Genomic DNA, 55,463 nt, shown 5'->3' on the forward strand with positions numbered 1-55,463 from the left:
CGCGCAGGTCGCCGAATGCGTCGAGATGACCGCCCTCGACACCCTCCAGCGCCACGGCGAGCACTACATCAACCTGCGCGGCGAAGTGCTGCCCTTCATCCGCCTCACCGACCTCTTCCAGAATGCCGGCGAACGCGCCGCGGGCCAGCGCGAAAGTCTGGTCGTCGTGCGCTTCGGCCATCACAAGATGGGGCTGGTGGTCGACACCCTGCTGGGCGAATTGCAGACCGTCATCAAGCCGCTCGGCAAGCTGTTCGAACGGTTGCGCGGGGTGGCCGGCGCGACCATTCTCGGCACCGGGGACATCGCGCTGATTCTCGACGTGGCGGAACTGGCGGCGATCGGACAGGGCGGGCGTCCATCGATTCATCAAAACTCCGATTATGCTGGACGCCCGGACGCAACCCATGTGGACACCTGACCCGCTCATCAAGCCGCGACCGACCCCGGCGGAGTCCGAGCCACTCGTCGAGGCGGTGCCGCTCTCCGAGGAGGACTTCGATCGCTTTCGTCGCTTCATCCATGATCGGGCCGGGATCAGTCTGACGCCGCATAAGCGTCAGATGGTCAGTTCACGGCTGCAGCGTCGGCTGCGGCACCTGGGTCTGCGGAGTTTCAACGCCTATCTCGAACACGTTTCCGATCCGGCTCAGGACCGCGAGCGTCAGCATCTGGTCGATCTGCTGACGACCAACGAGACCTATTTCTACCGCGAACCGGCGCACTTCGAGTTTCTGCTGAAAGACCTCCTGCCCGCCTATCGCGGCCGCCCGATGCGGGTCTGGAGCGCGGCCTGTTCCTCGGGCGAGGAGGTCTATACTCTGGCCATGGTGCTGGCGGAAGGCTTGGGGATGGGCGACTGGCGGATCCTGGGATCGGATATCAGCTCACGGATGGTGGAAGCGGCCCGTCAGGGTCTGTATCCGCTGGAGCGGGCCAAGCGCTTGCCGACGGACTGGCTCGGCAAATACTGTCTCAAGGGCGTGCGTTCGCAGGCGGGCAATCTGCTGATCGATCCGCGTCTGAAGGCGCGGGTCCAACTGGAACAGCGCAATCTCAAGCGTCCCCTTGCCGATGGGGAGCGCTTCGATGTGGTGTTTCTGCGTAACGTCCTTATCTATTTCGACATTCCCACCAAACAGCAGGTCATCGATGGACTGACCCGCGCGATCCAGCCCGGCGGCTATCTGTTCATCAGTCATGTGGAGTCGCTGCATTCGCTCAAGACGAAACTGGAAATGGTCCGGCCTTCGGTGTTTCGTAAGCCGTTTGACTGATCAGGACACCATGGAACACCAGGCTCCACCGACCCTATGCCGCCAAGCGCCGACAACCAGATCCAGAAGCATTTTCTCCATCCGGGAGACCACTATGTCACCCGTGAGCCGATGGTTCTGTCGACCCTCCTGGGTTCCTGCGTCTCGGTCTGTCTGTTCGATCCGGTGGCGCGGGTGATGGGCATGAATCATTTTCTGCTGCCAACGCGCAATCCGGCGGGTCGCGAGCCGGTCCTCGCGTCGGATGCCGGGCGCTATGGTCTCTGGGCCATGGAACTGCTGATCAACGGGCTATTCAATCTGGGCGCCCGGCGCGAGCGTCTGCGCGCCAAGGCCTTTGGCGGCGCGAACGTGCTGAATACGTCGGTCAGGAACCTCCCCGATCGCTTTGTCATCGGCACGTCCAATGTCCAATTCGTGCGGAATTTTTTGGAGAAAGACGGGATTCCGCTGATCGCTCAGGATCTTGGCGGCGACGGTGGACGACAGATCTACTTTCATGGCGCCGATTTTTCGGTCTATCTCCGCCGCATCCCCAGACGCAACGCGGAATCGATCGCGGCGGAGGAGCGCGCCTATTTGCAGCGCGCCCTGCAGGTCCAGCAGCGTCCTGTTCCGGCCGAATTTTTTGTAGAGAAAGGATAACGCGCGATGACGGAAGTCAAAGTCTTTATCGTCGACGACTCGGCGGTTGTCCGCCAGGTGCTTACCGAACAGTTGAATGCGATCACTGGCATTCAGGTCATCGGTTCCGCCCGCGACCCCATCTTTGCTCAGAAGATGATGGAAAAGCAGTGGCCCGATGTCATCGTGCTCGACATCGAGATGCCGCGCATGGATGGGATCACCTTTCTGCGCCAATTGATGAAGGAGCATCCGACGCCCGTCATCATCTGCTCGACGCTCACCGAACGCGGCGCGGAGGTCACCATGCAGGCGATGCACGCCGGCGCGGTCGACATCATCGCCAAGCCCAAGGTCGGGCTGCGCCAGTTTCTGGAAGAGTCCAGAACCCTGCTCGGCGATGCCATCAAGGGCGCGAGTCATGCCCGGATGGACAAGATGGGTTCCGCGCGACGCGCGGCTCCTGCGGCGGCACCGGCGCCCAAGCTGACCGCGGAGGCCGTGGTGGCGGAGCGCGGTTTCAAGCCGCTGGCCGAGACCACCGATCGCGTGGTCGCCATCGGCACCTCCACGGGCGGTACCCAGGCGCTCGAATACGTCCTCACCCGGTTGCCCCGCACCGCGCCGGGCATCGTCGTGGTCCAGCACATGCCGGGGCAGTTCACGGCGGCCTTTGCCGCGCGTCTGAATAGCTTGTGCGAGATCGAGGTGCGCGAGGCACGCAATGGCGATCGGGTGATCGCCGGGCTGGCGCTGATCGCGCCGGGGACCGATCACCTGTTGCTACGGCGCAGCGGCGCCCAGTATCGGGTCGAGGTCAAAAATGGCCCGCTGGTCAGCCGTCACCGTCCCTCGGTGGACGTACTGTTTCGCTCGACCGCGCAATCGGCGGGTCCGAACGCGGTCGGCATCATCATGACCGGCATGGGCGACGACGGCGCGCGCGGGATGCTGGAGATGCACGAGGCCGGTGCCTTTACGGTCGCCCAGGACGAGCTGACCTGCATCGTTTACGGGATGCCCAAGGAGGCAGTGAAGTTGGGCGGAGTCGATGCCGTTGTCGGCTTGCCGCGCATTCCGGAGATTATCGTGCAGGCACCTTCCCGGCAGGGCTACCTTCGGGTTAGCGGGCATTCATAAGTCGGGAAAAATCTCCCGCGAGACCGTCAACGGAAGCCTAAACCGCGCATCTCTGGAAAAAGATAATTCGGCTAAACGTCGAAATATTTTAGCCTTGCAGGCTGTACAACCGGCATGTCTCGACCAAGAGTCTCTCGCAAGGTTTGATGCCGGTTGCACAGCCTACAATGTCAAACCCTGAAATGCCCCACCAACTCCTGGAGTTCCGCCGCCAGTCGTGCCAGTTGTTCGGAGGCGTCGGTGGTCTGACGCGCGCCTTGGGCGTTCCCCTCGGCGGCATCGGAGATGCTGGTGACATTGCGGTTCATCTCCTCGGCGACCGCGCTCTGTTCCTCGGCGGCACTGGCTACCTGAGTATTGACGTCGTTGATGGTGGTGACCGCCGCCGTGATGGCGTCCAGCGAATGCTCCGCCTCGATGGCGCTCTTGCGACTGGACTCGGCGTATTGTTGACTCTCCTCCATCACGTTGACCGCGCGGCGGCTGGCGTTTTGGAGCCGTTCGATCATCGCCTGGATCTCCTGGGTGGAGGTCTGGGTGCGGTTGGCCAGCGAGCGTACCTCGTCGGCGACCACCGCGAAGCCGCGACCCGCCTCGCCGGCACGTGCGGCCTCGATGGCCGCGTTGAGCGCCAGGAGATTGGTCTGCTCGGCGATTCCCCGGATCACGTCCAGCACCTTGCCGATTTCCTGGCTGTCCTTGCCCAGCTCGCGAATCACGTCAGCCGCTTTCTGAACCTCCTGGGCGAGCTGCTCGATCCGTGCCATGGTGCCGGAAACCACATTTTTACCGGCCATGGCCGCCGTGTTCGCGACATTCGTGGCGTCCGCCCCCTGCTGAGCGCTGTGGGCGACCTCCTGGGCGGTGGCGCTCATCTCATGCATGGCCGAGGCGAGTTGATCGACTTCGTTGCGCTGGCGGGAGACGCCGGCGTTGGTCCGCTCGGTCACGTCCGCCAGATCTCCCGCCGCTTGCGCGAGTTGGGTGGTGGAATCCAGGATCCGTCGGATGAGATCGCGGAAGTTGTCCATCATGGAATTGAAAGCGGTGGAAGCGCGTCCGATCTCGTCGCGGCCCGCGATCGGCAGCCGGTGTGTCAGATCGCCGTCGCCGTGGGCGATGCCGTCCAGACCAAGCGTCATCTGCTGCATCGGGCGGGTGACGAAGCGCGAGGTGAAAAAATAGAGAAACAGCAGGACCGGGATGCTGAGAATCGCCGCCAGACCAAAAATTTTCAGGCCGAACAGACGGACATTGGTGTTCACGTCATCCAGGCTGATCTCCATGCTCACGGCCCCCAACACCCCATCGACCGGGGCGAGCGCATGGCAGGAGGTGCAGTCCTTGCCCAGATAATCCTTGCGGGCAAAGGCCGGAGCGACCGCGCGCAGGATGGTGCCATCCTTGGACAGACTCAGGTAGGCTTCGCCGGTCTCCAACACGGCACGCTCGATGTCGTCGCGCGGTTGTTCGTCGTCGGTGCCCGCGCCAAACTGTTTTTTGACGTTCTCGCCGCGCAGTACGCGGAGATCCTTGACGTTTTGCAGCTCAATGATCTGGCTGAGGAAATCGGCCCGCTTGTTGATGGTTCCGTGGAGCATCAGGGTGGTCAGACCGGCCAGGGTCATTTCGTGCAGCGTCCCGGTGAAGGCTTCGGCCTGTTCGATGGCGGTCTGTCGCTGCTCCTGCGCGGCCCAGAGGATCAGCCCGGTCCAGGCCGGCATCAGGATCAGCCACATGGCCCCGACCAAGCGCACCCAGATCGGCAGGTCATTGATACGTCGCATATCGGTTCTCGCGTGTCGTCGCCATTGCGGTCAAAAGGAGCCGATCCAGGCTCTCCAGGACACATCCTGGCGTACCCTGTTGATGGTTGCTTGATGCAGTATTTATTCCACCGGCGTCCGGCCCTGGAACCGCCGGGTTTTCCGCCCGGCTAGTTTGAACTTATTTTAGAGGTCAGCCAAGGCTGCAAGGCGTCTGATTTTACCCATCGATCATAGGTGGCGATTCAGGGCGCTCCCTCGAAGAGCAGGCGATTATCCGCCCCGGCCTCGCCGCGCATCCGGGCGTAGAGATCCTCCGCCTGCGACCAGTCAAGATCGGCGAAACGCCTCCGCGCCTCGGCGATCTTGTCGTGGAGGGCGGCTTCGGATTTTTCCGCGACCAGGGCGGCATGGCGTCCGATCCCTTCCTCGCGGATGAAGAGACAGCCGTCCATCAGGTCGGCGAGCTTCACGATGAACGCCAGCGCCGATCCCTGGAGCGCGGTTTTCAGCTCGGCGATCTCCGGGGCGATCTCCCGCTCGATGCGCGCGAGCGGATCGGCTTCGCCGGCGATCTCGGCGATGCGCCGTTTGAGCGGGGAGGGGAGGTCGCCCATGAGCAACTCGGGGGCATCATGGGTCAAGGCGTATTCGAGGACGCGCAGGCGCGTCTCGGCAGGCAGGCTGTCCCCCAGGATGCGTCGCATCAATTCGCGGGCGATCATGGTGACCAGATAATGATGTTCGGCCAGGGTCTGGTTGCGCGCGCAGCGCACCGAATGCCAGCGTGTGACATGCCCGGAACGGGCAATATCCTGCATGTTGAGGCGCAAATCGTGCATGGTATCGACTCTGAGCAAAGGTGCCGCGGCACGGGGCGAATGGCTTGATGAGCCTGGTCGCGGAGTGTAGCATCAGCCTCCCAACTCTTCCGAAATGCTTGAATCTAATACTGAAATTATGCCTTTGCCTCCTGATTGCCTAGCTCGCCTCAAGCTGCGTCAGCCGCCATTCGATGCGGTTCCCAGCGAGGAGTTTCTCTACAGCGATCCGCTGCTGGAGAGTCTGATCGAAACGGCGGCCAGGGCCTTGATCGCGCCGGGCGCCATCGTCATTCTGGCCGGGGCGAACGGGGCGGGACGCAGTATTCAACTCATGCGCCTGCTCGGCGCCTTGGGGGATAACTTTGAATTCATTGCCTTCCGCGGCCGCGCCGGCATCCCCTTCGCGGCGGTCGACGCCACCATTCGCGGTCATCTGCGCGCGATCGGTCTGGATCATCCCGCCCGGTCGGTGAAGGATTTACTGGCGGAACGTAGTCGCGCCGGGGTGGCGCTGGTGCTGGCCATTGACGATGCGCATCTGCTTGGCATGGAGATCGTCGAGCGGTTGTTGCGGATACGCTCCGAGATTCTCGAATTGAACGGACGGGGATTGCGCCTGATTCTGGTCGGCGATCCCTCCCTGAATCGCGGACGTCTGCCGCTGGGCGATCCGGCGGACGAGAATCAGGTCGTGCGTCTGAATCTGCGTCCGCTCAATCTCGAACAGGCCGGCGCCTATCTGCGTCATCGCTTGCGGGTGGCGGGCATCGAGGATCCGGAGACCTTTCTGACCTCCGGCGATATCGCGGTTCTGCAAACCAGCAGCAAAGGCATCCCCGCGCTCCTGAACGCCAATGCGAATGCCTGGCTGGCCCGCCGCTGCCGCAGCGTGAATGGCTTTAAACAGGCGATCGCCGGCAAGCTCGGTCATCTGGCCGGCCCGTCCGGCACCGCAGCGGCTCGCGTCGAGCCGGGCGGCGCGCGGGAGGCGAAGGACGCGGCCGCAGGCCAGTCCGAGCCAGCCTCGATGAATCCAGAGGGAATCCTGGATCTGTATGACGAAGACGAGCGCTTGACGCCAATGGATACGGAATTGTCCAGGTTTCTTGTCCATGAAGACGCGCGGGAGGAGACCGCCGACTTCGAGCAGGTGCTCCGGCAGATTCGCAGCCATACGCTACGTTCCGACTCCCAGCCGACAGAGGCGCGCCAGCCGACCCCGGAACGCGGGCCGGGTTCTTCGGGGGGGAAGGCCGCGGTGCCGTACTGGAGTCAACGCTGGTTTCTCCCCGCCATCCTCGGCAGCGTGGTCGTGTCGATTCTGGTGCCGGTGGTCTTGCAGCTCGAGGATTCCTCGCTCAGGCTCCCCGTCGAGACGCCGCGGCAAGCCGATTCCGTGGCGGCGGTCGAGCGGGCTTCCGGAGCGGCTGCCGGTTTCGCCATCGCGGCGGATCAGGTCCGGCCGCGGGTTTCCGAGACTGACGCCCCGACGGTGGCACCGGTGGCGGCCGCGGCCGAATCCGCCGCGGGAGAGATCATGACGCCGAATCCGGCGCCGCCGCCGGTCGACGCGCGTCCGGACCTCCCGCGACCGTCGGAGCGGACGCCCGCCTCCGAGCCTGAGCCGACCCCGCTGTTCCAACCGGCGCCGGCGCCGCGATCGGTCGATCCCGAAGCCGATCAGGACTGGCTCCTGCGCCAGGATCGCGGCCGTTTCACCATCCAACTGGTTGCGGCCCGCAGTCTGGCGGTCGCGCAGGGGTTTATCGCTCCGCATGATCTGGAGGGCATTCATTTCATCCAGACGCGCTCCTTCGCGATCGCACTGGCCGGCAGTTATCCGAATCGGGCGGAGGCGGAAAATGCCTTGCCCAAGTTGCCCGCCGGTGTGCGCGCGAATGGCCCCTGGATCCGGACCATCGGTTCCGTGCTGGATTCTCAACGTTGACGGCGTTGACTTTCAGGTGTTTTGTGCGCCATCGCGGACGCATTGGCAGTCTGAAAACGGTTGACAAGCTACACTTGGGTCAGAGCAACGCGAGGTTTGGCTCATGGAGATCCACTCGGCCATCAATTCGATGCCATTCGGCATGCCGCGTCCGGCTGTCTCGACGCCGCCAGCGGCGGCCGAACGCACCGCCGATCTCAAGGGCGATGACCTCGCGGCCGGCGAGGTGTCCACCGCGGAGGAAGATCCGCGTCAGCGCCCGGAAGCGATCGACTCCGCGCTGGAACTCACGACGGAGGAGCAGCAGGATCTGCAACTCCTGAAACAGCGGGATACGGAAGTCCGCGCCCATGAGCAGGCGCATATCGCCGCAGGCGGTCGCTATGTGACCAGTTCCGCTAGCTACGATTATCAGACCGGTCCCGATGGACAGCGTTATGCCATCGGCGGCGAAGTGGGAATCGACACCTCAAGCGTGTCGGGAGATCCCTCGGCCACCTTCGAGAAGGCGCGCGCGGTGCGCCGTGCCGCTCTCGCTCCCGCCGAGCCATCCTCGCAGGATCTGCGGGTGGCGGCTGCGGCGACGACCATGGAGACCAACGCGATTAGCGAACTGCGCGAACTGCGCGAACTGGCGCAGATGCAACGCGAGCAGCCGGTCGAGCGGCCGAAGACCGGCGAGGAGGGGGCATTGCAGAGCGAGGAGGCGAAGGCCGGCGCACCGTTTGACGGGCGTCAGGCCGGCCGAGAGCAAACCGAGCAACCGAACGGCTCGGGTGCCCGCGAACGTCTCGAACAGAGGGTTGCCGGTTTTTTTGCCGACCCGCCGACGGAGATTCTCAGTCAGTTCGCTTGAACAAGCTCGACAGCCGAATCCAGCTCGCCTGGCCTCAGGCCGTGATATTTATGTTGCGTCCGACGTTCTCGGGCAATCCCTGCCCAGGCGTCGCTGCCGGCTCGGTCGGCAACAGGGCGGCGACCGTTTCGGCCTGCATATCGAGCGATTTTTTGAGCACGGAGACGGCGCTGGCGCTGGCCGTTTGGTTGGCGAGCATCGCGTTGGCGGCGCTGGGGATACCCGAGGTTGAAGACACGTCCATCGTTTGGCCTCTTCGGTTGGTCGATGCGGGCGGCTGGATCGCCGTTCCGTCTGAGGGGGAAATCCGCGCCCCGTGCATCCGGTTGGGGGCAGAACAGGCGCGGAAATCGGACCTTGGTTCAAAGTTTAGACGAATTAGCTGTCGCTGAGCGACGAATGTCGCACAATCCTGAAGATCCATTCGCGGACGCTGCCGGACATGACGCGGGATTCAGGCAGGGGCGATGGATCCTGGCGCGCTTTAGTTTCCTGTTGCCGGGCCGTTACGGAAGTTGATCCCGAATGGAGGAACCACCGATGATGCTTAACAGTGGCGTTTCTTTCCCGTCATCCGGCGCGGTTGCGCAGGGCCCGAAATGGCGTCTTTCTCCGGAGTTGGTGGTGGGCTTTCTGCCGGCTTTCCGACATCGGTTGAGTGGTGAGGTGCGGTTGTGTCAATTAACCGACGGCCGCATTGCCCGTGTGCATCTTCTGGACTCCATGCCGGCCCATTGGGTTGCCGAGCGCGATTGGGATGGTCGTCCCTCGGCGTTGGTGGCGGCCGTGGAGCCTGGCTATCTGCGCGGCGATGCCTTCTGGCGCCTGGAGGATCTCGCGCATCCCGGTCTGGATGGTTGATCGGCATGGCCGGCGATCTGGCCATGATGTCTCCCGTGGACACGGGAATTCTCTGTTGGCAGAGGACGAACATGGACTCCGACAAACGTCGACATCGGCGTCTTCCCCTGGAAGTCGAGGTTGAGTTGCATCGCGCCGGCCAACCGATGCGGGTGGTCCAGACCGAGGATCTCAGCGTTGGCGGGGTCTTGTTGCTTCTGGATGACGCCGACCGTCCACCGCTGGGAACGCTGGTTCAGGTCCGGGTGGTCGGAACGCTGGGCGAAGGCGAAACCCCGCCCATGGTCGATGCAAGGGTCGTGCGTCATGCGCCCGCCGGGGTGGCGATTCAATTTTCCGACGACACGTTTTTGTCATCCGCGGACAGCCCTGTCCGTTGCGAGGTGTGATGATGTTGCTTCCATCCGTCGTCAGGTTGCCCCCATCCGCGGCGCCGCGGCCGGTTTCCAGCCCACCCCATGAAATCGCTCGGGCCACTGTTCGCCCGCCCGTCGCGTCCTCCGCGCCGCCCAGTGTGCCGGCGGGGGCCGGCGATCTGGCCGCCCAGATTAAAGCGAGTCTGGAGCAGGATCTTAACTACCAGATTCTGCGTAAATCCTTCCCCTTGGATGCGCAGGATTCGTCCCACCGAGCCTCGGACGGCGGACGTTCGGCGGTGCTGGAGGCGCGGATAGGCGACGGCTCCATCGCGACGGCAAACGCCGAGTTGCAGGTCTCCTGGAGTCAGGTATCGAGCGCCCGCTTTGAACTCAGCGCGAGCAGTCTCGATTCCAGCCTTGCGCTCCAATTCCAGAGTGCTCAGCGCCAGACGTTCCAGATGGACCTGCGCTCAGGAGAAACCGCCGCCGTGCAGATGGGCGATCCGCTGGTGCTGGATCTGTCCGGTCGGGGGATCGCCACCACTGGCGTCGAGGCCGGCGTCCAGTTCGATCTGACCGGCGACGGCCAGGTGGAGCAGGTGAGCTTCGTGACGGGCGATAGCTGGTTCCTGGCTCTGGATCGCAATGGCAACGGTCAAATCGACAACGGCCTGGAGTTGTTCGGCGATCAAGGCGGCGCGGCCCATGGCTTTGCCGAACTGGCCCGCTATGACGGCAATGCCGATGGCGTCATCGACGCTGGCGACGAGGTGTTCTCGCAACTGCGTCTGTTCCAGATCGGGAGCGATGGCGCCCAGACGCTCAAACCCCTGGAGGCGGCCGAGGTCACGGCGATCGAATTGGGCTATCAGAATACCCGCAAGGCGCTGAACGTCTACGACAGCGTGGCCCAGGTCGGTCAGTTCCAGCGTGCCGACGGGAGCACCGGCGAGGCGTCCGACGTGTTGCTGGGATACCGCGCGCTCGCCTGACAGAGTCTGCGTTTCCGCCTGGATACAAGTGACGACAAGGCATCGGTTTGCGCGCCGATGCTGCTAGACTAGGGATGACACCAGATTTGTCCATCCAGGAATCCAGCGATGCAGCAGACATCAGAGGTTCTGTCGCTACTGACGGAAATCGACCTGATTCGGGATCTTTCGGACACCGCCCGAGAGGCATTGTCCAAGCAGTGCAGTGTTGGCGAACTCGCCCCGAAAAAGCGGATTCGTCTGACCGATATCGAGGGCAACCGGCTGTTTCTGGTCGATGGCCATGCGGTGCGGCTGACGAATGGCGTCGGCGAGCGCCTGGAGAGTTATCAGGGTCTCAGCGACCCGATCGATCTCTTCAGCGATGCCAGCGGGGCAGGGGATTTCGTCATCACGGAGACGCCCTGCATCGTGCTCAGGATCCCGGTCTCGGCCATGGAGTCGGCGTTCAACTCCAGCCTCCAAGTCAGCGACATCGAACTCGATCCAGCCGAGGGCGAGTTTCTCGCGGAACTCTATGAACTCATTACGAGCAACCGGCTGGAGCTTCCGGCACGCCCCGAGGTGGCCCTGAAGATTCAGGAACTCACCAATGATCCGGATGCCGGGGCAGCGGAACTCACCGAGGTGATTCAACGCGATGGCACCATCGCCGGCGCGCTGCTCCATGCGACCAACAGTCCGCTGTTTCGCGGCGCGAAAGAGATCCAGTCGGTGCGCGATGCCGTGATGCGCCTGGGCTTTCGCAATACCCGGATGCTGACGACCAACCTGGCCTTGCGACAGGCCTTCAAAGCCCGGAACGAGGTCACCCGAGATGCCATGAAGGCGGTCTGGACCGATGGCGTGCTGTGTTCGGCCTACAGCTACCTTCTGTCCGACACGCTCAAGATTCTCAATCGAGAACGGGCGCTGCTGGCGGGACTGGTGGCGGGGATCGGCGCGGTACCGATCATCCAGTTCATCGAGATGCGGGATCGCCATCCGCAACTGGACCGCATCGAGTCGCTGATTGCCAAGCTGCGCAGTATTACCGGCGTGCTGGTGATCAACTACTGGGGGCTGGGCGAGGATCTGGTGACGGTCGCGGAGCAGTCCGGTACCTGGGAGTATCGAGCCGATGAGCCCGATTACGCGAGCGTGACCACGGTGGCGCGCTGGGCCTTTCTGCAAAGCGAAGGCCGACCGCACCCGGATGCCGCGGACGTTCCGGCGTTCGAGACCCTGGGTCTGCCGGCCCCGCCGCCTGGAGAGCCGATCGCCCAACTGGCGGGTACCGAGAAGACGCTGGCGTCCCTGAAATCGATGTTCGCCATGTGAGTCCGGTGACTCGCCACAACGCCTATCATTCTGGACGCGGTTTAGTCTCGACCCCGTCAGTTTTTCCGGAGCATTCACGCGTGTCATCAATGACCATCGAAGCCCTTGTCAAACGGACCGGCCGGCTGCTGGCCATCCCCAAGGTGGTCGGCGACGTTCTCAAGCTGCTGGACGATCCCAACAGTCGCCAGCCGGTGATCGCCAACGTGTTGGCTCAGGATCCGGCGTTGGTCGTGATCGTGCTGCGCCTGGCCAACAGCCCCGCCTTCGCGCCCGCTCGCACCGTGGACTCCGTGGAGCGCGCGGTCATGCTCCTGGGCCGCGATCATCTCCGTCGACTGGTGATCGCGGGCGCCGTGACGCAAGCGTCGGAACGGTTGCCAGCGCAGACGCTGCTGCCGCTGGAGATGTTTTGGCACCATTCGGCCTATTGTGCGGTCATCGCGCGACTGCTGGCCGAATTGGAGTCGCCCGCCCTGGCGGGAACCGTCTTTCTGGGTGGCTTGCTGCACGATCTGGGACAATTGATTCTCTTCTCCCAGGAGCCGGAGGCCGCTCACCTGGCCTTTTTGCGCAGTCTGGGCGAGCCGGACGCCGTCACGCCACAGGACGCCGAGCGCGCCGAACTGGGTTTCGATCACGCCCAGCTTGGGGGGGCGCTGGCCGAGCACTGGGGATTGCCCGACATCCTGTGCGCCTGCCTGCGGTTTCATCATGACCCGCTGAAGGCGCCCGACGCCTTCAGGCTCCCGGTGATTCTGGTGCATCTGGCCAATACCGCCGCGCATCTCGCCGAACTCGATTCCCGGGACTGGCGCGACGCCCCTCCGGTGGATCCCGGCGTCTGGCCGTTGGTCGGCATCCGCCCCGAGGCCGTCCTGGAACTGCTGGAGAAAGCGCAGTTTCAGGTGCTGGCCGTAGAAGCCCTGCGCAATCCTCGCTTGAACGATGAAGCCTGAACCGCGTCTCGGCTAGTGCTTCACTGCTCAAGTTCCGAGACCGGGGCATCCTCGTTGTCGTTGTCGTTGTCGTTGTCGTTGTCGTGATCGCGGTCTCGACATGGCGAATATTCGATCACGACAACGACCTGAGACGATCTCGGGACTTTCGCACCGTTGCGCTAGCTCGTTAACTCGACCCGTTCGGGGCGGAGGACGGATGGTCCGCTCCCTTCCCGTCCGCTGGCGCCCCTTCCAGCTTGATCGGTTCCAGCAAGCGGGCCTCGAAATCGGTTAGCACACTGAACTCGACCCGCCGTGACGCCCGCGGATCTTCCCGTCCGCTCGCATCCCGCACCGGGCGCGACGAGGAAAGTCCCACCGCCGCGATCCGCTCACGAAACCATTGCTCCTGTTGCAGGCTGTCCAGGCCATAGGCGAAACGCAGTACCGCCTGGGTCCGCTGCTGACTCAGGTCCATGTTGGCGAAATAGGCATCGAGCGGATTGGTGTTGGGGTTCCATTCGCTGGAGGTATGCCCTTCGACGCGGATCTCGCGGATGACCTCGCGGAAGGGGCGCAGTTGGGCGACATAGCGTGGCAGGAAGTCGCGCAGGATGGTGTCGAACTCGGGCTTGATGCGCGCCGAGTTACGATCGAACAGCACGTCCGGCTCGCGAAAGCGCAGGGTCAGCGTGGGCCGGTCGAATTCGGCGTTCCAACGCACCAGATCCTCCCGGAATTCTTCATCGAGCGCCCGGTAAATCGCCTGGCGGGACTCGACCGCGGTCATTCGCACCTCGGTTTCCACCGCATGGGTGCGTGTGACCTGGACCATGTACAGCAGGGCCAGAAACAGGAAGATCATCATCAGTGAGGACATGAGGTCGGACAGGGCGATCCAATGGAAATCGTCTTCCTGATGGGATGTTTTCGCGCTTGAGGTCGATATGCCGTTCATGAGCGCCCCACCACCGAGAGTTCGGGATGCGTCACGTCGTGATGCCGACCGGTGACTCCAACCTGGCCGAGACGCTGCTGCGCGTGCAAGGCCGAGAGAACCGCGTTTTCGATGCTTTCCAGCATGGCTTTCAGACGGGTATCGATGGCGGGGAAGGCGTCCCTGGCGCGGTCGCGCAGGTCGGCGATGCTGCCGAGCAGCGATTCCAGCTCAATGCTTTCGCGCCGCAGACCGGTCATGGTCGCGTCCTGATCCTCGATATAGCTTGAGATCTGCCGCGCCTGCTGAGTCAGTGCCTGGAGGCTCGCCTCGGACTGAGCCACACCTTCGCTGGCGCGATCGAGTTGCTGGCCCAGCGTCTCCATGTGGTCGCGGTATTGATCCTGCCAGCGCACCAGTTTTTCCACCGAGGCATCCAGACGACGGAAGTTTTCGCCGAACTGCTCGCCCAGATTGGCGTTGAAGTCGCGGATCACCGACTCCAGCGCGGCGATCAGTTGGCGCGAGCCCATTTCGCTGAGTTGCTGGGCGAATTCGCCAAATGCCGCGAGTTGTTGCGCGTGCTGCCGCTCCAGGGTCTCGACCAGACGACTGTCCAGTTGTGCGATCCGGTCGACCAGTTGTCGGGTCGCCGCTAGTTGCGCGTCGGCGACCTGAGTCTGGTGCTGGATGAATGTCGTGGGCGTGAGGTTGTCGGTGAGTGTCAGAGCCGTCTGCGACGGTTCCGACTCCCCCGCGGCATCGACGCTCAGAACCAGCACGAGACGCAGACAAACCGCCAGCAGAATACCGCTGATGCTGGTGATGAAGGCGAGCTTGAGTCCATCGAGCAGCATCGGAATGCTCGCTTCGATGTTCGCGACATCGAAATGCAGCAGGCCGGTGGAAATCCCGAGAAAAGTTCCCAGGATACCGAAGGTCGTCAGCAGGGTCGGGACGCTGCGGTAAAAGGCCGGTGCGCGGCGCAGCGCGATCAGGATCAGCGCGCTCGCGAACAAGCCCAACAAGAGAATGCTGAAGACGCCGATTACCAGCATGGCGTCATCCAGATGATTCAGCGTGGCAAGCAGACCGCCTGCAATCGATTCGATCATGACGACAACCTTCCGCTCGTTCGTCTGTCTTGGGATGCCCCAGCGGGTGACTGGAGGCGCTTACGTCAAACGAAAGCAGAATTCAAGCCAAAGTTCTTTTGGCATGACGATTATTTGATGGAACAATGGGTTGCAATCTTTGCCTGGGCTACTGAAGCACGCTTGCAACCAAGGCTGGCGCCGACTCGTCAAGATCCCGACTCTGGCAAGGCCGCTGCCGGAAACCAGGGCGACGGCGCCGATGGGGTCAGGCGAGGCGAAAGCGAGATGCAAGGCATGCGCGGTATGTCAGACGCGGCTTCAGGGGGATGTTGGCTCAACCAATTCCTTGATCGTGGTCGTCTCTTGATGGATTGCCTCATCGGTCTTTTGATTCATGACGATGATGCTGATGCGCCGATTGATGGGGCTATTGGGGGCGGCCTGGTCGAAGGGAACGGTGTCCGCGAATCCCACCACGCGGCCAACCTTTTCCGCCTGCATCCCGCCCGCGACGAGCGCGCGCCGGGCCGTATTCGCGCGTTCCGTGGAAAGCTCCCAATTGCTGAAGTCACCGCGCGCGAGCGGGCGCGCGTCGGTGTGACCGGTGATACTGATCCGATTGGGAACCTGATTGATCATGGTGCCCAGCTCCTTGAGGATGTCATCCGTATAGCTCTTGAGCTGCGCGCTCCCTGAATCGAACATGGAGCGATTTTCCTTGTCGACGATCTGAATGCGCAGACCTTCTGACACGATGTCGATCAGGAGCTGCTCCTTGTAAGGGATCAGCGTTTCGCTTTGCTCCAGGGCTTCCTCCAGCAGCTCCTTCAGCGATTCCAGACGTTCCTGGTCCTGAGCGGCGGCCATCTCCTCGATCCGTTGCTGATCCATGATCTCCGATGGCGACGATTCCGGGGCCATGTCGACGGCGCCTTCAAAGGCGATGATGGACGGCGTGGAGCCGGTTCCCTCGCCCTGCGCCTGGGATGGCGAGGTGCTGACACCCTCGAATGCGGAGGGATTGTTGAAATACTCCGAGATGGCCGCTTTCTGCTCCTTGGTGGTGGAACCCATGAGCCAGAGCAACATGAAGAACGCCATCATCGCGGTGGCGAAATCGGCAAAGGCGATCTTCCAGGCACCACCATGATGGCCGCCCGATTTGAACACCTTTTTGATGATGATGGGTTGTTTGTTGGTGTCAATGGCCATGCAGAGTCACTCTTGTTATTTGCCGCCGCGCAGATGTTTTTCCAGCTCGCTGAAACTGGGTCGAAGGTCGGAAGCCATGGTTTTGCGACCAAACTCCACCGCCACCTGCGGGCTGTAACCCTGAACGTTGGCCAGAATGCAGGCCTTGATGCAGGAGAGGAAGCGCGTCTCATCGGCCGCATATCGGGCCAGCATGGTGGCGATCGGGCCGACGAAACCGTAGGCGATCAAAATACCGCTGAGGGTGCCGACCAGTGCCGCGGCGACCAGGGCGCCAACCTCCGCCATCGGACCGCCCAAGGCACCCATGGTATGCACGATGCCGAGGACAGCCGCCACAATACCGAAGGCGGGCAGGCCGTCGGCGACCTGCTGCACGGCATGCGATGCCTCTTCGGCTTCGTGGTGATGGGTGTTCAGCTCGATGTCCATGAGGTTATCCAGCTCGAACGGGTTCATGTTGCCGCTGACGACGAGCCGCATGTAGTCGGAGATGAATTCCACGGCGTGATGGTCTTTCAGGGTTCGGGGATATTTCTGGAACAGGGCACTGCTGGCTGGCTCCTCGATGTCCGGCTCGATCCCCATGAGACCTTCCTTGCGGGCCTTGGTGAAGAGGTCGTACATGAACCCCAGTGCGTCCAGATAATCGGCCTTCTTGTACTTGGATCCGGTGAACAGGGAAGGGATGGATTTCAGCGACTTCATGACGACGCCCATGGAATTGGCGATGATGAAGCCGCCCAGGGATGCGCCCAGGATAATCACCAGTTCAAAAGGTTGCCAGATGGCCGCGATGTGACCGCCTCCCGCGGCGAATCCGCCAAGGACGGACGCAAAGACGATGATGGAACCAAGGATCAGATTCACGCGGTGGAGTCCTCAAGGGCGTTTTGCGGGGGCTGACTAACCCGCTTGCTTGTGACGAAGGTTATTGGCGGCCAATAATAGCGAAACGGGGCATCTTGTGCTTGACGCCAAGATCGATACCTGGGGATATCCGCTTCGCGACATTGAATTGAATTGAATTGAATTGGGAGGCGCTACTGTGAGTTTAGGCTGGTTGACGGCGGTGACGGCCGATGCTTCGCCGGAGCAACTCCCGGTGTTGGCGTGGACACGACGGGAATTGGCGAGTCTGTTGACGGATGAACTCGTACCGCTGCGAAAACTGTCCGCGGCGATCATGGCCGATCCGGCCATGGCCTTGCGCGTGATGCAACGGGCCAACGCGGTTCCGCACCGGCATTTCAGCGCCGAAGTCGTCATGCTGGAAGATGCGGCGCACATGCTGGGGACTCAGTCGCTTCTGCGTCTGGAATCCGAGGCCAGCGTCGCCGAGGAGGTGCTGGACGCGGAGCGGCTCGCATCCTATCGTCGGAGCGCGGGGCGGGCGGTTCTGGCCGGCTTGCTGGCTCAGGACTGGGCCGAGCTGGATCGCGACCGCTTTCCGTCCGAGGTGAGTCTGGCGGCCTTGCTGAACAATCTGGGCGAGCTGTTTCTGCTCGCGCACGGGGATGCCCGAATCAACCGCTATCTGGAACTGGTGGAGGTCAGTCATGTGCTTCCGCATGAGGCCGAATACGTCTCGCTGGGAGAGAGCCTGGAGGAATTGGGGCACGTCCTGGCCGTCCGATGGAAGCTGCCGGAGATGGTGCGGGAGGCCATGCGCGCCCGCAATGCGCGGTATCTAAGAACGCTGTGCGTGATGCTGGCGACCCAGATTGCCCGCGATGCCTTTTCCGCCTGGCGTCATCCGATGCGCCTGCGTGACCTGCGTCTGGCGGCCGAGTTGCTCAATCTCGACCTGCCGTCTTTGATTCAGCGTATCAACCGCGTGTTGGGCGCCTTCAATCCGACGGCCGCCCGCTATGGACTCGGTTCGCTGGCATTGCTGCCCCTGGAACGCGACGGCCGGCTGTCGGCGACGACGCATGCGCCTTGGACGCCTGCTTTTTGTCTGGCACCGAGAGAGGACGATTATCTAGCCTGTCTGGCGGCGCTGAGCGATCGCTCGCTGTCCGATCGCGAGTCGGTGTTCGCGACGTTGCTGCGTGGCCTGCATCGCGGTCTGGGGCTGAATCGCGCGGTGTTCGCGGTGTATTGTCCCCGTCGGCGGACCTTGATGGCGGAGTTTCTGGTCGGCACGGATTTTGAGCCGACCTTCAATCGTTTCAGTCTGTCGCTCGATTCCGGAGGGCTTTTTGGCGAGTTGCTAGACGCGCCGTCCGCCCTCTGGCTGAACGAGGAAACGCAAGCCGATCTTCTGCCGCGGATCCCGCTGGAAATCGTCGAACTGATCGGCGACACGCGCTTTTTCGTCATGTCGATGTGGGTCAGTGGGCAGCCGGTGGGAGTGGTTTACGCGGATCGCCGCAGCGCGAGCTGCCGTCTGGATGCGCGCAGTTACGCCTCGTTTCTGCGTCTGGTCAGTCAGGCGGGCCTGAGACTGGAGGGCTTGGAACGGGGGTGATCGACCACCGCCCGTGCATCATCCCAGATCCAGGTTACGGACCTTCTGACGCCGGCGCGTGGTCGCGAGCGCGAAGTTGACGGCATCCGACACCTCTTCCAGCAGGTTTCTTTGGTCGGCATCGCTGAGATGCGATGCCAGATCGACCGAATGACGCACATACCGCGGAGGCAGGTAATTCAATGCGACGCAGGCAAGGTCTTCGGCGTACTCGGCATCCAGGGGGTTGCCGTTCTCGTCCAGAGTGTCATGGAGCCGTTCCATGACGAGGCGTTCGAAATAATTGCCGATACTCGATAGCATGTTTCTGACCTTGTCGAGGCGAACTTGAAGGGAAGGTGACGTCAATGCAAGGATGTCGATGCGCGCATTTTAGCAAGTCGGAGCGGCCAGGGTACGAACGGCTTTCCCATCGATCCTGAAGCGGTTAGCATCACGGCAATTCCTAAAGTTAGACAGTATCAGGTGAATCATGGAGATCGATGACTGGCGGGACGTGTTGGGCGATGGCCTCGCGGTGACCCTGGAATTGCCAGTCGTGCCAAGCGACCGGATGCCATCGACCAGCGACGCGGCGGCGCATCTTCTGGAGGCGATCGCCGTGCTTGAGGCTGAAGCGCAGGGTCGCGCGAACGAGGAGCCGCTGCCGCCCGAATTGATCCGCCTGGAACTCAAGATCGATTTGCTCATGGATCTTGTGACCACGCTGCTGGCGGATAAAATACCGAAGCGTTCGAAGGTCAGGATCAGCAGCGATGGACTGGTGCTTCCCGCAGATTTACTGACGCCCGACTGCGACCGCATCGAATTGTACCCCTGCCATTGGCTGGCGCAGCCTCTGGTTCTGGAGTTGGGCAGGATCGAGTGTCGCGATCACGTCTGCGGCGCCACCTGGCGCTCCCCCGATCACGGACTTCGAGAGGTCTTGCGGCGCTGGGTCTTTCGCCTGCATCGCCGCGAGGTCGCGCGTCGACGGCACCAGTCCGGCGAGGCCCGGACAGCGGCCGCGTGGTCTTCCTCCAGCACGCCCATGTACGCCGACAAGACGGTTTGAACAGCGAGTCGAAGGACAGCGTCTACGGTCCCGGACAAGGGGAATCCGCACAGGTGATGAAAATTGGTCTGTCCGGTCAAGCGGAGGTGCGCGCCGAGACGCGCTGTATCCTGGAATTTCTGGGCTGCGAGGTCCGCGATTTCGTCAGCCTGGCGGCCGTGCATGACGACGATTTGAACGCGCTCTGGCTCTGCGAACCGTCCGCGCGTCTCGCCGCTCTGCTCGACGCTTTGCCATCGTCGCGCCGGATACCGGTCGTCTGTCAACCTACGGACGGTGTCATGAGCGCTGTCCCGCCGCGAACCTTGACCGTGTCGTCTCCTCTATCGCCGGGCAAGGTGATTCAGATCCTGCAATGGTTGCGGTGCGAAGCCGAATCCGATCCGGTGCCCGATGTCGATCTGGTCGGACGCCATCCGGCCATGCTGGCGGTCAAACGTCTGATTGGCCAGGTCGCGAAGAGCGATGCGACCGTGCTCATCCTCGGCGAGACCGGCTCCGGCAAGGAGGTGGTCGCGCGCGCCATCCACGATGCATCGAGTCGCCGCGGCAAACCCTTCGTGGCCGTCAACTGTGGCGCGATCCCGGCCGACTTGTTGGAAAGCGAACTCTTCGGTCATGAGAAAGGCGCTTTCACGGGCGCTTTCACGGCCCGCGCCGGGCGTTTCGAACTGGCCGAGGATGGCGTGCTCTTTCTCGACGAGATCGGCGATATGCCGTTGCCCATGCAGGTCAAGCTCTTGCGTGTGTTGCAGGAACGTACCTTCGAGCGGGTGGGCTCGAACAAGCCGCTCCAGACCAAGGCCCGCATCATTTCGGCGACACACCGCAATCTTGAAGAGGCCGTCGCGGTCGGAAACTTCCGGCAGGATCTGTTTTTTCGTCTCAATGTCTTTCCGATCGAGCTGCCCTCTCTGCGGGAACGCCAGAGCGATATTCCACTGCTGATCGCGACCCTCGAAGCGCGTCTGAGAGAGCATGGGGTGGAACCGGCCTATCTGACCCCGGCCGTTCTGACGCATCTGGAGCAACAGGACTGGCCTGGTAATATTCGGGAGTTGGCAAATCTACTCGAACAGCTCTCGATCATGTATCCCGGTCTGCTGGTGGATCTGCCACAATTGCCAACCCGGTTCCGACCGGCGCACCTGGAGTCGCTACCGGTCATGGATGCGCGCGACCGTCGGGTCGCTGAAGCCGATACCGACTTGTTGCATCCGTTGCCCCCGGAAGGTCGCGAATTACGCGAATACCTCAACGAGCTGGAGCGCGGCATGATTGTCGCGGCGCTTGAGCAGAACGATCAGGTCGTCGCGCGGGCCGCCAGGCGTTTGGGGATGCGGCGCACGACCCTGGTCGAGCGCATGCGCAAGTTCGGTCTCGAACGGGATGCGGCCGACACAACATAACGCCAATGCCCTGGTTGACCGATGGGGTATGCCGGCACAAAGCGGCGGCGTCCGAACCACTTATTAGTGGTTGGGGCAGTCACACCGGATCCCGGTCGCGCAGGAGCGTCAAGAAAATGTCGTTTTGCCAGCCGCGCAAGAATGCCGGTTGCCCGTCTATCTGATCCCGTTCCCATGACCGAAATCCCCTCCCGCCTGCACCCATCGGCGTTGCCGCCGACACCGCGCGCCGCCGGTCATTGCCCTGGCTCGACGGCCGTTTGCGATCTCGGGCATTAAAGTTGCAGGAGATCGGCAACCGTCGCCTGCCCGCTCTTGATCGTTCGCATCCATTGCCGGGTCGTCAGGCGCCATGATTTGGATCTCGTGCGGCAAAGCCGGAGTTGATTGGACATGAGCGAAATGCAGATCCAGAGCGTGTTGCAGCAGATGCGCGCGCTCTCCCAGTCGGGGCGGATCGAGGGCGCCAGGCCAGTCGAAACGGTGCAGGCCGCGCGCGGATCCGAGGGACAGGATTTTGCCGCCAAGCTGAAGGAGGCGGTTCGTTCCGTCAACGATGTGCAACAGGAATCCACCGCGATGCAAACCAAATTCGAACTGGGTGACGCCAATACCAGTCTGCCCCAGGTGATGCTGGCCATGAACCGCTCAAGCATTGCTTTCGAGGCGACCAATCAGGTCCGCAATCGCTTGCTGTCGGCCTATCAGGAAGTCATGAGCATGCAGGTCTGAGCCTGACGCACGAGCGGGTAACGGAGAAATTCAGCCATGGCGTCTTCACTGACCGCCGCGCTTTCGACGAGTCTGCAGTCGTTCAACGCGATGCCGGCCGGGCGACAGATCGCCCTGATCGGGATGATCGCCGGCGGTCTTGTCGCCGTGGTCGCCATTCTGTACTGGGCGCTGCGGCCCACCTATGCCCCACTGTTCGCGCAGATCGAGGCCGCCGAGGCTGCCGAGATGATGCAGGCGCTGACCTCGATGGGCGTGCCGTACAAGGTCGACAGCGCCACCGGGCGCATCGAAATTCCCCAGCAACGGATCGCCGAGACCCGCTTGCTGCTGGCCGGCCAGGGATTTCCGAAGTCGACCGATGTTGGCTTCGAGTTGCTGCAGGAAAATGCCGGTTTCGGAAGCAGTCGCTTGATCGAGGGCGCCCGCTTCCAGCGCGCGCTGGAAGGCGAGCTGGGCCGTTCCGTGGCCTCCCTGGAACCGGTCGAGCAGGCGCGGGTGCATATCGCCCAGGCCGAGCGCTCGGTCTTCGTGCGCGAGCGCACGCCGCCGAGCGCCTCGGTGGTCGTCCACCTGCGCGGGAATCGCTCCTTGACCGAGGCCCAGGTTGGGGCCATCGTGCATCTGGTGTCGGCGAGCGTTCCGGATCTGTTGCCGGAGCGCGTGACCGTGGTGGACCAGACCGGGCGACTGCTCACCGTTGACGATGACAAGAACTCGGCGAATCTGTCGCTCGATCATCTGGATTATACGAACCGTGTCGAGGCGGGTTTCGTGGAGCGCGTGCAGTCGCTGCTGATCCCGATTATCGGACGCGATCGGGTGCGGGTGCAGGTCGCGGCCGATCTGGATTTTTCACAGGTCGAGCGAACCGAGGAGTCTTTCGATCCGGACCGCACGGCGGTGCGTTCGGAGCAGAGCAATGAAGAGGAAAAAATCGGCGCCGACCCTGGCGTGGGCGGCATCCCGGGCGCCTTGACCAACCAACCGCCGGCGGGCGGGGCGGGCGGGGCGGTCGGCGGGCCGGCGGCTGGCGCGGCGGCGAATCCCCAACTGCCCAGCAGCCGCAGTCAACAGACGACGCGCAATTATGAAGTGGATCGAACCATCTCCCACGTCCAGGAAACGCCTGGCGGCATTCGCCGTTTGTCCGCGGCGGTGGTTGTCGATTATCAGGACCAAACCAACGATGCCGGCGAGGTCGTGCGTGTCCCGCGCTCGGATGCCGAGCTGGAGAGTATCCGCGCGCTGGTCCGCGGGGCGGTCGGTTTCGATGAGAAGCGCGGCGATTTGATTAACGTAAGTTCGGCCTCTTTCGTCCCGGATACCCGCGTGGAAGATGCGATCCCTTTCTGGTCCGAGATCTGGTTTCTTGAGCTGGTCAAGGTCGTCGGCGGCCTCATCCTGGCCCTGTTGGTTCTGCTGACCGTCGTCAAGCCGGGCCTGCGGCAGCTCATGCCCAAGCCGCCCGAGCCCGAGCCCGAGCCCGAGCTGCCAGCACTGGGCGCCGATGGTGAAGAACTTCGTGCCTTGACCGACGAATCGCAGTCCGACGATGAACTGGTCGCCTTGAGTCATCAAGGTTCGGCGCACCCCTCGCTGACGGGGCCCAAGGGAATCGACCAGCAGCAACTCGATCTGGAGGCCATCCGCGAGATGGTGCGAGAGGATCCCAAGCGGGTCGCGCAAGTCATGAAGTCATGGTTGGCGGAAGATGGCAACTGATCCTACGAGATTCTCCGGCGCCGAGCGTGCAGCCATCTTGATGATGAGCCTGGGCGAGGTCGCGGCGGCTGAAATCCTCCGGCACATGGGGCCCAAAGAGGTTCAGAAGATCGGCACCGCGATGGCCAACCTGGATCGGGTATCGCGGGGCGATATCGATTATGTGGTGCAGGAATTTTCGAGCGTCGTCCACGATCAGACTTCGCTTGGCATCGGCGCCGACGATTATGTCCGCAATGTGCTGCGCTCGGCCCTGGGCGAGGACAAGGCGGCGGGCCTGATCGATCGTATCCTGCTGGGGCGCAACTCCAAGGGGCTGGAGGCGCTGAAGTGGCTCGATCCCCGCGCGATCGCCGAAATGATCCGCAACGAGCATCCGCAGATCGTCGCGATCGTGCTCTCGCATCTGGATCCGGATCAATCGGCCGAGACGCTGTCCTATCTTCCGGAGCGGGTGCAGTCCGATCTGATTTTGCGCATCGCCACGCTCGACGGCGTACAGCCGGCGGCCCTGCAGGAGTTGGACGAGATTCTCGAACGTCAGCTTTCGGGCAAGAACACCGCCAAGTCATCCATGATCGGCGGTGTCAAGACGGCGGCCAGCATTTTGAATTTCATGGAGTCCTCCAAGGAGTCCGTGGTGATGGAGGGCGTCACGCAGGTCGACGAGGATCTGGCTACGCGGATTCAGGAATTGATGTTCGTCTTCGCGAGTCTGATCGATGTCGACGATCGCGGAATCCAGACCCTGCTGCGCGAGATCTCGACCGAGTCGCTGGTGCTGGCGTTAAAGGGGGCAGAGGACGATCTGAGGGACAAGATCTTCAAGAACATGTCCAAGCGTGCCGCCGAGATGCTGCGCGACGATCTCGAAACCAAAGGCCCCGTGCGCGTGAGCGATGTCGAGGGCGCGCAGAAGGAGATTCTCGCCGTGGCGCGCCGTCTCGCGGACAGTGGCGAAATCATCCTGGGCGGTAAAGGCGGGGAGGCCATGCTGTGAACCGGTTTCGGTCAGGGTTGGCGGAACAGACATTTCCGGACGCGCAGCGCTGGATGCCGCCGAATGTGGGTGCTGCACCCTTGCACGGGAGCGAACCCGAACCCGAACCCGAACCCCTCGTCCATCAGCCGACGGCAGTCGAACTCGCGGCCATCGAGGAGGCCGCGCGTGCGGCCGGCGCCGCGGCCGGTTTTCAGGCGGGCTATCAGGAGGGGCTCGAACAGGCGTTGGCACAAGCCGGAGCAGAGCGCGATGCGCGCCTGGCGCGCGAGACGGAACTGCGGGCAATCCAGGACGCGACCTTGCAGGAAACGATCGCGGCGCTGGAGGGGATCGCGGCTGATCTTGCCGATCCACTGGCCCGCTCCGCGGACGACCTGGAGCCAGAATTGCTGATGCTGGTGGAGACGCTGGCCAAACGGGTCATCATGGATGAATTGAGTCAACGTCCCGACCTCATTGCGCGGGTTCTCCGACAGGCGCTGGTGCAGTTGCCGTCGCGCAATCATCCGCTGCGGGTGCATGTGCATCCTGACGACCAGGCCATTCTGGATGCCTATGCCAACTCCATTGGCGAGTCGCTGACCTGGCTTGCGGATCCCGCCATCGAGCGTGGCGGTTGTCTTGTCGAAAGCGGTGCCAGTCGCATCGACGCCAGACTGGAGACGCGGCTGCGGCAGTCCATCGAGGCGATCTGGGGGGAACTGGCGCCGCCGGTGGAATCCGCCCCTACCGAACCGCCGGAAGTTCCGCCAGAAGCCCCGCCGGAAGCGCCGCTGGAGAACGATGTATGACCGATGTCATCCGAGATCTACGCGAGCAGGGTTCGCGTCAATTGGTTCATGGGTTGCGCGAACGCCTTGAGCAATCGCGTCAGCGGATCGAGAAGACGCCCGATCCGCAGCCGGAAGGTCGACTCTCGCGCATGGTGGGCATGACCCTGGAGGCCGAGGGCATTCGCCTGCCGGTGGGCGGACGGGCCGCGATCCATACCGTCAACGGAACCCAACTGGCCGCCGAGGTGGTGGGTTTCCAGGGCGAGCGGACCTTTCTGATGCCCGAGGGCAAGCTGGAAGGTCTGATTCCGGGCGCCCGGATCGAACCGCTGGAGCAGAGCCGCCGCATCCCGGTCGGTCCCGAACTGCTCGGGCGCGTGATCGACGCGCTTGGCCGGCCCCTGGACGGCGGCGGGCCGCTGCGCACTCAGGAGCTGGTGCCGCTCGAAGGTCGCCCGATCAACCCGCTGACCCGCGCGCCGGTCAGACAGCCGCTGGACGTGGGGATTCGCACGCTCAACGGACTGCTCTCGGTCGGTCGCGGTCAGCGGCTCGGACTCTTCGCCGGTAGCGGCGTCGGCAAGAGCGTCCTGCTGGGCATGATGACCAAGCACACCGAGGCGGACGTGATCGTCGTCGGTCTGATCGGCGAGCGCGGTCGCGAGGTCAACGAATTCATTCAGGATATTCTCGACGACGAATCGCGCCGGCGGACCGTGGTGGTGGCGGTGCCCGCCGACCAGTCGCCGCTGCTGCGTCAGCATGGCGCCTGGGTGTCGACCACCGTGGCCGAGTATTTTCGCGACCGCGGGCTCAACGTGCTGCTGTTGATGGACTCGCTGACCCGCTTTGCCCAGGGCGCGCGCGAGATCGCCATGGCGATCGGCGAACCGCCGGCCACCAAGGGCTATTCGGCCTCGGTGTTCGCCCGTCTGCCGCAACTCGTCGAGCGTGCCGGCAACGGGGATCATGGCGGCGGCTCGATCACGGCCTTTTACACCGTGTTGGCCGAGGGCGACGATCAGAACGATCCGATCGTCGATTCGGCGCGCGCCATCCTGGACGGCCATGTGGTGCTGTCGCGCGAGATTGCCGAAAGCGGCCGCTATCCCGCCATCGATGTCAGCGCCTCGGTGTCGCGTGTCATGAGTGCCGTGGTGACCCCCGAGCATCAACGCGCGGCCCATCGTTTTCGGAGTCTGATGTCGACCTATGCGCGTAACCGCGATCTGATCGCCGTCGGCGCCTATCGCAAGGGTTCCGATCCGCAGTTGGACGAGGCGGTCGCGATGAACCCGCGGCTGGAGTCGTATCTTGGACAAAACCGGACCGAGGCGGCCAGCTTTGAACAGTCGCGGCGCGAGTTGTTCGACCTGCTGGGCATGCCGAGCGGATAGAAGCAAAGAGAGAACCCATGAGCGTGAAACGCTTCGAGCGCCTGCGCAAGATCCGCGAGGCGCAGGAAAACGAGGTGGCGGTCGTCCTGGCCAGCCGTCTGGCGGAATTGAGCCGTGCCGAGCAGCAGCGTGACCAGTTGTCCGAGTATCAGAGCCAATATTTTCATTCCGGCTTGCCGAGCGATGCCCGGATGTTGAAGCAGATGGCCCAGATGCAGCAGCAGTTGCGCGAGGCATTGCAACAGCAGGCGTTGCGCGTCGCCGCCGCCGAGTCGCAGGTGGAGCAGGCCCGGTCGATCTGGATGGAAAAGCATCAGGCAACCTTGTCGCTGGCAAAACTCATCGAGCGTCGTCGCCGGACCGAGAGCGTTCTGGATGGCCGCAAGCAACAGCGCGAGCAGGATCTCTGGGCGACCCGACAGGCGTTCCAGAAACACGCGAACGCGGATGCTTGAAAGGGCGTTGTCATGATCATGCACGCGAGGGCTTGAGATGATTCAACTCAATCATTGCACCGACCTCCTGTCTCAAGTGTACGGAGGCGCGGGCGGCGAGACGGGTTCCCTGGAGATGTCGGAAGACGGCGGCTTCATGGGCGCCCTTGGCACCCAATTGCAAGACATCCTGGTCGACTGGGGGGAGGATCCGGCCGAGATCGCGGCGCTTGACGGTCAGGCGCTCCTGGCGCAATTCCTGACGCTCGCGCAAGATCGTCTGCCGCCCGCCGATGGACCGCGAATGGCGGGCGATCAAACCCCGGCGTCGCTCTCCGCGACGGCATCGAGCCCGCTGGAGACGCCTACGGATCTGCTGAATAAATTGCTGGAATCGTCGATTTCCGGTGCCTTGCCGGCGACCGCGCAAGGCACCGACGCGCTGTCGGAGATGCGATCCGAAAACGCCGGCCAGGCCGTGTCGCCGACCGCGATTCCCGCGGACCTGCTCCGGCGGCTGTTGCAGCCGACGTCGGCGGATGGTCTGGAAAGCGCCAATCCGCCGCCCGCCGCCCTCGCGACTCCAGTGGAGTCAGGAGACACCGCGCCGGCGACGGCGATTTCTGCGGACTTGCTCCGGCGGTTGTTGCAGCCGGCACCGGCGGGTGGCGTGGCTCTTCCCCCGACGCCCACCGCCCTCGCGACTCCAGTGGAGTCAGGAGACACCGCGCCGGCGACGGCGATTTCTGCGGACTTGCTCCGGCGGTTGTTGCAGCCGACGTCGGCGGGTGGTCTGGAAAGCGCCGATCCGCCGCCCGCCGCCCTCGCGCATTCCCTGGAGTCAGGAGATGCAGCGCCGCCGACGGCGATTCCCGCAGACCGGCTTCGGCGTTTATTGCAGTCGGTACCAGGGGATGGCGTGGAGAAGGCTAACCCAGCGACCGCCGTTGCGTTGACAAAACCTGGAGAGTTCGGGCCGCCGTCCCTGCCGCAGGCGCTTCCCGCGGAGGCATTAAAGCCGTGGTTGCCGTCGATTCCGGCGGATGACGTTGCGGCCATCCCAACGACCGCCGTCCTGGCGGATTCCGATGAGTCCGATCAGACACTGATCCTGAGAGCAACCGCTCCGAACTGGTTGAGCCAATTTCTGCCGGGACCGACCGATGCTGGAATCGGTGCGATGCAGCCCGGCGGCCCGCTGGCGGGCGAGGGGCAGGGCTTGCCGGCTGTCTTTTCGACCCGGGGCGCCCTGCTCGATCTGGCGCTGAAGGCGACGGACGAAACGCAGCGCCTTGCGGTCCGCGACGCTTCCGACGCAGCGGCCGAGTTGCCCGAGACGGGATTGCCCGCGACGGGCGCGCCCTCGGTCGGCACGCCAATCGGCTCCGGGCCGGCGCGGATATTCGACCTGTCCGATGTGTTCCGGCCCGGTGGCGAGACACGCCTGGCGGAGCAGGTGAAATGGGTCATGCGATCCGGCCTGGGGACGGCCGAGTTCACCCTGCATCCGCGGAGTCTGGGTGCCATGGAGGTGCGGGTGACCATGGAGGCCGATCAGGCGCATGTCCAGTTTCTGTCGCCTCATCCGATCGTGCGCGAGGTGCTAGAAGCGGCCTTGCCGCGGCTGCGGGATGCGCTGGCCCAGGATGGTTTGTCGTTGGGCAACGTGTCGATTTCCGAGCAGGCCCCCGAAAGACGCGGCGAAGCGGATCGGGAGCAGGCTGGAACCGCGCAAGCCCGCCAGAATTTTGACGGCCGTCTCGGGGAGGACGTCGAGTCTCCGGATCTCGCCGGCAGCACCCTGTCCGTCTTGTCCGGGAGACTAGATTATTTTATTTGATTTCAAATGGTTACTTTTGCGATGATCGTCAGCCACCAGAGGCCGGGCGCGCGGTCCGGACGGATCGATGCGTTTTCGGTATCTGGTATGCTGGTCTGCCTACATTCGAGGATGATCCGTTAGGGTGAAACATGGCCGAGAAAGTGACTGAATCGAAACCGAGCAAGGGCTCCAGCAGCAAGCTCAAGCTGATGATCCTGATCCTTATTGTCTTGTTGATTCTCGCCGCGGGAGGTGGTGCCGCCTATTATTTCCTGTTCCGGGATGCCGCCGAGCCGGCCGAGGGCGCGGAAGAGCCGCATGGATCCGCGTCCGAACCTGCTTCAGAACCGGTTACCGAACATGCGCCGGCCAAGCCATCGGAAGAGGCGCCGTTGATCTACCATGCGCTCGAACCGGTGACGGTCAATATCACGGCGCCCGGTCCGGTGCGTTTTCTTCGTCTCAATCTCACCATCGTCACGCGCGATCCGAATGTCGTTGCCGCCGTGGATAAACACCTGCCATTGATCCGCAACGATCTGCTCGCGCATCTCTCGGGACAGAACTATGGCACGGTCAATACACCGGAAGGCAAGGACGCCTTGCGCGGAGACTTGAAGAACATGCTGATCAAGATATTGACCCGAGCCAGGGAGCCCGTGGGAGTCGAGGATATTCTGTTCACCGATCTGGTCATGCAGTAGGAGCGACGCGGTATGGCGCAGCAGACCGACATTCTCAGCCAGGATGAAATTGATGCGCTACTGCATGGCGTCGACGATGGCGATATCGATACCGATACCAATCCCTTTCCGGCGGACGGAAGTGCGCGACCCTTCGACTTCGCCACCCAGGAGCGTATCGTCCGCGGGCGCATGCCCACGCTCGACATGATCAACGAGCGTTTTGCGCGATATCTGCGCATCCATCTCTTCAATCTTCTGCGCCGCTCCTCCGAAATCTCCGTGATCGGCGCCCGGGTCACGAAATTCTCGGAATATCTCCACGGGCTCTATGTCCCGACCAGCCTGAATCTGGTGCGGGTGATTCCGCTACATGGAACCGGACTGTTCGTGTTCGATCCGAAGCTGGTTTTCAGTCTGGTCGACAACTTTTTCGGCGGCGACGGACGTTATTATTCGCGTATCGAGGGACGCGACTTCACGCCCATGGAACTGCGGGTGATCAAGAATCTGCTCGATGCCGCCTTCGAGGACATGCAGAAGGCGTGGGAGCCGGTCATGCATCTGAAATTCGAGTTCATCAACTCGGAAGTCAATCCGCAGTTCGCCAATATCGTCAGTCCGACCGAGATCGTGGTCATCAACGATTTTCATATCGAGCTCGATGGCGGGGGCGGCAATCTGCATGTGACCCTGCCGTATTCGATGATCGAGCCGATTCGCGAGGTCTTGGACACGGGTTTGCAATCCGATCGCTCCGGCGTCGACGAACGCTGGCTGCGCGCGCTTCAGGATGAAATCCCCTCGGCCCAGGTCGAGATCAGCTCGGTCCTCACCGAGGCCACGCTGACGGTCCAACAATTGCTTGATATGCGTCCAGGCGACATCATTCCGATCAACCTGCCCGAATCCGTGATTCTCAACGTCGAGGATATCCCGCTGTTTCGGGGTAAGTTTGGCGTCGCCAACGGCGCCAATGCAATCAAGATCGCTGAATATATCAAGCACTAGCGGATGCTGACATGAGTACCGATACCGACCTCGATCCGAACGACGCCATTGCCGACGACTGGGCCGCGGCGCTGGAAGAACAGAAAGACGCCACGGTGTCGGTGCCCCCGGCGCGGGATGCCGCGCCCAAGCGAGGCACCGAGGAGCGGGCGTCCGCCAACCGCGGCGTTGGCGGGGGATCCATGGACGCGCTGCAGGCGCAGCCGATGAATCCCGAGGATTTCTCCGGCTGGCAGTCACCCGCCCATGAAGACGTCAACCTCAACATGCTGCTGGATGTGCCGGTGACCATTGCGATGGAAATCGGCCGCTCCAGGATCACGATTCGCAATCTTTTGCAGTTGAATCAGGGCTCCGTGGTGGAACTGGATCGGCTCGCCGGCGAACCGCTGGATGTCCTGGTCAATGGAACCCTGATCGCCCATGGCGAGGTGGTGGTGGTCAACGAAAAATTCGGTATTCGCCTGACCGATGTCATCAGTCCCAGCGAACGGGTCCGCAAGCTCCGGTAATCCCATGACGTTCCGTCGGCCTCGTTTCCGTCATTCGGTCGTGCTCGCTCTGGGCGCGTTGATCGCCCTGGCCGCGCCGGCGTTACTGGCGGATCCCGCGGCGGCGTCCGCGCGGGTGGCGTCCGGGTATCTGGCCCAGATGGTGGGCGGTCTGGTGCTCGTCATCCTGATCATTCTGGCGCTGGCCTGGATCCTCCGCCGCCTGCCGGGCATGGCGGGCCAGGGACAGCAAGTCATCGAGATTCTGGCGGTGCGCGCGGTGGGAACGCGCGAACGCCTGATGCTCGTGCAGGTTGGAGAAGAGCAGATTCTGGTCGGGTTGACGCCGACCGGCATGCGCCATCTCCATACCCTGCGCACGCCGGTCGTCGTCGCGCCAGTGGAGCCGCGGGCGGGCGAGTTCGCGAGCCTGTTGCAGCGCGCCAGATCCCAGGGGGCGGGACAATGAAGGGCGCCATGCGCCTGGGGCTGATGCTGGCGTTCGCGCTGGCGCCGGAACTTGTCCTGGCCCAGATCGGGGGGATGAATGCGGTCACCGTCACTAGCGCGCCGGATGGCGGGCAGGTCTACTCGGTGACCCTGCAGATCCTGCTGTTCATGACCCTGCTGACGTTGCTGCCGTCGGCGCTCATCATGCTGACCTCGTTCACGCGCATCATCATCGTGCTGGGCATTCTGCGCCAGGGGTTGGGCACCTCCCAAACGCCCTCGAACCAGATCCTGCTTGGATTGGCGTTGTTTTTGACCCTCTTTGTCATGGCGCCGGTGTTCCAGGAAATTTATGACACGGCCGCCATTCCCTACATGGAGGAAAAACTCGGCACCGAGGAGGCGCTCGGCAAGGCGATCAAGCCGCTGCGCACCTTCATGCTGGCGCAAACCCGGGAAACCGATCTGTCGCTCTTCGCCGAGATCCGGGGGCTCGACGGTTTCGACTCGCCCGACGCCATTCCGCTCAACCTGCTGGTGCCGGCCTTTGTGATCAGCGAATTGAAAACCGCCTTCCAGATCGGCTTCCTGATCCTGATTCCCTTTTTGATCATCGACCTGGTGGTGGCGAGCGTGCTGATGTCCATGGGCATGATGATGCTGTCGCCGATGATCATCTCGCTGCCTTTCAAGATCATGCTGTTCGTGCTGGTCGATGGCTGGTCGCTGGTGATGGGCACCTTGGCCCAGAGTTTCTTTACCTGAGGTGATGCGCGATGACGCCCGAAATGGTGATGGATATTGGCAAAGAGGCCGGTCAGATAATCATCCTGCTGGCGGCGCCGCCCCTGCTGGCCGGATTGACCATCGGTCTGATCGTCAGCATGATCCAGGCCGCGACCCAGATTCAGGAGATGACCCTCAGCTTTATCCCCAAGCTGCTGGGTGTCGGGGCCTCGCTGATCTTCGCGGGCCACTGGATGCTGTCGCTGATCACCGATTACATCACCCGTCTCTATCACAGTATTCCGAACCTGATCGGGTGACCCGAGCGGTCGCCATCCGTCATGAATTTTGCCGCCGAGGAGATCGTGCTCTGGGTCGGCGCGCTGATGTGGCCATTCGTGCGCATCAGCGCCGCGCTGCTGGTCGCGCCGCTCTTCGGTGCCCGCAATGTCAATGTGCGTGCCCGGCTGGCCTTGGGGCTGCTGCTGGCGCTGGTCGTGGCGCCGCAGTTGACCGCTCAACCGACGGTCGATCCGCTTAGTCTGGGCGGGTTGGTGGTGGCCATGCGGCAGATCCTGATCGGGGTCGCCATGGGCTTTATCCTGCAGATGGTCTTTTCGGCCTTGAATCAGGCGGGCGAATACATCGCGCTCTCGATGGGGCTGGGTTTCGCGTCGGCCGTCGATCCGGTCGGCGGGGTCCAGGTGCCGATGATCTCGCAGTTTCTCACGATCCTGGCGACCCTGATCTTTCTGGCCTTGAACGGTCATCTGGTGCTGATCGAGTTGTTGCTCCGCAGCTTCGAGACCTTGCCGGTGGCGGGCGCCGGATTGACCTCCGACGATCTGTGGGCGGTCATCGCCTTTGGCAGCCAGATGTTCTCCGGCGCCGTCCTGATTGCCTTGCCCGCGATGGCCTCGTTGTTGCTGGTCAATCTCGCGATGGGCGTGGTCACGCGGGCGGCGCCCCAGCTGAATATTTTCGCCGTGGGTTTTCCCGTGACCATTCTGGCCGGTTTTCTCATTTTGATCCTGACGCTGCCGGCCTTGTCCGCGCGGATCGGCGAATTGCTCCTGGCCGCGTTCGCGCTGATCCAGCAGATCACGAGGGCATGAGATGGCCGAAAACGAAAATGGTCAGGAACAAACCGAACAGCCGACCGCGAAGCGTCTGCGCGATGCCCGCGAAAAGGGGCAGGTCGCCCGCTCGCGCGAGTTCAATACTCTGGTGATCCTGCTCGCGGGCGGTGCCTTCTTGCTGTTTCTTGGGGGCGATCTGGCCGGGAGTCTGATGGCGCTGTTGACGGATGGGCTGACGCTCGAACGGAGCCTGATTTTCGATCCGGGCCTGCTGCTGCCGTATCTGCGCGATCTGATGACCCGCGCCCTGCTCATTGTCGCGCCGCTCTTGGTGGTCATGATGGCGATTGCGATCCTGGGCCCCATCCTGATCGGCGGGGCGAATTTCTCCGCGAAGGCATTCGCGCCGAAGTTCTCGAAACTCAATCCAATCACGGGGATGAAGCGTCTTTTTTCGGTTCAGGGATTGATGGAACTGGTCAAGTCGCTTGGCAAGTTCATCCTGGTGGGCGTGGTCGCCGGCCTGGCGATCAGCGGCATCTGGGAATCGTTGATGAATCTGGGCGAGCTGCCGGTGGAGGTCGCGATCGCGCGAACGGGAGAGATGGCGGTCAACATTTTTCTGATCGCGTCGGCCGCCTTGATCCTGGTGGCCATCATCGATGTGCCGTTCCAACTCTACAATCACAATAAGCAGTTGAAGATGACGCTCCAGGAGATCAAGGATGAGTTCAAGGAGAGCGAAGGCAAGCCCGAGGTCAAGGGACGGATCCGCCAGATGCAGATGGAAATGTCGCGGCGCCGGATGATGTCCGAGGTGCCCAATGCGGATGTCATCATCACCAATCCCACCCACTATGCCGTGGCCATCGCCTATGAGGCCGCGACCATGCGCGCCCCGCGCATGCTGGCGAAAGGCGCCGATGACGTCGCGGCGGCCATTCGCGAACTGGCCGAGGCGCATGGCATCCCGCGGATCGAGGCGCCCCGGGTGGCGCGCGCGATCTATTTCACCACCGAGATCGGTCAGGAAATCCCCAACGGGCTCTTCGTGGCCGTGGCCCGTCTGCTGGCCTATGTCTACCAGCTCAAACGCGAGGATCCCGAGGTCGAGATGCCCGAGGATCTGCCGGTTCCCGAGGAGTATCTCGATCCGCGGGCCGCGCGCCAGGCGCGGAGAGAATCCCGATGACGACCATGAGTGCACGTCTCGGCGGGATTGGCCGGCTGGGTCTCGGCGTGCCCGTGATTTTGATGGCGTTGCTCGCCATGCTGGTGCTGCCGCTGCCGCCATTTGCGCTCGATCTGCTCTTCACCTTCAATATCGCTTTGTCGCTGATCGTGGTCATGGTGGCGGTTTATACGCCAAAACCCATGGATTTTGCCGCCTTTCCCACGGTCCTGCTGCTGGCCACTCTACTGCGTCTGGCGCTGAACGTAGCCTCGACCCGGGTGATCCTGCTCTACGGCGGCGAGGGGACGGGTGCCGCGGGCCAGGTCATCGAGGCCTTCGGCGAGTTCGTCCTGGGAGGGAATTTCGCCATCGGTCTGGTGGTGTTCGCGATCCTGGTGATCATCAATTTCGTGGTGGTGACCAAGGGCGCGGGGCGGGTATCCGAAGTCAGCGCCCGCTTTACCCTGGACGCCATGCCGGGCAAGCAGATGGCGATCGACGCCGATCTGAATGCCGGTCTGATTTCGCAGGAGGAAGCGCGCACGCGGCGCGTGGACGTGGCCCAGGAGGCGGATTTCTATGGCTCCATGGACGGTGCCAGCAAATTCGTACGGGGCGACGCGGTGGCGGGGATCCTGATCCTCTTCATCAACATCCTGGGTGGCATCATCATCGGGACCACCCAGCACGGCCTGTCGTTCGCCGATGCCGCGAACAACTATATTTTGCTGAGTATCGGCGACGGACTGGTCGCGCAGATTCCGGCGTTGCTGCTGTCGTCCGCCACCGCCATCGTCGTCACCCGCGCTAACACCGCCCAGGACATGGGCCAGCAGCTGACCAAGCAGTTGCTCTCCAATCCCCGCGTGCTCTACGTGACGTCGGGTGTCATCGGTATCCTCGGGGTGATCCCGGGAATGCCGAATCTGGTCTTCCTCGGATTGGCCGCGATGCTGGCCGGTGGCGCCTACCTACAGGGTCGCAAACCGCCCGAATCCAGTCGCGATGAGGTGGAACAACTGCCCCCTGGCATGGAACTCCCCGCGCCGGAGGATCGGGATCTGTCCTGGGACGATGTCCCGCCGGTCGATCTGGTCTCGCTGGAGGTCGGTTATCGCCTGATCCCACTGGTCGATCGCAGCCAGGATGGGCAGCTCATGGGCCGGATCAAGGGCATTCGACGCAAGCTCTCGCAGGAATTCGGATTTCTCATTCAGCCGGTGCATATCCGCGACAATCTGGAGCTGGGCCCCAATCACTATCGTATCGCGCTGCTGGGGGTGAATGCCGCCGAGGCCGAGGTCTTCCCGGATCGGGAACTGGCGATCAACCCCGGACAGGTCTTCGGGACCGTGGCGGGGACGCCGACCAAGGATCCAACCTTCAATCTGGACGCGCTCTGGATCGACCCGGCCGATCGGGAATCCGCGCAGGGCGCCGGTTATACCGTGGTAGATGCCGCGACGGTGATCGCCACCCATCTGTCACAGGTGTTTCGGGATAACGCGCATCGTCTGATCGGTTACGAGGAGGTCCAGCACCTGCTCGACCAGCTGGCGCGCCGCTCGCCCAAGCTGGTCGAGAATCTGATTTCTTCCAAGGCCCTGCCGCTTGGGATTGTTCTGAAGGTGCTGCAGAATCTGCTGGCGGAACAGGTGTCCATCCGGGATTTACGGACCATCGCCGAGATTTTGGCGGAACGCGCGATCAAGAGTCAGGATCCCGCCACCTTGACGGCGGCGGTGCGGGTCGCGCTCTCCCGCTCCATCGTGCAGGATCTCATCGGCCCGGAGGACGAATTGCCGCTGATCGCCTTGGATCCGGCATTGGAGCAGATTTTGCATAAGTCGCTGCAAGGCAGTCAGGGCGAAACCATCGGTATCGAACCTGGGCTGGCGGAGCGGGTCCAACGGTCGGTGACCGATGCCGCGCGACGCCAGGAAACGGAAGGAGCGCCCGCGGTGCTGGTGGTGGCTCCGGAGATTCGTTCCTGGATCGCGAGTTGGCTTCGCGGCGCGGTGCGCAATCTGACAGTCATGGCCTTTACCGAAATCCCGGACAACCGGCGTATCCGGGTCGTCGCCACCGTGGGCAAGGGCGATACCGCGCAGGCGCGGGCATGAGCGAGCGAACAGGAGCAGACAGATGAATGTAAGGCGATATCGGGCACGGGACATGCGGGATGCGATGCGGCAGGTGCGCGAGCAGCAGGGCGCGGACGCGGTCATTCTCTCCAGCCGCCGGGTCGATGGGATGCTGGAAGTGGTGGCCGCGCTGGAACCCGCTCCGGCTGCCAGTGCGACCGGGTCCGATTCAGCCATGCGTTCCGCCCACACCCTCCCAGTCGATCCCGAACTGGCCGCCATGCGCCGGGAATTATCCGATTTGCGCACGCTCCTGATGCAACAGAGCGTCTGGAGCGAGCGCGATCAATGGGCGGTTCGCCATCCCCTGGCCGCCGAGTTTGTCGAGCGTCTGCAGAAATGCGGCTTCAGCGACAAACTGGCGCGCAGCCTCACGGGCAGCATTCATGAAGATTCGACGGCCGAGACCGCCTGGTCGCGTCTGCGCACCCGCCTTTCGGCCTCCATCGCCACGGCCATGCCCACCGTGCTCGAACAGGGTGGTATGCTTGCGCTGGTGGGATCGACCGGCGTTGGCAAGACCACGACCCTGAACCGTCTCGCGCTGCGTCAGATCCGGCGGATGGGTCGCGATTCGGTGATCCTCGTCACACTCGATCGGCAGCGCATCGGCGCGTACAAACAATTACAGGCGTTTGGTCAGATGGCCGGGATCCCCGTCACGCTGTTGGAAAGCGAACGGGATCTGGTCGCCTTGTCGAACCGGGCGGGAGACGGCAAACTGGTGTTGATCGATACCGAGGGACAGGCCGCGCGCGAGGCGGCCGAGCGAAATCTGTTCGCCAAGGTGCGCCACCAGATCCCGCTCGAGACCTGGTTGGTGATCCCGGCAACCCATCAGGCGATGGTGTTGCGGCAAGTGTTGCAATCGTTTCAGGGCAGCGAGCCATCGGCGCTGGTCCTGACGAAAGTTGACGAAGCGGAACAATTGGGCGAAACCTTGTCCGTCCTCCTCGAACAGCGTCTGGGTCTGGTGTTTTACAGCGATGGCCAGCGGATCGACGAGGATTTCCACAAGGCGGATACCACTTATCTCACACGTCTCGCGCTCCAGGAGCCGGCCCGACCCGCGGAGATCGTCTTCGAGGACCACGCCGCTCCCGCCGCGTCCGCGCCGCTGAACCGAGCGCCCTTTGCCTCGCCGCCTCGGAATCCGCGCGAAACCATGGTTTTGGAGTCGGTGTTGCCTTTCAGGAAAACCGTGCATGCAGTCCCCCATTAGGCACCGGCCGCTCTTGAGCATCGCGATTGCCAGCGGGAAGGGCGGCGTTGGCAAGACAAATGTCGCGGTCAATCTGGCCGTGTCGCTGGCCCGGCTGGGGCGGCGGGTGATGCTCTTCGACGCCGATCTCGGTCTGGCCAACGCGGATCTTCTGCTCGGACTGCGCCCCACGAAAAGCTTGCACGATCTGGTGGCGGGGACGGTGGACACCCTTGAAGAGATCCTGGTCGAGGGGCCGGATGGCCTGCTGCTGGTGCCGTCCGCCTCCGGTATCGGCACCATGGCGAATCTCACGCCGGTCGAGCATGCCGGGCTGATCCGCGCATTCAGCACCTATGACAAGCCGCTCGATGTCCTGATCGTCGATACGGCCGCGGGCGTGCAGGATTCGGTCACCAGTTTTTGCAAAGCGGTTCAACATGTGTTCGTGGTGGTCTGCGACGAGCCGGCCTCCTTGACGGATGCCTATGCCTTGATCAAGGTGCTGCGCCAGGAGCATGGCCTGCTGCGCTTTCGGGTGATCTGCAATATGCTGCGCACCCCCGAATCCGGACGGCGCCTGATGCGTAAATTATCCTCCGTGTGCGCGCAATATCTCCCTGACGTGATCTTGGATGCATCGGGTATGATTCCCATGGATGAACACCTGCGGCGCGCCGTGCAGAAACGCGAGCCAGTCGTGACGCTCTATCCCGGGAGTCTGTCGGGACAGGCGCTGATCGAGCTGGCCAGACAAGCCAATCGCTTGACGGTGTCCGAGACCGGCATGGGCGGGATCGGCTTTTTTGTCGAGCGGATGCTGCAACGTGCCTGATGACTGCGAATCGCTCCTTGCCAGGTTATTCGGGTACCGCCGATCATTCGGAACAATTGGTGACGGCAAACCTCGATCTTGTGAGACGCATCGCCCACCATCTGGCGGCGCGTCTTCCCGCGTCGGTCCAAATCGAGGATTTGGTCCAATCCGGCATGATCGGCTTGATCGAGGCATCCCGTCAGTTTCAATGCGGGCAGGGGGCGACCTTTGCCACCTATGCGGGCATCCGCATCCGTGGCGCCATGATCGACGAACTGCGGCGTTCCGATTGGACGCCGCGTTCGGTGCATCGGAACAGCCGCCGGATTGCCGAGGCGATCCGGCAGGTGGAGGCGCGCGTGGGACGGGCGGCAACGGATCGCGAGATTGCCGGCGAACTCGGGGTCGCGATCGACGACTATCATGCGATGCTGCAGGATTCCGCCAGTGCGCAGATTCTTGGATTGGAAGATCTTTTCGGCGAGGATACTGACCCAGATCGCTGGTTGCCGGGCGGCGGTCCGGGACCGGGCGAACACTTCGAGCTGGATCGGTTGCGGACCTCGCTGGCGCAGGCTCTCGCGGGTTTGCCTGAAAAGGAACGCCTGGTGCTTGCCCTGTATTACGACGAGGAACTGAATCTCCGAGAAATCGGCGCCATTCTTGGCGTCACTGAATCGCGTGTGAGCCAGATTCGCAGCCAGGCACTCCACCGTTTGCGCGTCCGCCTGAGCGAGTGGATCCAGGAAGAAACTGGTTCATAATCGTCAACCCGGCTAATGCCATTGGGGGCTCCGTGTGGATAAAGGCATGAAAATTCTCATCGTGGACGACTTTTCCACGATGAGGCGCATTATCAAGAATCTGCTTCGCGAACTGGGGTTTAATAACACCATGGAAGCGGACGATGGCAGTACCGCGCTGCCGATGTTGAAGAATGGCGGTTTCGATTTTCTGGTGACGGACTGGAACATGCCGAATATGGAGGGGATCGATCTGCTGCGAGCGGTTCGCGCCGATCCGGCCCTGAAGACGCTTCCGGTCCTGATGGTGACGGCCGAGGCCAAGCGGGATCAGATCGTCGAGGCGGCGCAGGCCGGCGTCAACGGCTACATTGTCAAGCCGTTTACCGCCGAGACGCTCAAGGAGAAGATCGACAAAATTTTCGAGCGCCTTGAAGCCTAGGGACGCTGATGAGGATCGCGAGCGTGGCGGATGACCGGCCGATTGCGTTGCATCGACCGCAAAATCTGGTACAGACCACCGTCGGTTCCAGCTCTCCCGCGCAAAGTTTCAAGATCCGAACTGTTGGTTATTGCGGCCAATCAAGCATCTATTGATGCCCGGCAAGGAATCATCGATGGACAATGACGAAGAAAGCAAGGCATTCGAATTGAGCCTGGCGAGGCAATTGGTCGAGCATCTGGAAGCGGGCCATGGAGACCAAGCCGCCGAGGTGGTCCGCCAGCTGAGGATTCCCTATGAACGGGAACTCTTCGAGGAACTCGGCAAGCTGACACGCGATTTGCACGAGGCGCTGAACAGCTTTCGTGGCGATTCCCGCTTGGTGGAGCTCACGCGCGACGAGATTCCGGATGCGAAGGAACGCCTCAATTATGTCGTCACCATGACGGAGCAGGCGACCCACCGGACGCTCAACGCGCTCGACGAGGGAATGCCGATCGCGGAATCGCTCCATGCGCGCTCGCTGGAACTCACGGACACCTGGAACCGGTTTCGCCAGCGCGAACTGTCGGTCGACGAATTCCGCGAATTTGCCCGTGCCCTGGATGTCTTTTTTGCCGCGAGCGGCGAAGAGACCGAGCGTTTGCGGTCGTTGATGTCCGAAGTCATGATGGCCCAGGATTTTCAGGATCTCACGGGGCAAATCATCCGCCGCGTCATCCGCCTGGTGCACGAGGTCGAAGAAAATCTGGTCGGACTGATTCGCTTGTCCAGCGCCCGCATGGAGCCTGGCAAGGCGGCGAAGCAGGCGGCGTCGGCGAAGGACGCGGAACCAGCCGGTCCGCAGAGTCACGGTCCCATCGTGCCCAATACTCGGGATACGGCTTCGAATGTCGTCAGTGGGCAGGACGACGTGGATGATTTGCTTTCCAGCCTGGGCTTCTAGCCCGCTGACATCAGGTGATTTTGCATGGCAATCGATCCGCAAGACGAGATTCTTCAGGATTTCCTGGTCGAGGCGGGGGAACTGCTCGAAGCGCTGAATGAGCAGCTGATCGATCTGGAGCAGAACCCCGAGGATCGAGATCTTCTGAACGCGGTCTTTCGCAGCTTCCACACGATCAAGGGTGGCGCGGGTTTTCTGAACCTCAACTCGATGGTGATCATTTGTCACCATGCCGAGGACGTCTTCAATCTTCTGCGCAACAATCAGCGCAAGATCGAGCCCTTCCTGATGGATACCGTCCTGCGTGTCCTCGATGTGCTCAATGTCATGTTCGGCGATCTGAAGTCAGGCAACGAACCGGAACCCGCGCCCGATCAGCTGATCGAGGCCCTGGCGAAACTGGCGGTTCCGGGCGAACAGTCGCGCGCGCCGGCGGAGACGCCCGAGTCCCTGCCGCCATCCCCGGCCAAACGGCCAGAGACGCCCGCGCGCGAAGCGATTCCAGTACCTGCCGCGCCGACGGCGACCTCCGAACGCACTCCCGCCAACGAGGAGGCTGAACGCGCGAATTCGAATGCCTCGGACGACATCACGGAAGCTGAGTTCGAGGCGCTGCTCAACATTATGTCTGGAACCGGCCAATCCGTCGCCGATACGCCTGCCGCGTCAGCGCCCACGCCCGAATCCTCATCCAGCGATCTGATTACAGCCGAGGAGTTCGATGCCCTGCTCGATCAGTTGCAGGGGCAGGGGGCGACGGAATCCAGCACGGCTCCAGCCGCTTCCCAGCCATCCGCGCCAGAGGTTCTGGCGCCGCGTCCGCCCGTTGAGGATCGGTCGGTCAGCGTCGTCGATGCCGCCGCGTTCGGCGAGAAAGAGGATGCCGGGGCATCTTCTTCAGCGAAGAGCCCGCGCGGGACCGCGGCCGGTGCCAGTGCCGAAACCTCGGTGCGGGTCGACACTCAGCGCCTGGACGAGATCATGAACCTGGTGGGCGAGCTGGTGCTGGTGCGCAACCGCATGAGCATGCTGCGCACCCGCACCATGGACGAAGAGTTGGGCAAGGCGATTGGCGCGCTGGCGCTGGTCACGGCCGACCTGCAAACGGCGGTGATGAAGACCCGGATGCAGCCGATCAAGAAGGTCTTCAGCCGTTTCCCGCGCGTCGTGCGCGACCTGGCGCGCAGCCTGGGGAAGGAAATCGATCTGGAGATTTTCGGCGAAGAGACCGACCTGGACAAAAATCTGGTCGAGGCGCTGGCCGATCCGCTGGTCCATCTGATCCGCAATGCCGTCGATCATGGGGTCGAAATGCCCGAGGTGCGCGAGGCGCATGGCAAGTCGCGCAAGGGAACCATCGTGCTGGGCGCCGCCCAGGAAGGCGATCATATTTCACTGATCATCCAGGATGACGGACGTGGTATGGACCCGGTGGTGTTGCGTCGCAAGGCCGTCGAGAAAGGGTTGTTGGAACCCACGATGGCCGAGCGCCTGAGCGATCGGGATTCGTTCAATCTGATTTTTCTGGCAGGACTCTCGACCAAGGACGAGATCTCCGACGTCTCCGGGCGCGGGGTCGGCATGGATGTCGTCAAGACACGCATCGCCCAACTTAACGGCACGGTCGAAATCGACTCGGAAATCGGACGCGGGACCAAGCTGCTGGTCAAGTTGCCCTTGACCCTGGCCATTCTGCCGGCGTTGATGGTGATTCTGGATGGACGCCGGTTCGCGATTCCGCTGGCGTCGGTCTCGGAGATTCTCGATCTCGATCTGACCCGTAGCCATTTTGTCGACGATCAGGAAGCCATCATGGTGCGCAGCCATGCCCTGCCGCTCTATTACATTGGGCGCTGGCTGCATCCCAACCGGCTGATCGAACCCAAGACCGAGGCGCATGTGGTTGTGGTGCATGTCGCGCAGCGCAAGGTCGGATTGGTCGTGGATGGACTGGTCGGTCAGGAGGAAGTAGTGATCAAACCGCTTGGCCGGGGGTTGCAGGGCGTCCCTGGGTTGGCGGGCGCGACCATCACGGGCGATGGCGGAATTGCCTTGATTATCGATGTCCCCGAGCTCCTGCGGCTCATGGGCCGTCCAGGGTATGGCGGACGCGGTTCGCGCGCCGTGCGTCAGATGGCGCAAGCGGGAGCCTGACCGATGGCGCTACGAGTCGTCGTGGTCGATGATTCCGGGTTTTTTCGGAGACGGATCGTCGAGATTCTCAACGCCGACATCGGGATCGAAGTGGTCGGAACCGCCGCCAACGGTCTGGAGGGGATCGAGGTCGTCAAGCGTCTGAATCCGGACGTGGTGACCATGGATATCGAGATGCCCGTGATGGATGGAATTACCGCGGTCCGTCGCATCATGGCGGAATCCCCAAGACCGGTTCTGATGTTCTCGACGCTGACGACCGAAGGCGCCAAGGCCACCCTGGATGCGCTGGACGCGGGCGCGATGGATTTTCTGCCCAAGCGATTCAGCGAAATCGCCAAGGACGAGGATGCCGCCAAGGTGATGCTGCGCCGTCGTGTCCGCGCCTTGGCCCGCACTCGGCATCAGGCGCTCAGCCGCCCCGTGACCCGGGAGCGGCTGTCGACGCAAGAGCCTGAGCCAATGGCTGCCGCGCGGCGGGCGCCGGTCAGCGCCATCCCGCTGCATGCATTGCGCGCCGTGCTCATCGGCACTTCGACCGGTGGCCCGGTCGCCCTTCAGGAAGTGTTGAAGGTACTGCCGAAAAGCTTTCCGTTGCCGATCATCCTGGTCCAGCACATGCCCGCGAGCTTCACCCCGGCCTTTGCGGAGCGTCTGAACAATCTCTGCCAGATCGAGGTTCGCGAGGCGGTCTCGGGCGATGTGCTGAAGCCCGGCTGCGCGCTTCTGGCGCCCGGCGGTCAGCAGATGGTGCTGGAAGGGGGGGCGCAGACCCGTGTCAGGATCCAGGATAATCCGCCGGGCACCATTTACAAGCCGAGCGTCGATATCACCTTCCACTCGGCGGTCGCGGCATTGAAATCCCAGGTGCTCGCCGTGGTGCTGACCGGCATGGGGGCCGATGGCCGCGAAGGGACACGGGCACTGCAAGGGCAGGGCGCCCATGTCTGGGCACAGGATGCGGCCAGTTCGGTCGTGTTCGGCATGCCGGCGGCGGTGATCGAGGCCGGTCTCGCGGACCATGTTCTGGCGCTGAAGGATGTGGGGCCGGCACTGGTAAAGGGTTTCTGCTGAATGGATATCCTGAGCATGGCCGGGATCCTGCTGGGTCTCGTCGCCATCCTGGGGGGCGCGGTCGCGAAAGGTAGCAGTCTGGGGGCGCTCTGGAATCTGGCCGCCTTTGTCATTGTGATCATCGGCACCCTGGGCGCCACGCTGGTGCAGACGCGTGCCCCGATCTTTTTGCATGCCTTCAAGATCGTGCCCTGGGTGTTCATGCCGCCCAGTCTCAACCCGCGATCCATGATCGTGCGTATCGTCGAATGGTCCCATCTGTCGCGCAAGGAAGGTCTGCTGGGCCTGGAGGATCAGTCGGAAGTGGAAACCGATCCCTTTGTTCGCAAGGGACTTCAACTGCTGGTTGACGGGACCGAGCCGCTGGCGTTGCGGCAAATTCTGGAAGCGGATCTGGACAACCGCGAAGCCTTCGATCTGCAGGGCGCCAAGGTGTTCGAGAGCATGGGAATCTATTCGCCGACGCTGGGGATCATTGGCGCCGTTATGGGACTGATGGCGGTCATGCAGAATCTGGCCGATCCCAGCAAGCTTGGACATGGCATCGCGGCGGCTTTCGTCGCGACCATCTACGGCGTTGGCCTGGCCAATTTGCTTTTTCTACCCATGTACAACAAACTCAAGGGAATCGTTCAGGCACGGACAAATTATCAGACGATGCTGCTTGAAGGCTTGATTGCGATTGCCGAGGGTGAAAATCCGCGTCATATCGAAAACAAGCTGAACGGCTTTATCCAGGGCTGACAACCGGTCATGGCGAGGCGAAAAAAGCAGGAAGAGCACGGGAACCATGAGGCATGGGCGATCCCTTATGGCGATCTGGTCACCCTCCTGATGGCCTTTTTTGTCGTGATGTACGCCGTGTCCGTGGTCGACGCCGGCAAATACCGTGTCTTGTCCAACTCGCTGGTCGAGGCCTTCGGCTCGCAGGTGCCGGTGGATCCTATCCAGATCGGGGAACCGAGTCTTGCACTGAATCTAATGAGCGACGATGTGCATCGTTCGCTTGTACCGATCGAGATTGAGAGCGGCGCTACGTCCCGGCAAGGCGAGATGACCATCCAGGATCTGTTATCGCCGTCGGATGTCGCCATCGAAAACACACTTGAGTTGCTCGAAGGCGAGGAACGCGCTCGCATTCTCAACGAAATCGGAGAACTGTCCGAGGAGATCGAGTCATCGCTCGGATCGCTGATCCAGGATGACGAGATCCAGGTGACGCGCAAACCCTACTGGCTTGAGATTGCGATCAACTCCAACCTCCTGTTTTCGAGCGGATCCGCGACGCTGGAACCAGTTGCGCGTCCCGTGCTTGAGAACGTGGCCGCGATCCTTGCCAAGCGGGACGCGCGGATCCATGTCGAGGGCCACACCGATAATTTACCGATCAGCAATTCGACCTATCCGTCCAATTGGGAGCTGTCGTCCGGTCGCGCCGCGACGGTCGTCAACCTCTTCGCTCAGAATGGGGTCGATCCGGAGCGGATGGTCGCGATCGGATATGCCGAATTTCAGCCACTGGCCAGCAACGCGGCGGATAAAGGGCGGGCGCGGAATCGTCGTGTCGCGGTGATCGTGCTGCCGGGCCCGCCGCCGCGTTCGGGTAAGGCCATCGAGCCCGAGCGGCTGCGCAGCGACTACGAAGCCGAGATCGGGCGAATTCAATAATGATGGGTTTTGCAATGAACCGCGCGAGGATGTAATGACTGCAGAAGACACGAGCGTGAATGCCAGGGGAACTTCTTCGTCGTATGTGACGTTCAGTCTGGAGGACGAGACTTACGCCATCGATGTATTACAGGTTCAGGAAGTCCTGAAACTCACCGAAATCGCACCGGTTCCCGGTGTGCCCGATTACATTCTCGGCATCATCAATCTGCGTGGCGATGTGGTCACCGTCATCGATGCCCGCCGGCGCATGCTGCTTCCCGAGCGCGTGCCCGACGATGCCTCCCGGATCGTGATCATCGATGTCGATAATCAGAATGTCGGCATCCTGGTCGATTCGGTTGCGGAGGTCGTGCGGATACCGCCGGATGCGGTCGATCCCGCGCCCGCGGTCGGTAACGATCAGACGAGCCGCTTTATCCTGGGCGTCAGCAGTACCGAGGAGGGACTAACGATCCTGATCGATCTCAATAAATTGTTGTCCGACGATGAATGGGCGGCGATTCGCGAACGTTAGCCGTCCCTCCGCGGCAGTTGCACTGGCGTCATCGTTGTGTTGTCCGCCCCGGCGATGCGGAACGCTCAGGAGATTTCCATGCGCGATTTGATCGAGCCGATTCAGCCAGTCCAGCCGCAAACCCCCTCGCGGCCATTGGGCGACGAGCAGGATCGGCGTTTTGCGCGGCAGAATACCGTGGCTCGCCCGCGAAAGGATCGGGGCGACCTGCGCGATCGACTGCGTCGTTCGGGCGAACGCCGTCAATTCGAGCGTCGCGCGGGCAAGCGTCGTGCGGACGAGCGCCGTCTGGACTCGCGTCTCTCGGACGAACGGCGCCTGCAAGAGCGGCGCTCGGACGAACGGCGGGCCGGAGAGCGACGCGCGGCGGAGCGGCGTTCGCTCAAGGGCCGAGTGGGTCGCGGCAATGGAAAAGGGGAAGCCGGGTCGCCATCCTCGCCGACTGGAAGACGCCGAGGCTTGATCGATGACTATGCCTGAACGAACGCGCGTTGAATGAACGAAACTCTGCTGTTTGGTGTGGCCCTGGCGCTGTTTGTCCTGACCCTCCTCGTCATGCTGCTGGCTGGCGTTGCCCTGAAATCCATCTCGACTCTGCGGCGTCAGATCCGGGAGATCCGGCAGGATCATCAACGTCAAAATACCTCCCTTCTCGCATTGCATGGGGCCATGAAGATGATCTCCGAGGACGTGATCAGTCACGGTCAGGCGCAGTCTTCGGTCAGGCGAACCCTCGAACATCTGGCCGATCGGCAGAACGAGATGCGTCTGCGCGATGTCGACGATGGACTCTACCCCCAGGCCATCCAGTTGATCCAAGCGGGCCGCGCCCGCGAAGAGGTCCGTAAACTCTGTGGCTTGACGGACTCCGAGGTGGATCTATTGTTCAGTCTGCATGGTCGGGGGCTCGGTGTCGGAGCGAGTTCGGTGGCTTCGACGCGACCCTGAGCGGTGCCTCAATCCTGTTGCGCCGGTTCGCGATCAAGAAGTGTCGGTTTTCGCGGGTCAATCCCTTCCAGCATGAAGATAAAGGCGAGGACTTCGGCAACCGCGACGTAGAGGTTTCTGGGGATCTCGTCGCCGATCGGAATTTGCGCCAGTGCTTCGACCAGCATCGGATCGGATTGCAAGGGAATCCCCTGTTCCCCGGCGATGCGCAGTATTTCCTCGGCGGTGAGTCCCTTGCCCGCGGCGGTGATTCGAGGTGCGTTGAGACGATCCCACTGGAGCGCAATGGCCTGTGGGACAGCATCTTGCCGCCGGTGTTTCGTCATGCCCGCTCGCTCACCATGGGCGGGCGCCGCGCGGGTTGCGCGCTGCCGCCGGGCCGATGGCTTGCGTGCAGGCTGGCGACCTCGATTTTTCGGTCCACCAATTGTTGGCGCAAGGTCTCCAGATGCTGTCGCAGAATGTTGGCGCCGGTCTCGTTCTCTGCCTGAAGACCCGCATTCAGCCGATCCGACCGGAGGCTCAGATTGATCGACAAGGGACCTAAGCGGGGTAAATTCAGCCTGATCCGCATGCTCCAACGGTCATCCTCGGATGGGTCACCGCGGTTCTCTCGTCGAATATCGGCTTCCAGGGCCATTAATCCCGACGGGGTCTTGAAGGGTAACTCCAGGATCCATTGCGGCTGATCGGTGCCCGCTTCCAGACTTCGCAACTGCTGAGTCACCACATGTTTAATCATGCCGTCGACCTCCTTGGCCAGGACGTCGGGCGCGGACGGGCGCGCGTGAGGCGTCTCGCCGTGAGGGCGATGCGAGGCTGAATGCGGCTCCGGCGCGACGGACCGGGCTTGAGGGGGATCGGGCTCTGGAAGCCGCTGCGGATGGTTCGCACGGTCTGGCTCCGTCGATGCTGGCGGTAGGGCGTGCGGCGAGGTTCTCGCTGGAGCGACGGTCTGCGCCTGTGGCGTCGGTCCCGCGGGCGACGGCGACGGCGACGGATCGGCGGTGCGGATCTGCTCGGCGAGGCGTAGCAATTGCGCCTTGAGATCGAGCGAGCGATCGCAGGCGCGGGCGGGGTTCGATGCTATCTGCGCCATCAGTGCTTCAAGCCAGATACCGGATTGCGCGATGGCGGAGGACAGGCGCTCCGGGTCGACCAGATCCTTCGTCGTGGTCAACCTGCCTACGAGTGTTTCGATCATGCGTTGGGTTGTGCCAATCGTGGTGGTTGGCTCGACCGTTCGCTGGGTTGCGCCAATCGTGGTGGTTGGCTCGACCGTTCGCTGGGTTGTGCCAATCGTGGTGGTTGGCTCGACCGTTCGCTGGGTTGTGCCAATCGTTGGAGACGCCTCCGCCGACGATGGGGCGGGGCAGCCATCGGGACCCTTCTGTCGGGTGATCCAACTCTGAAGCGTGGTCGTGAGCGACCGGGATTGAGGAAGGTTTTGGCGGAGCTGAACGCCCAGCCATTCGCGCAAACCAGCGGCAGGGGATGCAACCTTTGAAGCTGTGGCCTGTTCGGTTCGCGGTGTGATGCGCAGGGTCAGCGTTGGGCTGATGGAGAGAACCTCCGCCTTCGCGCGGAAGGCGTCGACGGACATCGAGCGCGTTTCGGTCAGCGATACCGCTTGGCGCGCTGACAGATCCGGCAAGGGTGCGGTCAACTGGACACGCATGGTCGCCGACCAAGTCGCGTTGCCTTCCAGTGGACGCAGGCGGGCCTCGATGAGCGTTGAGGAAAGTCTTTGCGCCAGTTGGAGTTCAAGCTGCATTCCAACCTTGAGCGCGAGCGGGGTGCTGGATGCTCTGGTCTCGGCAACGCCCGCGCCGCCGGTCGGGCCAGAACCGTTGATCAGTCGAGACAATGCCAGCGGGATAGACTCGCTCATGGACCTCTGCCGCTGTTGCGAAGCGAGGAAAATTGATCCAACAAAACGAGGCGGTTTTATGCCCTCAGTCTTCTCGCTTCGCGCTGATAGTAGAGTGATGCGCGCATCAGGGACTGCTCGGTTTGAGGGTCGAGATTGGCGATGGCAAAGCCAGCGGAGAGCGCGCCGGGCCTTGCTGATGGCCGCAGGTTGACCAGTACCGCTTCGCCGGACAGAGTTATTCTGCGATCGGGCAACTCCATTCCGCTGTACTCGAATCGTGATCCAAGTTGCTCTTGATCGATATCGGCTTCGTTTAATTCCAGGCAAAATCCCTTGACCGAGAGGTCGACGATTTGGGCGCTGAACTCGGTATTCGATTCCTTGCGCTGAAGTCTGACGTGGCGTCGTTGCGAGAGCGGCAGATGGACACGGAAGACGTCGCGTCGCCTCAGGTCACTGATTTCAGATGGATATCGGACGAGATAAAGGCGGGATTCAGCGTCGAGCAGAACCTCGTCGACGCTCGTCGAAAAGCGAATCGCATGGCCGCGCAGATTGGCATACACGCCGATTTTCTGGCCAGGGCAAAGTTTTGCGCGATCCTCGTCCGGAGTCAGTCGGTCCAGATAGAGTCGTTTTTGGATTGCGTCGAGACGCGCTAGCAGGGAATTGTACAGGGCCCCGTCAGGCTCCAGGCGCACTCCTAGCGGAACCAAGTGACGATGAATGTCGGCGAGCGTTGCTGAAATACGCGCGGGCGATGTCACCCGTTCTTCGTCGGCCAGAAGCGTATCTTCAACCTTGATGTCCTGACCCGCTCGCGTTTTCTTCAAGATACCCCATCCTGTCGTCTGTCTTATGCCTGGCTGAAGGTGCGGCTGCGTGGACTCGCCGATTCGGTGCGTCCGCGTGGAGTATAGGTCGCCGAGGTGCCATCGTCACCGCTCAGAATGCGCAGCGACGTGGCGATGCGTTTGCGGTTGCGCTCGATCAGGCGCGCATTGGAGCGATTCATGCGATCGCAGCGGGTACTGGATTCCCGCAGAATCGACCACAGACCGAGCAACTGACCGTCGTCGCTCACTCCGGCGAAGAACTTCATCATACCGGCCGGCGTGAAGGGATGCCGAGCGAGTGCAACCCATTGCTTTTGCCGGAGCGTCTCTTCTTCGAGTTGCGCGACCAAGTCCTTTTTGCTGGCGAGAATCCTTAGCAGCGAATCGGTATCCCGCGTCTCGATCGCGTGGGTTTCCTCCAGCATCGCCGTTTCCAGGTCACCCATCAGTTGAATCGACAGCTTCAGCGATTGGGCAAACTGGGCCGAGGGATTGGGGGGCGTAAGGCTGGGGCTTTTACGATCCATTTCATGCAATCTCTAAGTAATAGCGACGGTCGATCGGAAACGCCCGGCGCATCGATGTCACGCCAGCAGGCGTTCGAATCCGAGCATTCGATCCGCCAGCCGCTGATTGTCGATAGGATAGCGCCCCTCGGCAATGGCGAACTTGATTTCCGCGACCTTTGCTTCGTTGAAAGGAACATTGCCTGCGTTATCGCGCGCGGCGCTCATGGTTCGGGCGGTTTGCGTGAGTGTCACGGATTCGCCAATCGCGTCGGGCGTATTCGGGGTGGACGGCCTGTCGGCGGTTGCCGCCGCACGCGGTTTGACCCCCGAGGGCGTGCCTTCGGTGCGGAGGTTGCCGCCAGTCAGGTTTTTAATGTCCATGAGCTTGATCCAGGTCGGTTCGGGTTTGCCTTGTTTAACGGCTGGATGAAAGAGAACTGTAGAGGCATTCCCGCGGCGGATCAAATGTCCCGCACCGAAAATCACCTAAAAAGCGGTTCTGATCGCTCCCGAGGGTTCCACATAGCCTTCCACGATGCGCTTGGAGGAGCTGTTGCGCACCCGAATGCGCTGCCCAACCGTCCCGCCTTCCAGCGCCTCGCCTTTCATTCTGACCGTCAGTCCGGGTCTGGCCGAAAACAGGGTGACTTGTTGGCCACGCTCGATCAATGTCCGCTGGCTCACATGGGCGCCAATCAGCACCTGCTCCGGAACCAGCGCGCGTCGCGCCTCCAGGCCAATGACTGGGGCCAGTTCCTGGAAATACCCTTTCGCGAGTTGCGAGGTCTCCAGGCGCGTCAGTCGCACGTCGGCGGGTTGAATGACCTGTTGGCGGGAGAGCGGTCGCGCGACGGTCACCACCTCCGTATAGCGCTCCACGCGAAACGGCACAAAGATGGACCAGCCGACAGGTTCCGTGCAACGGACATTGACCGTGCCGTTTCCTCCCGCGCGGGCGCCAGGCGCAAGCTCGGCGGTTGGCGCGCGGGCGCAGCGCGCCAGGCGGAGCCGGCTATCCAACTGACCGATCTCGATGCTCGTCTCGACGCCGGCAGCCGTTTTCAGTGAATCGGCCAGAAACGAACGCGCCGTCTCCAGGATACGCTCCAGCGGTTCGATCGGCTCTTCTGCCGCGCGGATGGCGCCGGTCGTCAGTGTCGCCAAGAGAATGACGGTCAAAGAAAGCCGCTGGCGCAAGGCATGATTGATCTGCGGCGATCGGGCGTGAGACATGGCAAGTATCCTGCGTGATGTGTTTGAGAATCGACAAGCAGGAAATGCGCCTTGCCTTGAGGAAGCCTGGATTCATGACTGATACAATCCAGTCCACCCGCTAAGCGATCATGCTGTTAGACTTAAACCTCGTCTAGCATGAAATGCGCTGTTTTCGAGTTGGATCGGCCTTGCATGAGCCAACCGGCGCTGCGGCGGACGCGGTTTACGTGATGGTCAATTTCGATCTGGAGACGTTGGATGAGTCAGTTTATTGACGATATCGATCAGCGCACCCGCATGGTCGGGCAGAATCGTATGGAATTGCTGCTGTTTCATCTGGGCAGCAAGCAGATGTTCGGCATCAATGTCTTCAAGGTTCGAGAGGTGATCGCCAAACCCACGCTGCGACACCTTCCCGGCTCCAGCCCGACGGTTCGCGGCGTGGCGAACATTCGCGGCCGGACGGTCTCCGTGATCGATCTGGCGCTGGCGATCGGCTTTGCCGCGCAACCGATCGACGATGACTGCGACGCTAAGGTCATCGTCACCGAGTTCAACCGTTCGGTCCAGGGTTTCTGGGTGTCCGCAGTGGATCGTATCGTCAATGTGAATTGGGAAACGGTCAAGCCGCCGCCACACGGAACCGAGCGTGAAAGTTATCTGGTCGCGGTCACCGAGGTGGACGGCCGGCTGGTCGAAATCATCGACGTCGAGCGCGTGTTTGCGCAGATCAATCCGCTCAAGTCCGATGTCTCCGAGGCGGTGCAGAAACAGGCCGCCATCCTGCCCCATGATCGTCGGATCCTGATCGTCGACGATTCGCTGGTCGCGCGCAAGCAGATTGAACGCGCCATCCTGGAACTGGGCTTTCGCACCGAAACCCGATCCGATGGCCGAGCGGCGCTTGATTATCTGGAAGAGCTTGCCGCCGCGGACATGGTGGAGTCGTCGATCGAAATGGTCATCGCGGACATTGAGATGCCGCGCATGGACGGGTACACCCTGACTCGCAAGATTCGCGAACATGGCAAGCTGAAGGCTCTGCGGGTGATCCTGCACTCGTCCTTGAGCGGTCAGTTTAATCACGACATGGTTAAGCGGGCTGGCGCCGACGATTTTCTGGCGAAGTTCGACCCGGACGAGTTGGCGACGACGGTGCTCAAGTATGCGAAGCAATCCTGATGGACGCAGGCTGTCGCAATCAACCTCGATTTCCAGATCATTCCTAAGGTTTAGCCGTGATTGATGCGCAGGATTACGCCGAGTTTTCCCGATTTCTCTCTGACTGTTGTGGCCTGGTGCTCGGCGAGAACCGCCAATATCTCGTCTCCAGCCGCCTGTCGCGCCTGCTCGATGAATTTTCGTTCGCGAAAGTCGAGGATCTGCTGAAGGCACTGCGTCGTTCCGCCGATCCCACGCTGAAATCGCGCGTGATCGATGCGATGACGACGAACGAAACGTCCTGGTTTCGCGATAACTATCCCTTCGAAATTCTCCGCCAAGTTGTGTTGCCGGAGCTGGTGGCCAAGCAAAAGCCGATCAGGATCTGGTCGGCGGCCTGCTCAAGCGGCCAAGAGCCCTACAGTATTTCAATGGTCGTCGCGGAATGGGAGGGAGCGTATCCGCCCAAGACCGCGAGCGTCAGTATTTTGGCGACGGATCTTTCGGAAAGCGTGCTGGCCGATGCCCGCGCCGGCTTCTATGACGGACTGAGCATCGTCCGTGGACTCAGCCCCGAGCGCCGGCAGCGTTTTTTCGAGTCGGTCGAGAACGGCCATCGGATCAAGCCGGAGATTCAGCGCCGGGTGCGTTTTCAGAAGCTCAATCTGATGGAATCCTACGCGACGCTCGGCAAATTCGACATCGTCTTCTGTCGCAACGTCCTCATCTATTTTTCGGCCGAAACCAAGCGTCGGATTTTTGACGGAATCGCCCGTCAGATGGATTCCGGCGGCTATCTTTTCGTTGGCGCGTCCGAAGCGGTTGGCTCCTACACCGAAGCCTTCGAAATTCTGCGCACGCCGCAAGGCTCCATGCTGCGTCGGCGGTAATCATCGTAACCGCAAAGGCGCCAAGGACGCGAAGGAAGATATTTGATTGATATCCTTCGCGTTCTTCGCGCCTTTGCGGTTCAAACGCATTCTCTCGTCCACCCTCTCCCTGGCAACTGGCGCATAGCTTGCATCATCTCCCGCAAAGAGATTGACGGGTTTTTGCAACCCATGAGCCGCATCCATGAGCCTTTCACTCGATAAAGCCTTTGGCATTCTGCCTGCGTCGGTCAAGCTCCAGGATCGGCGCAGCGAATTGCTGGCCTCCAATCTGGCCAATGCCGATACCCCGAACTACAAATCACGCGATTACGATTTCAGGGGCGCCCTGGCGGCGATCGAAGGCCGGGGCAAGGGTTTGGCATTGGCCCAGACGCAATCCAATCACCTGCCGCTGCCCGGTCAGCCGGACGCCAATACCGTACCCGATATGCTCTATCGCATTCCCGCGCAGCCAGCGCTCGACGGCAATACCGTCGACCCGCAATTGGAGCGGGCGGCCTTTGCCGAAAATGCCCTGCACTATCAGAGCACCCTTGAATTCCTCAATCGACGCGTGTCGGGTATCCGCGCCGCCCTGCGAAAAGAGTAACGCCATGAGCAATCTGTTCAGCATTTTCAATACCTCGGCCTCGGCGCTCACGGCGCAATCGATCCGGCTCAATACCGTGGCCTCCAATCTGGCTAACGCCAGTACCGCCGCTAAGACGCCGGAAGAGACCTACAAGTCGAAACAGGTTCTGTTCCAGACGGTTCTGGACCGAGAGGATCCCGATCGGGCCGCCATGCCGGTGCGGGTTGCGGACATCGTCGATTCTCCGGCGCTCCCCATCCCGACCTATGAACCGAACCATCCACAGGCCAATGAGGATGGCTATGTCTTTCGGCCCGCGATCAGCGTGGTCGAGGAAATGGCCAACATGATGTCGGCCTCGCGCAGTTACGAGGCCAATGTGGAGGTCATGAATACCACGCGACAATTATTGGAACGCACGCTGCGGGTCGGCCAGAGTTAAACCGCGTGCAGCGTGAATCAACCGCGACGTGCGTCGGGCGATGCCGGACGACCGTCAATGCGCAAATAGCACGCGCCTATTGGATACAGTGTCGGAGAACAGACCATGGCAGAAATATCCTCGGATGTCTTGAACGGACTTGGGCTGACCAGCTATGGCGCTCAATCCACCAAAGAGAATCGTGACAAGCTCGGACAGTCGGATTTTCTCAAACTGATGACCACGCAACTGGCCACTCAGGATCCGATGAAGCCGATGGAAAACGGCGACTTTCTCGGGCAGATGGCGCAGTTCTCGACCGTCACCGGCATCGAGGCGCTGACCGAGAAATTCGGCGCTTTGTCGCTGTCGCTCAATCAGGGGCAGGCGTTACAGGCGGCCGCGCTGGTGGGTAAAAATGTTCTCGCGCCGGGGACCACGGCGCAACTGGATGCGGGGCAGGGCATGACCGGGGCGATCGGATTAACGGCGCCAGCGGATCAGTTAACGGTTGGTGTCTACGATTCCAACGGTCAACTGATGCAAACCCTGGATCTGGGCGCCAAGGGATCGGGCATGGCCGATTTCACCTGGGATGGGCTCATGTCCGATGGCCAACCGGCACCGGAAGGCGTCTATGAGTTTCGCGCCAACGCTTCAAGTGGAGGCGCTTCACAGGCGGTCGAGACCCTGCTTAGCGGCCAGGTTCAAAGCGTGACGGCTGACAATACGGGCGGCGG

61 protein-coding genes (1 of these 61 running past the window's edge) are annotated in these 55,463 nt (G+C 62.2%); 47 read left to right on the forward strand and 14 right to left on the reverse strand.

From position 1 onward, the window contains the following. The 4 genes from QZY07_RS01130 to QZY07_RS01145 all read left to right on the forward strand — a co-directional run. Nucleotides 1-421: chemotaxis protein CheW (locus QZY07_RS01130; protein ID WP_295399141.1), on the forward strand; the 421-nt coding region annotated here is incomplete at its 5' end. Further along, nucleotides 408-1,277 (forward strand): CheR family methyltransferase, encoded by an 870-nt coding sequence (locus tag QZY07_RS01135; protein WP_295399143.1) that lies wholly within the window; start codon nucleotides 408-410, stop codon nucleotides 1,275-1,277. The genes QZY07_RS01130 and QZY07_RS01135, both read left to right, overlap by 14 nt. A 36-nt stretch (nucleotides 1,278-1,313) precedes the next feature. After that, a complete protein-coding gene (locus QZY07_RS01140) occupies nucleotides 1,314-1,922 on the forward strand; it encodes a chemotaxis protein CheD (RefSeq protein WP_295399145.1) in 609 nt (202 codons plus the stop codon). A 6-nt stretch (nucleotides 1,923-1,928) separates the two neighbouring features. Further along, the gene (locus QZY07_RS01145) at nucleotides 1,929-3,041 is read left to right on the forward strand and encodes a chemotaxis response regulator protein-glutamate methylesterase (RefSeq protein WP_295399147.1); all 1,113 of its coding nucleotides are present in this window, start codon (nucleotides 1,929-1,931) and stop codon (nucleotides 3,039-3,041) included. 170 nt (nucleotides 3,042-3,211) lie between these two features. Here the strand turns inward: QZY07_RS01145 and QZY07_RS01150 are convergent, their stop codons facing one another. After that, nucleotides 3,212-4,828 (reverse strand): methyl-accepting chemotaxis protein, encoded by a 1,617-nt coding sequence (locus QZY07_RS01150; RefSeq protein WP_295399149.1) that lies wholly within the window; start codon nucleotides 4,826-4,828, stop codon nucleotides 3,212-3,214. 224 nt (nucleotides 4,829-5,052) lie between these two features. Further along, entirely contained in the window at nucleotides 5,053-5,649 is a 597-nt protein-coding gene (locus QZY07_RS01155; protein WP_295399151.1) for a YfbR-like 5'-deoxynucleotidase, read from the reverse strand. Nucleotides 5,650-5,767: 118 nt separating this feature from the next. Between QZY07_RS01155 and QZY07_RS01160 the strand changes: the two genes are divergently transcribed. After that, nucleotides 5,768-7,579: an AAA family ATPase gene (locus QZY07_RS01160; protein ID WP_295399153.1), complete on the forward strand. Its 1,812-nt coding sequence runs from the start codon at nucleotides 5,768-5,770 to the stop codon at nucleotides 7,577-7,579. Nucleotides 7,580-7,682: 103 nt separating this feature from the next. Then, a complete protein-coding gene (locus QZY07_RS01165; protein WP_295399155.1) occupies nucleotides 7,683-8,435 on the forward strand; it encodes a putative metalloprotease CJM1_0395 family protein in 753 nt (250 codons plus the stop codon). A gap of 34 nt (nucleotides 8,436-8,469) precedes the next feature. On the opposite strand, the gene QZY07_RS01170 is transcribed toward QZY07_RS01165, so the two are convergent. Continuing rightward, a complete protein-coding gene (locus QZY07_RS01170) occupies nucleotides 8,470-8,679 on the reverse strand; it encodes a YjfB family protein (protein ID WP_295399157.1) in 210 nt (69 codons plus the stop codon). 281 nt (nucleotides 8,680-8,960) lie between these two features. Between QZY07_RS01170 and QZY07_RS01175 the strand changes: the two genes are divergently transcribed. From QZY07_RS01175 to QZY07_RS01195, 5 genes are all read left to right on the forward strand, one after another. Then, on the forward strand, nucleotides 8,961-9,296 hold the full coding sequence (locus QZY07_RS01175) for a hypothetical protein (RefSeq protein ID WP_295399159.1): 336 nt from the start codon (nucleotides 8,961-8,963) through the stop codon (nucleotides 9,294-9,296). A 71-nt stretch (nucleotides 9,297-9,367) separates the two neighbouring features. After that, nucleotides 9,368-9,685 (forward strand): PilZ domain-containing protein, encoded by a 318-nt coding sequence (locus tag QZY07_RS01180; protein ID WP_295399161.1) that lies wholly within the window; start codon nucleotides 9,368-9,370, stop codon nucleotides 9,683-9,685. A 125-nt stretch (nucleotides 9,686-9,810) separates the two neighbouring features. Continuing rightward, the gene (locus QZY07_RS01185; RefSeq protein WP_295399164.1) at nucleotides 9,811-10,647 is read left to right on the forward strand and encodes a hypothetical protein; all 837 of its coding nucleotides are present in this window, start codon (nucleotides 9,811-9,813) and stop codon (nucleotides 10,645-10,647) included. Nucleotides 10,648-10,755: 108 nt separating this feature from the next. Then, complete coding sequence (locus QZY07_RS01190) at nucleotides 10,756-11,967, forward strand: HDOD domain-containing protein (protein WP_295399166.1); 1,212 nt, start codon at nucleotides 10,756-10,758, stop codon at nucleotides 11,965-11,967. 89 nt (nucleotides 11,968-12,056) lie between these two features. After that, nucleotides 12,057-12,926, forward strand: a complete 870-nt coding sequence (locus QZY07_RS01195) for an HDOD domain-containing protein (RefSeq protein WP_295399168.1) — start codon at nucleotides 12,057-12,059, stop codon at nucleotides 12,924-12,926. Between the two features lie 169 nt (nucleotides 12,927-13,095). Here the strand turns inward: QZY07_RS01195 and QZY07_RS01200 are convergent, their stop codons facing one another. From QZY07_RS01200 to motA, 4 genes are all read right to left on the reverse strand, one after another. Beyond that, nucleotides 13,096-13,866 (reverse strand): OmpA family protein, encoded by a 771-nt coding sequence (locus tag QZY07_RS01200; RefSeq protein WP_295399170.1) that lies wholly within the window; start codon nucleotides 13,864-13,866, stop codon nucleotides 13,096-13,098. Next, nucleotides 13,863-14,960 (reverse strand): hypothetical protein, encoded by a 1,098-nt coding sequence (locus QZY07_RS01205; protein WP_295399172.1) that lies wholly within the window; start codon nucleotides 14,958-14,960, stop codon nucleotides 13,863-13,865. Before QZY07_RS01205 ends, QZY07_RS01200 begins: the two co-directional genes overlap by 4 nt. A gap of 300 nt (nucleotides 14,961-15,260) precedes the next feature. Continuing rightward, nucleotides 15,261-16,154: a flagellar motor protein MotB gene (motB, locus tag QZY07_RS01210; protein ID WP_295399174.1), complete on the reverse strand. Its 894-nt coding sequence runs from the start codon at nucleotides 16,152-16,154 to the stop codon at nucleotides 15,261-15,263. Between the two features lie 15 nt (nucleotides 16,155-16,169). Further along, nucleotides 16,170-17,024 (reverse strand): flagellar motor stator protein MotA, encoded by an 855-nt coding sequence (gene motA, locus QZY07_RS01215; protein ID WP_295399176.1) that lies wholly within the window; start codon nucleotides 17,022-17,024, stop codon nucleotides 16,170-16,172. A gap of 178 nt (nucleotides 17,025-17,202) precedes the next feature. Between motA and QZY07_RS01220 the strand changes: the two genes are divergently transcribed. Beyond that, nucleotides 17,203-18,627 carry an HDOD domain-containing protein gene (locus QZY07_RS01220; protein WP_295399178.1) on the forward strand — a complete coding sequence of 475 codons (1,425 nt, stop codon included), beginning with the start codon at nucleotides 17,203-17,205 and terminating at the stop codon, nucleotides 18,625-18,627. A gap of 18 nt (nucleotides 18,628-18,645) precedes the next feature. Here the strand turns inward: QZY07_RS01220 and QZY07_RS01225 are convergent, their stop codons facing one another. Further along, entirely contained in the window at nucleotides 18,646-18,930 is a 285-nt protein-coding gene (locus tag QZY07_RS01225; protein WP_295399180.1) for a late competence development ComFB family protein, read from the reverse strand. Between the two features lie 169 nt (nucleotides 18,931-19,099). Here QZY07_RS01225 and QZY07_RS01230 point away from each other — a divergent pair, with 169 nt between their 5' ends. The 30 genes from QZY07_RS01230 (at nucleotide 19,100) to QZY07_RS01375 (ending at nucleotide 47,244) form a co-directional block, all read left to right on the forward strand. Next, entirely contained in the window at nucleotides 19,100-19,681 is a 582-nt protein-coding gene (locus tag QZY07_RS01230; protein WP_295399181.1) for a PilZ domain-containing protein, read from the forward strand. Nucleotides 19,682-19,737: 56 nt separating this feature from the next. Continuing rightward, nucleotides 19,738-21,090 (forward strand): sigma-54 dependent transcriptional regulator, encoded by a 1,353-nt coding sequence (locus QZY07_RS01235; protein WP_295399277.1) that lies wholly within the window; start codon nucleotides 19,738-19,740, stop codon nucleotides 21,088-21,090. Between the two features lie 393 nt (nucleotides 21,091-21,483). Then, nucleotides 21,484-21,822 (forward strand): flagellar hook-basal body complex protein FliE, encoded by a 339-nt coding sequence (gene fliE / locus QZY07_RS01240; protein ID WP_295399183.1) that lies wholly within the window; start codon nucleotides 21,484-21,486, stop codon nucleotides 21,820-21,822. A gap of 36 nt (nucleotides 21,823-21,858) precedes the next feature. Continuing rightward, nucleotides 21,859-23,547 (forward strand): flagellar basal-body MS-ring/collar protein FliF, encoded by a 1,689-nt coding sequence (gene fliF, locus QZY07_RS01245; protein ID WP_295399184.1) that lies wholly within the window; start codon nucleotides 21,859-21,861, stop codon nucleotides 23,545-23,547. Continuing rightward, nucleotides 23,537-24,547, forward strand: coding sequence for a flagellar motor switch protein FliG (gene fliG, locus QZY07_RS01250; protein WP_295399186.1), 1,011 nt, complete (start codon nucleotides 23,537-23,539; stop codon nucleotides 24,545-24,547). Before fliF ends, fliG begins: the two co-directional genes overlap by 11 nt. A gap of 65 nt (nucleotides 24,548-24,612) precedes the next feature. Then, nucleotides 24,613-25,341 carry a flagellar assembly protein FliH gene (locus QZY07_RS01255; RefSeq protein WP_295399188.1) on the forward strand — a complete coding sequence of 243 codons (729 nt, stop codon included), beginning with the start codon at nucleotides 24,613-24,615 and terminating at the stop codon, nucleotides 25,339-25,341. Further along, entirely contained in the window at nucleotides 25,338-26,720 is a 1,383-nt protein-coding gene (fliI, locus tag QZY07_RS01260) for a flagellar protein export ATPase FliI (RefSeq protein ID WP_295399189.1), read from the forward strand. Before QZY07_RS01255 ends, fliI begins: the two co-directional genes overlap by 4 nt. A gap of 17 nt (nucleotides 26,721-26,737) precedes the next feature. After that, a complete protein-coding gene (locus QZY07_RS01265) occupies nucleotides 26,738-27,175 on the forward strand; it encodes a flagellar FliJ family protein (protein WP_295399191.1) in 438 nt (145 codons plus the stop codon). 37 nt (nucleotides 27,176-27,212) lie between these two features. Further along, nucleotides 27,213-28,994 (forward strand): flagellar hook-length control protein FliK, encoded by a 1,782-nt coding sequence (locus QZY07_RS01270; RefSeq protein WP_295399193.1) that lies wholly within the window; start codon nucleotides 27,213-27,215, stop codon nucleotides 28,992-28,994. Nucleotides 28,995-29,137: 143 nt separating this feature from the next. Then, on the forward strand, nucleotides 29,138-29,680 hold the full coding sequence (locus tag QZY07_RS01275) for a flagellar basal body-associated FliL family protein (protein ID WP_295399195.1): 543 nt from the start codon (nucleotides 29,138-29,140) through the stop codon (nucleotides 29,678-29,680). Nucleotides 29,681-29,692: 12 nt separating this feature from the next. Continuing rightward, nucleotides 29,693-30,670: a flagellar motor switch protein FliM gene (gene fliM / locus QZY07_RS01280; protein ID WP_295399197.1), complete on the forward strand. Its 978-nt coding sequence runs from the start codon at nucleotides 29,693-29,695 to the stop codon at nucleotides 30,668-30,670. Between the two features lie 11 nt (nucleotides 30,671-30,681). Next, the gene (fliN, locus tag QZY07_RS01285; RefSeq protein WP_295399198.1) at nucleotides 30,682-31,182 is read left to right on the forward strand and encodes a flagellar motor switch protein FliN; all 501 of its coding nucleotides are present in this window, start codon (nucleotides 30,682-30,684) and stop codon (nucleotides 31,180-31,182) included. A 4-nt stretch (nucleotides 31,183-31,186) separates the two neighbouring features. Beyond that, nucleotides 31,187-31,630, forward strand: coding sequence for a flagellar biosynthetic protein FliO (fliO, locus tag QZY07_RS01290; RefSeq protein WP_295399200.1), 444 nt, complete (start codon nucleotides 31,187-31,189; stop codon nucleotides 31,628-31,630). Further along, the gene (fliP, locus tag QZY07_RS01295; RefSeq protein ID WP_295399202.1) at nucleotides 31,627-32,376 is read left to right on the forward strand and encodes a flagellar type III secretion system pore protein FliP; all 750 of its coding nucleotides are present in this window, start codon (nucleotides 31,627-31,629) and stop codon (nucleotides 32,374-32,376) included. Before fliO ends, fliP begins: the two co-directional genes overlap by 4 nt. Before the next feature lie 11 nt (nucleotides 32,377-32,387). Further along, nucleotides 32,388-32,657 carry a flagellar biosynthesis protein FliQ gene (fliQ, locus tag QZY07_RS01300; protein WP_295399203.1) on the forward strand — a complete coding sequence of 90 codons (270 nt, stop codon included), beginning with the start codon at nucleotides 32,388-32,390 and terminating at the stop codon, nucleotides 32,655-32,657. A gap of 21 nt (nucleotides 32,658-32,678) precedes the next feature. Continuing rightward, a complete protein-coding gene (fliR, locus tag QZY07_RS01305) occupies nucleotides 32,679-33,452 on the forward strand; it encodes a flagellar biosynthetic protein FliR (RefSeq protein WP_295399205.1) in 774 nt (257 codons plus the stop codon). 1 nt (nucleotide 33,453) lies between these two features. After that, the gene (flhB, locus tag QZY07_RS01310; protein ID WP_295399207.1) at nucleotides 33,454-34,608 is read left to right on the forward strand and encodes a flagellar biosynthesis protein FlhB; all 1,155 of its coding nucleotides are present in this window, start codon (nucleotides 33,454-33,456) and stop codon (nucleotides 34,606-34,608) included. Beyond that, entirely contained in the window at nucleotides 34,605-36,713 is a 2,109-nt protein-coding gene (flhA, locus tag QZY07_RS01315) for a flagellar biosynthesis protein FlhA (protein ID WP_295399209.1), read from the forward strand. The genes flhB and flhA overlap by 4 nt, the downstream gene beginning before the upstream one ends. 22 nt (nucleotides 36,714-36,735) lie before the next feature. After that, nucleotides 36,736-37,956, forward strand: coding sequence for a flagellar biosynthesis protein FlhF (flhF, locus tag QZY07_RS01320; RefSeq protein ID WP_295399210.1), 1,221 nt, complete (start codon nucleotides 36,736-36,738; stop codon nucleotides 37,954-37,956). Continuing rightward, on the forward strand, nucleotides 37,940-38,770 hold the full coding sequence (locus QZY07_RS01325; RefSeq protein ID WP_295399212.1) for a MinD/ParA family protein: 831 nt from the start codon (nucleotides 37,940-37,942) through the stop codon (nucleotides 38,768-38,770). Before flhF ends, QZY07_RS01325 begins: the two co-directional genes overlap by 17 nt. Then, entirely contained in the window at nucleotides 38,770-39,516 is a 747-nt protein-coding gene (locus QZY07_RS01330) for an RNA polymerase sigma factor FliA (RefSeq protein ID WP_295399214.1), read from the forward strand. Before QZY07_RS01325 ends, QZY07_RS01330 begins: the two co-directional genes overlap by 1 nt. A gap of 46 nt (nucleotides 39,517-39,562) precedes the next feature. Then, nucleotides 39,563-39,937 carry a chemotaxis response regulator CheY gene (gene cheY / locus QZY07_RS01335; RefSeq protein WP_014776949.1) on the forward strand — a complete coding sequence of 125 codons (375 nt, stop codon included), beginning with the start codon at nucleotides 39,563-39,565 and terminating at the stop codon, nucleotides 39,935-39,937. A gap of 175 nt (nucleotides 39,938-40,112) precedes the next feature. Continuing rightward, nucleotides 40,113-40,883 (forward strand): protein phosphatase CheZ, encoded by a 771-nt coding sequence (locus tag QZY07_RS01340; protein ID WP_295399217.1) that lies wholly within the window; start codon nucleotides 40,113-40,115, stop codon nucleotides 40,881-40,883. A gap of 24 nt (nucleotides 40,884-40,907) precedes the next feature. Further along, nucleotides 40,908-43,037 carry a chemotaxis protein CheA gene (locus tag QZY07_RS01345; protein WP_295399219.1) on the forward strand — a complete coding sequence of 710 codons (2,130 nt, stop codon included), beginning with the start codon at nucleotides 40,908-40,910 and terminating at the stop codon, nucleotides 43,035-43,037. Between the two features lie 3 nt (nucleotides 43,038-43,040). Continuing rightward, the gene (locus QZY07_RS01350; RefSeq protein ID WP_295399221.1) at nucleotides 43,041-44,111 is read left to right on the forward strand and encodes a chemotaxis response regulator protein-glutamate methylesterase; all 1,071 of its coding nucleotides are present in this window, start codon (nucleotides 43,041-43,043) and stop codon (nucleotides 44,109-44,111) included. Continuing rightward, nucleotides 44,112-44,855, forward strand: a complete 744-nt coding sequence (locus tag QZY07_RS01355; RefSeq protein ID WP_295399223.1) for a flagellar motor protein — start codon at nucleotides 44,112-44,114, stop codon at nucleotides 44,853-44,855. A 9-nt stretch (nucleotides 44,856-44,864) separates the two neighbouring features. Then, nucleotides 44,865-45,779: a flagellar motor protein MotD gene (gene motD / locus QZY07_RS01360; protein WP_295399225.1), complete on the forward strand. Its 915-nt coding sequence runs from the start codon at nucleotides 44,865-44,867 to the stop codon at nucleotides 45,777-45,779. Between the two features lie 34 nt (nucleotides 45,780-45,813). Further along, nucleotides 45,814-46,296 (forward strand): chemotaxis protein CheW, encoded by a 483-nt coding sequence (locus QZY07_RS01365; protein WP_295399227.1) that lies wholly within the window; start codon nucleotides 45,814-45,816, stop codon nucleotides 46,294-46,296. 78 nt (nucleotides 46,297-46,374) lie between these two features. Beyond that, complete coding sequence (locus tag QZY07_RS01370) at nucleotides 46,375-46,776, forward strand: hypothetical protein (RefSeq protein ID WP_295399229.1); 402 nt, start codon at nucleotides 46,375-46,377, stop codon at nucleotides 46,774-46,776. Nucleotides 46,777-46,791: 15 nt separating this feature from the next. Further along, on the forward strand, nucleotides 46,792-47,244 hold the full coding sequence (locus QZY07_RS01375; RefSeq protein WP_295399231.1) for a DUF2802 domain-containing protein: 453 nt from the start codon (nucleotides 46,792-46,794) through the stop codon (nucleotides 47,242-47,244). An 8-nt stretch (nucleotides 47,245-47,252) separates the two neighbouring features. Here QZY07_RS01375 and QZY07_RS01380 read toward each other — a convergent pair whose 3' ends face one another. The 6 genes from QZY07_RS01380 to flgA form a co-directional block, all read right to left on the reverse strand. Beyond that, a complete protein-coding gene (locus QZY07_RS01380) occupies nucleotides 47,253-47,570 on the reverse strand; it encodes an EscU/YscU/HrcU family type III secretion system export apparatus switch protein (RefSeq protein ID WP_295399233.1) in 318 nt (105 codons plus the stop codon). Further along, nucleotides 47,567-49,135: a flagellar hook-length control protein FliK gene (locus QZY07_RS01385; RefSeq protein WP_295399235.1), complete on the reverse strand. Its 1,569-nt coding sequence runs from the start codon at nucleotides 49,133-49,135 to the stop codon at nucleotides 47,567-47,569. Before QZY07_RS01385 ends, QZY07_RS01380 begins: the two co-directional genes overlap by 4 nt. Before the next feature lie 56 nt (nucleotides 49,136-49,191). Next, nucleotides 49,192-49,884, reverse strand: a complete 693-nt coding sequence (locus QZY07_RS01390; protein WP_295399237.1) for a flagellar brake protein — start codon at nucleotides 49,882-49,884, stop codon at nucleotides 49,192-49,194. Between the two features lie 89 nt (nucleotides 49,885-49,973). Beyond that, entirely contained in the window at nucleotides 49,974-50,480 is a 507-nt protein-coding gene (locus QZY07_RS01395; RefSeq protein ID WP_295399239.1) for a flagellar protein FlgN, read from the reverse strand. A 57-nt stretch (nucleotides 50,481-50,537) separates the two neighbouring features. Continuing rightward, nucleotides 50,538-50,843, reverse strand: a complete 306-nt coding sequence (gene flgM, locus QZY07_RS01400; RefSeq protein WP_295399241.1) for a flagellar biosynthesis anti-sigma factor FlgM — start codon at nucleotides 50,841-50,843, stop codon at nucleotides 50,538-50,540. Nucleotides 50,844-50,948: 105 nt separating this feature from the next. Beyond that, nucleotides 50,949-51,695: a flagellar basal body P-ring formation chaperone FlgA gene (gene flgA / locus QZY07_RS01405; protein WP_295399243.1), complete on the reverse strand. Its 747-nt coding sequence runs from the start codon at nucleotides 51,693-51,695 to the stop codon at nucleotides 50,949-50,951. A gap of 240 nt (nucleotides 51,696-51,935) precedes the next feature. Between flgA and QZY07_RS01410 the strand changes: the two genes are divergently transcribed. The 5 genes from QZY07_RS01410 to QZY07_RS01430 all read left to right on the forward strand — a co-directional run. Next, the gene (locus QZY07_RS01410) at nucleotides 51,936-52,859 is read left to right on the forward strand and encodes a chemotaxis protein (RefSeq protein WP_295399244.1); all 924 of its coding nucleotides are present in this window, start codon (nucleotides 51,936-51,938) and stop codon (nucleotides 52,857-52,859) included. A 56-nt stretch (nucleotides 52,860-52,915) separates the two neighbouring features. Beyond that, a complete protein-coding gene (locus QZY07_RS01415; protein WP_295399247.1) occupies nucleotides 52,916-53,728 on the forward strand; it encodes a protein-glutamate O-methyltransferase CheR in 813 nt (270 codons plus the stop codon). Nucleotides 53,729-53,912: 184 nt separating this feature from the next. Further along, on the forward strand, nucleotides 53,913-54,320 hold the full coding sequence (gene flgB / locus QZY07_RS01420; protein ID WP_295399249.1) for a flagellar basal body rod protein FlgB: 408 nt from the start codon (nucleotides 53,913-53,915) through the stop codon (nucleotides 54,318-54,320). Between the two features lie 4 nt (nucleotides 54,321-54,324). Then, a complete protein-coding gene (gene flgC / locus QZY07_RS01425; RefSeq protein ID WP_295399251.1) occupies nucleotides 54,325-54,744 on the forward strand; it encodes a flagellar basal body rod protein FlgC in 420 nt (139 codons plus the stop codon). 105 nt (nucleotides 54,745-54,849) lie between these two features. Then, nucleotides 54,850-55,463 carry the 5' portion of a flagellar hook assembly protein FlgD gene (locus tag QZY07_RS01430; RefSeq protein ID WP_295399253.1) on the forward strand. It continues 64 nt past the right edge of the window, so only the first 614 of its 678 coding nucleotides appear in the window; it begins with the start codon at nucleotides 54,850-54,852; its stop codon lies beyond the right edge, outside the window.

The sequence above is a fragment of the uncultured Thiocystis sp. genome (assembly GCF_903866365.1).
In the GTDB taxonomy this organism is placed as follows: domain Bacteria; phylum Pseudomonadota; class Gammaproteobacteria; order Chromatiales; family Chromatiaceae; genus Chromatium.

Bases quoted from the DNA above. Each gene is read 5' to 3' on its own strand.
- QZY07_RS01135 (WP_295399143.1), top strand. From the start codon at position 408: ATGTGGACACCTGACCCGCTCATCAAGCCGCGACCGACCCCGGCGGAG.
- QZY07_RS01140 (WP_295399145.1), top strand. From the start codon at position 1,314: ATGCCGCCAAGCGCCGACAACCAGATCCAGAAGCATTTTCTCCATCCG.
- QZY07_RS01145 (WP_295399147.1), top strand. From the start codon at position 1,929: ATGACGGAAGTCAAAGTCTTTATCGTCGACGACTCGGCGGTTGTCCGC.
- QZY07_RS01150 (WP_295399149.1), bottom strand. From the start codon at position 4,828: ATGCGACGTATCAATGACCTGCCGATCTGGGTGCGCTTGGTCGGGGCC.
- QZY07_RS01155 (WP_295399151.1), bottom strand. From the start codon at position 5,649: ATGCACGATTTGCGCCTCAACATGCAGGATATTGCCCGTTCCGGGCAT.
- QZY07_RS01160 (WP_295399153.1), top strand. From the start codon at position 5,768: ATGCCTTTGCCTCCTGATTGCCTAGCTCGCCTCAAGCTGCGTCAGCCG.
- QZY07_RS01165 (WP_295399155.1), top strand. From the start codon at position 7,683: ATGGAGATCCACTCGGCCATCAATTCGATGCCATTCGGCATGCCGCGT.
- QZY07_RS01170 (WP_295399157.1), bottom strand. From the start codon at position 8,679: ATGGACGTGTCTTCAACCTCGGGTATCCCCAGCGCCGCCAACGCGATG.
- QZY07_RS01175 (WP_295399159.1), top strand. From the start codon at position 8,961: ATGGAGGAACCACCGATGATGCTTAACAGTGGCGTTTCTTTCCCGTCA.
- QZY07_RS01180 (WP_295399161.1), top strand. From the start codon at position 9,368: ATGGACTCCGACAAACGTCGACATCGGCGTCTTCCCCTGGAAGTCGAG.
- QZY07_RS01190 (WP_295399166.1), top strand. From the start codon at position 10,756: ATGCAGCAGACATCAGAGGTTCTGTCGCTACTGACGGAAATCGACCTG.
- QZY07_RS01195 (WP_295399168.1), top strand. From the start codon at position 12,057: ATGACCATCGAAGCCCTTGTCAAACGGACCGGCCGGCTGCTGGCCATC.
- QZY07_RS01200 (WP_295399170.1), bottom strand. From the start codon at position 13,866: ATGAACGGCATATCGACCTCAAGCGCGAAAACATCCCATCAGGAAGAC.
- QZY07_RS01205 (WP_295399172.1), bottom strand. From the start codon at position 14,960: ATGATCGAATCGATTGCAGGCGGTCTGCTTGCCACGCTGAATCATCTG.
- motB (WP_295399174.1), bottom strand. From the start codon at position 16,154: ATGGCCATTGACACCAACAAACAACCCATCATCATCAAAAAGGTGTTC.
- QZY07_RS01225 (WP_295399180.1), bottom strand. From the start codon at position 18,930: ATGCTATCGAGTATCGGCAATTATTTCGAACGCCTCGTCATGGAACGG.
- QZY07_RS01230 (WP_295399181.1), top strand. From the start codon at position 19,100: ATGGAGATCGATGACTGGCGGGACGTGTTGGGCGATGGCCTCGCGGTG.
- QZY07_RS01235 (WP_295399277.1), top strand. From the start codon at position 19,738: ATGAAAATTGGTCTGTCCGGTCAAGCGGAGGTGCGCGCCGAGACGCGC.
- fliE (WP_295399183.1), top strand. From the start codon at position 21,484: ATGAGCGAAATGCAGATCCAGAGCGTGTTGCAGCAGATGCGCGCGCTC.
- fliF (WP_295399184.1), top strand. From the start codon at position 21,859: ATGGCGTCTTCACTGACCGCCGCGCTTTCGACGAGTCTGCAGTCGTTC.
- fliG (WP_295399186.1), top strand. From the start codon at position 23,537: ATGGCAACTGATCCTACGAGATTCTCCGGCGCCGAGCGTGCAGCCATC.
- fliI (WP_295399189.1), top strand. From the start codon at position 25,338: ATGACCGATGTCATCCGAGATCTACGCGAGCAGGGTTCGCGTCAATTG.
- QZY07_RS01265 (WP_295399191.1), top strand. From the start codon at position 26,738: ATGAGCGTGAAACGCTTCGAGCGCCTGCGCAAGATCCGCGAGGCGCAG.
- QZY07_RS01270 (WP_295399193.1), top strand. From the start codon at position 27,213: ATGATTCAACTCAATCATTGCACCGACCTCCTGTCTCAAGTGTACGGA.
- fliM (WP_295399197.1), top strand. From the start codon at position 29,693: ATGGCGCAGCAGACCGACATTCTCAGCCAGGATGAAATTGATGCGCTA.
- fliN (WP_295399198.1), top strand. From the start codon at position 30,682: ATGAGTACCGATACCGACCTCGATCCGAACGACGCCATTGCCGACGAC.
- fliO (WP_295399200.1), top strand. From the start codon at position 31,187: ATGACGTTCCGTCGGCCTCGTTTCCGTCATTCGGTCGTGCTCGCTCTG.
- fliP (WP_295399202.1), top strand. From the start codon at position 31,627: ATGAAGGGCGCCATGCGCCTGGGGCTGATGCTGGCGTTCGCGCTGGCG.
- fliQ (WP_295399203.1), top strand. From the start codon at position 32,388: ATGACGCCCGAAATGGTGATGGATATTGGCAAAGAGGCCGGTCAGATA.
- fliR (WP_295399205.1), top strand. From the start codon at position 32,679: ATGAATTTTGCCGCCGAGGAGATCGTGCTCTGGGTCGGCGCGCTGATG.
- flhB (WP_295399207.1), top strand. From the start codon at position 33,454: ATGGCCGAAAACGAAAATGGTCAGGAACAAACCGAACAGCCGACCGCG.
- flhA (WP_295399209.1), top strand. From the start codon at position 34,605: ATGACGACCATGAGTGCACGTCTCGGCGGGATTGGCCGGCTGGGTCTC.
- flhF (WP_295399210.1), top strand. From the start codon at position 36,736: ATGAATGTAAGGCGATATCGGGCACGGGACATGCGGGATGCGATGCGG.
- QZY07_RS01325 (WP_295399212.1), top strand. From the start codon at position 37,940: ATGCAGTCCCCCATTAGGCACCGGCCGCTCTTGAGCATCGCGATTGCC.
- QZY07_RS01330 (WP_295399214.1), top strand. From the start codon at position 38,770: ATGACTGCGAATCGCTCCTTGCCAGGTTATTCGGGTACCGCCGATCAT.
- cheY (WP_014776949.1), top strand. From the start codon at position 39,563: ATGAAAATTCTCATCGTGGACGACTTTTCCACGATGAGGCGCATTATC.
- QZY07_RS01340 (WP_295399217.1), top strand. From the start codon at position 40,113: ATGGACAATGACGAAGAAAGCAAGGCATTCGAATTGAGCCTGGCGAGG.
- QZY07_RS01345 (WP_295399219.1), top strand. From the start codon at position 40,908: ATGGCAATCGATCCGCAAGACGAGATTCTTCAGGATTTCCTGGTCGAG.
- QZY07_RS01350 (WP_295399221.1), top strand. From the start codon at position 43,041: ATGGCGCTACGAGTCGTCGTGGTCGATGATTCCGGGTTTTTTCGGAGA.
- QZY07_RS01355 (WP_295399223.1), top strand. From the start codon at position 44,112: ATGGATATCCTGAGCATGGCCGGGATCCTGCTGGGTCTCGTCGCCATC.
- motD (WP_295399225.1), top strand. From the start codon at position 44,865: ATGGCGAGGCGAAAAAAGCAGGAAGAGCACGGGAACCATGAGGCATGG.
- QZY07_RS01365 (WP_295399227.1), top strand. From the start codon at position 45,814: ATGACTGCAGAAGACACGAGCGTGAATGCCAGGGGAACTTCTTCGTCG.
- QZY07_RS01370 (WP_295399229.1), top strand. From the start codon at position 46,375: ATGCGCGATTTGATCGAGCCGATTCAGCCAGTCCAGCCGCAAACCCCC.
- QZY07_RS01375 (WP_295399231.1), top strand. From the start codon at position 46,792: ATGAACGAAACTCTGCTGTTTGGTGTGGCCCTGGCGCTGTTTGTCCTG.
- QZY07_RS01380 (WP_295399233.1), bottom strand. From the start codon at position 47,570: ATGACGAAACACCGGCGGCAAGATGCTGTCCCACAGGCCATTGCGCTC.
- QZY07_RS01385 (WP_295399235.1), bottom strand. From the start codon at position 49,135: ATGAGCGAGTCTATCCCGCTGGCATTGTCTCGACTGATCAACGGTTCT.
- QZY07_RS01395 (WP_295399239.1), bottom strand. From the start codon at position 50,480: ATGGATCGTAAAAGCCCCAGCCTTACGCCCCCCAATCCCTCGGCCCAG.
- flgM (WP_295399241.1), bottom strand. From the start codon at position 50,843: ATGGACATTAAAAACCTGACTGGCGGCAACCTCCGCACCGAAGGCACG.
- flgA (WP_295399243.1), bottom strand. From the start codon at position 51,695: ATGTCTCACGCCCGATCGCCGCAGATCAATCATGCCTTGCGCCAGCGG.
- QZY07_RS01410 (WP_295399244.1), top strand. From the start codon at position 51,936: ATGAGTCAGTTTATTGACGATATCGATCAGCGCACCCGCATGGTCGGG.
- flgB (WP_295399249.1), top strand. From the start codon at position 53,913: ATGAGCCTTTCACTCGATAAAGCCTTTGGCATTCTGCCTGCGTCGGTC.
- flgC (WP_295399251.1), top strand. From the start codon at position 54,325: ATGAGCAATCTGTTCAGCATTTTCAATACCTCGGCCTCGGCGCTCACG.